This window comes from Ochrobactrum sp. MYb379 (genome assembly GCF_037479515.1).
Taxonomy (GTDB): Bacteria; Pseudomonadota; Alphaproteobacteria; order Rhizobiales; family Rhizobiaceae; genus Brucella.
The window spans coordinates 229189-286859 of sequence record NZ_JBBGYW010000003.1 but is presented as its reverse complement, the minus strand read 5'-3'; the positions used below and the strand labels follow the sequence as shown (position 1 = coordinate 286859).

Below are 57671 nucleotides of genomic sequence, written 5' to 3'. Positions count from 1 at the left end.
AATATCCAAACCAAGGGTCGGTTGTGCAGCAAGAATGAGATGCGCATCCTCGTCCATTTCACGCGAGAGGATTACTTTTTGCGCGTTACCGCCCGACAGTGAACCGGCTCGCTGTCCGACTTCCGAATAACGCACATCCCACTGTTTAAGAGCGGCATCACATTGTTTGCGGATGGCAGCCGGATTTATAGTCGACAAAAGCGGCATCTGAAGCAGATTGCGTGCAGCCCAGTTTCCCCAAAGCGGACTCGTCAGGTTCAAACCTTCGACATTGCGTTCAAAAGGAATGATACGAAGTCCGGCTGCCCGTCGTGCTGCAAGCGGCGCGTCGGTCAGCTCTTTGTTGTCTAATGCAATTGTACCATCAACGACATCTGCTATTGCAGCGATTGCGCGAACAAGTGCGCGCTGTCCGTTGCCTTCCATCCCCGCAACGCCGATGATTTTACCGGGACGAATTTCGAGATCAACCTGATCAAGCGCTGGCCCTTCAGGATCGGAGCGGGTAGATACCTTTTTCATGCGCAGTATGGGTGCAGTTTTTCCCGCAATTGCATTCTCATTTTTCGTACGCATGGGTAACAATCGTGCTGCCGGTCAATGCTGCCTTGTCGTCGGCATTAAGATTTTTAGCCGCATTTGCACCAATGATCAGCTCTGCGAGCTTGTCGGCATCAATTGAGCCACACGGCAACGGTCCGTCAACCAGCCTGCCGCCACGAAGAACCGTGACCGTATCTGCGATTGCCAGCACTTCCCGGATTTTATGCAGGATTAGAATAACAGTGACGCCGCGTTCTTTGAGACGGCGAGCCCATCTCCTTAAGAAAATTGTTGCAGAGGATGAATGGATTGGGACGGGACAGAACATTGTCCGCAAATGCCGGATGATCGCGCAACACGCAGCGCAGGTTGCCCGCTTCGAAGGCGCGACCGGTTGCAAAGCCCGGTTCGGGATATGGATCCAGATCAAGAACAACGCAGCGAACATCATCAGGCGAAATGCCATCAAAAGCGCGTAGGCAATGCGTACCGACCGGCATTCCCGGAAAGTGTTTGCCGCGGCGAACCGGAAAAATCGGCTCCCATATTTCCATTTCAAGTTCAGGCGCAATCCCATCAAAATCAAGGGCAACATTGCCGAGAAGTGCGCGCCATGGCTCGCGCAGATCGCTATGCCAATCTGACAGAAACTCCTCCATTGCAGTTTTTAACCGCACGCTCCCCAAGGTTGCGTGGCCAGCCAATTTTAAGAACCTGACCGTTTTGTCAGCTTCTTTTTTATTGGTCACTCGATTCCATTGATCTCTTACTGTTGTATGACTAGACCAGTGGATGCGCGCGCGTGTCTGACTGGGATGATTAATCTTAGAAAAACACTTTGAAACAATGGGATAACTAATGGCATAGCATAGCAGATCGGCGGAAGTGGAACCTGAAGGTCAGGTGGTTTCTGATGAAACGATCAGAGCGCGCAACATCCTCAAGAGATCGACTGCCGCTGTTGAGATATTTTCTCGAAAGGGGCTTGATGGCGTGCGCATCGTTGAAATTGCTAGGCTTCGGGACTGCCAAAAGGAAATGTCTATTATTAATTCTCCTCGAAATAAGAGATTTACAACGCAGCAATCGACCGGCTGATTCATAGTTGGGATGATACATTTGCGCACATTTCAGCTGACCGTGAATCAGCAGAAGCCATCGAAGCCTATGTTTGCGCCAAGCTTACTCATGCATATGAAAATGCAGCCGAAACGCGTCTGTTTACCAATGAGATTTTACAGGGGGCTGAACACCTTTCAAGAGATACGCGTGAACATATGCGCAGGGTCACGGTTGAAAAGGAGAGCGTCATCGACGCATCGGCAGCATCGGGTAAAATCATGCCCGTCGATGCGAGGCACTTGTTCATTTTGCTCTGGTCTGCAACGCAATTTTATGTCGAGTTTGTAGCTCTCTCCCGTGATGCGCTTGATGTTGATAAGCTCGTCGAAGCCGATTATGTGAAGGCAGCAGAAACAATCACCACCACGATCTTATGCGGCTTGCTGGTAAACACAGCCTAGCTTTTGCTGCAAAGGGCGCTGCCCCGCTTTTGAATTAGAATAATGATCTTTGTTGGTGTTCCCGATAGGTAAAAATACCTCCCAACTTTGTGATTGTAATCAATATTTTTCTTTTATTTAAAAGTGATAAGAACCGTTCGAACCAAATTGCAACGGAGGCTATCATGAAGCTTTACTATAAGCCGGGAGCTTGTTCTCTCGCCCCTCATATCGTTTTGAGCGAAGCAGGTTTTACCTACGATCTTGAAACAGTTGATTTGAAGGAAAAGAAGACTGCAAGTGGTGCAGATTATTTGAAGATTAATCCGCGCGGTGCAGTCCCAGCTATCGAAGTTGAGCCGGGTAAAGTCATCACCCAAAATTCAGCGATCCTGCAATATATCGGAGATCATTCCGATGTAGCGGCATTCAAACCCGCTTATGGCACTATTGAGCGCGCTCGCTTACAGGAAGCACTCGGTTTCTGTGGCGATCTGCACGTTGCTTTTGGTGGTCTGTTTGCGCCAAACCTTTCTGATGAGGCCAAGGCTTCTGTAGTAGGGTCAATCAATCGCCGTATGAGCCAGTTTGAAGCTATGCTTGGTGAAGGCCATCCATATTGGCTTGGTTCGGAGTTCACGCAAGCGGATGCTTATGCAGCCGTTGTTATTGGCTGGGGCCTTTTGATGAAAGTCGATCTTTCAGCGTATCCTAAGGCGCTTGCTCTTCGTGAACGTGTTATGGCTCGCCCTGCTGTACAGAAAGCTCTTAAGGAAGAAGGGCTTATTTAAGTGATAAAAAAGGCCAAGGATTAAATGTCTTTGGCCTTTTTAGATAGTTACGGAAACCGTGTTTTGTCGGTGTCGTTTGTGTTGGTCATTCGTGGGCGTTTAGCTGGAACCATGTATCAAGAAAGCGGCTAAGCTCAAGTCCATCTAGATAGACTAAAAGCTCTGGCCCGAGTTCGACGGGTTGCAGTGATGTTATATCCAAACGACTGGCATCTGCTACTAAACCAGACTGTTGAAGTATTGTCTGTCCGTCAGGGGATAGGAGAAATGTGATCGCTTGTTCGGCGATATTTGCATGGTTGCTTCGTTCTGGAATGAGCGCAGTTCAAGGCAAAGCGACCACGTAATCCTGCGGTATTATCACCGCAAACTTCGCGGCATCGTGCTGCCATTTACTGACATCAGACAAGGGCACGTTATAGGCAAGGTCTATGCGTCCCTTTGACAAAGCCTTCAATAGTTCCTCGTTGGTATCGTGAAAGTCATGGACTAAGCTCTATGCTCCACATTCAGAGACCGCTGAAAGCGACTATTCAAAGCTTCAGGATTGGCAGGATTTCTGGACGATCAATTCTCGCTAAAATAAACTTATTTAAGAATAACAGAGGGGAGAAATCTTCCCTCTGTTTATTTTTCTCGTAATTTTGCGATTATGTATTTTCTAGATAGATAACCTAAATTGTCATCCGTAATTCTGTACGCCAGAATTGGATCTATAATGTATCGGGAATATCAAGCCGTAGGGTATAATCACGAAATTATCTTTATAAGTGTCGTCCACAGTATCTGTATTATCGGAGATTGGTGGGGTTTGTTCCGATAACACTCCAATCGGCGAATAAAGAGCAAACAGTATTGCAGTCCAAAAAATAAATGGAAGCACTGCTATTGCGATATTTATATAATATGATTGATCCATAACACCAATCATGATCGCCTACGATTATACTAACAAGAAAATAGTTTCTCAAAACATTTGGCTATACGCCATATTTTACCCTTTTGAGTGTACAGTTCATGCCAAATTTTCGATTGATTATTTTCTGACGTGATCGAAGTGGTTTAATCTTAGTCTCAAATCATCTATGCATGATGTAACAACGTTAAGCATAGCAAGGCTAAAAGATGTTTGAGTTTGATGACCCGCGCTTTCGCCCCTTATGGACACGGATTTTAATCGCCGGTAGCTGTCTCGCTTGGGCAGCATTTGAAGTTTTCATGGGCAGTGTTGGTTGGGCCATGTTATTTGGCGCACTTGGCCTATGGGCGTCATTTCGTTTCTTCGTGACCTACAATCCCGATAAGAAAAAGCCGGAATAGGGCACATCTTTGCTTCAAGCCGGTGTTTACAGCGCCGCAACAAATATACAAAACCAAAGCGGACTATTTTTCAGCGCAATGGTTTGAAATTCTCTCGGCTTCTAAACGTGCTTGGAATCTTCGCACACTGAGATGTTATAATTCTCCTGTTTTTCCATAAAATGTGGGTCATTCAATAATTTGGTGACTCGTTTTGCGTCTCAATGTGTCTTTGGCTTGGGAAAATGACGCCGCATATCCGTAATTAACATGATTTTAAAACACGATATCACATTTCAATCGTTATAATGTTATTGGGATTATTGTTATGATCTCAAAACGGTGTTACGTCCGGCATGTCTCAGCCCAATAAGGGCGTGTCTTAAAGACATCTGCATGGAGATTGCCAGTAAATGAGTTCAGCTTCCCCCGCCTTTAACAAAACCCAGCGTGCAGTCTGCATGCCACAAATGCAGCTTCTTCGGGAGCAGGGCGAATGACAATGGTAGGTAATTACGCGCCGCTCGTTTTGGCTGGCGATACAGATGTTATCAATCTGCAATCTGTTGGCGAATATCTTGATACATGGGCAGGCAAAGATCACTTGCGTCTAGCAACAAGCAATGTGATCAAGGCAATTCTGGCTGGATCAGGTCGTCTCGCCGGACGCATCGCGCGCGGTTCGCTGCCGGGTAATCCGGGTAAGTTGGTTGGCGTTAATAGCGATTCCGACCAGCAGAAGAGTATCGATGTCGGCTCGCACAATCTCTTTGTTGAGCTGCTGATTGCAGCCGGTGCCGCATCGGTTTTGTCTGAAGAAGCAGAGCTTCCTGTTCCGGGTAAAGCGGATGGTCTGGTTGCTGTTGCAATCGATCCGCTTGATGGCTCAGGCAATGTCGGCCTTGGCGCACCGCTCGGCACTATTTTCTCGATTTTCCCAGCCGATACGGCAGAGCCGTTCCTTCAGCCCGGCAATCGCCAGCTGGCAGCAGGGTATGTTTCGTTCGGCAATTCGATTGATCTTGCGCTTTCGGTTGGGGAAGGCGTGATTTTCGCAACGCTTGATCCTGTCAGCGGTATTTTCCAGATCACACGTGAGAATGTGACACTTCCTGAGCGCACGTCAGATCTCGCCTATAACGCATCCGTATATCGTCATCTGTCGGTTGGCATGAAGGCCTACGTCGATGATTGCTACAACGGTGAGGACGGTCCGCGCGGGCGCAATTTCAACATGCGCTGGCTGGGCGCTGCTGTGGGCGACATGCATCGCATCATGCAGCGCGGCGGCATCTTCTTCTACGTAGACGATGCGCGTTCGGGCTACGAAAAAGGCCGCTTACGCCTCGTTTATGAAGCCAATCCTATTGCTTTCCTCAGCCAGCAGGCTGGTGGCAAAGCGACCAACGGTTCCACGCCGATCCTCGACATTATTCCCCAAACCTATCACGAGCGCAGCGCGCTGGTGTTCGGTGTTGCCGAGGAAGTCGATGTGCTCGGCGAATATTACGCGCGTTCGCGCAATTAACTAGGAGGAAACTCAGATGGCACGTATTACGCTCCGTCAATTGCTCGACCACGCTGCTGAACACAGCTATGGCGTTCCGGCTTTCAACATCAACAACATGGAACAGGCGCTCGCCATTATGGAAGCGGCGGATGCAACCAATTCGCCGGTTATCCTGCAAGCTTCGCGCGGTGCGCGTTCCTATGCCAACGATATCATGCTACGCCACATGATGGATGCGGTCACGGAAATCTATCCGCATATTCCGGTTTGCGTGCATCTCGATCATGGCAACGAGGCTGCCACTTGCATGACCGCCATTCAGGCTGGCTTTACCTCCGTCATGATGGACGGCTCGCTTAAGGCTGATGGCAAGACGCCCGCTGACTGGGATTATAACGTCTCCGTCACCCGTCAGGTCAGCGAAATGTCACATCTTGGCGGCATTTCCGTCGAAGGTGAGCTTGGCGTTTTGGGTTCGCTCGAAACTGGCATGGGTGAAGCTGAAGACGGTCACGGCGCAGAAGGTCAGCTTTCTCATGACCAGCTTCTGACTGACCCCGATGAAGCCGTGAAATTTGTGCGTGAAACAAAGGTCGATGCACTGGCAATAGCTATGGGCACCTCGCATGGCGCTTACAAGTTCAGCCGCAAGCCTGATGGTTCCGTGCTTGCCATGAACGTGATCGAGGAAATCCATCGCAAGCTGCCAAATACGCATCTTGTTATGCATGGTTCGTCTTCGGTGCCGGAAGATTTGCAGGAAATCATCAACAAGTATGGCGGCAAGATGAAGCCAACCTGGGGTGTGCCTGTTGAAGAAATCCAGCGCGGTATCAAGCATGGCGTGCGCAAGATCAATATCGACACCGATAACCGCATGGCGCTGACAGGTCAGATCCGTCGCGTGTTGCAAGAAGATCCGAGCGAGTTCGATCCACGTAAGTATCTCAAGCCTGCAATGGCTGCGATGACCAAGCTCTGCAAGGATCGCTTCGAACAATTCGGCACTGCCGGCCACGCCCAGTCTATTCGTCCGATCCCGCTGTCAGACATGGCAAAGCGTTATCGTGATGGTTCGCTGGACCCAAAGTTCAGCTAAAAGCTGAGCAAGACCTCAATAAAAAAGCGGCGGGTTTCCCCGCCGCTTTTTTGTTTTCAAGAGATTAGGCGATCAGCACTTGTTGTACTTGGCATCAACTTCGTTGATGGCGTCAACATTGCCAGCCGAACGACCGTTTTCGTCAAAAGTCTGCGCAAGGAATGCATCGGCAATGGTCTTTGCAACTTCCGAACCGATAACGCGTGCGCCCATGGTGATGATCTGCGCGTTGTTGGAGAGCGCTGCACGTTCTGCCGAATAGGTGTCGTGCGTCAGCGCTGCGCGAATGCCCGGAACCTTGTTGGCTGCAATGCAAACACCGATGCCGGTGCCACAAACCAGAATTGCGCGGTCATAGGTGCCATCGAGAACGGCGGATGCAACGCGATCCGAGAGGTTTGCGTAAAATGCTTCGGCACCGGCTTCAGTGCGCGAGATTTCCGACACTTCAAAGCGGTCCTTGAGGTGATCGGCAAGAACCTTGGCCAGACCTTCGCCAGCGCTGTCGCCTGCTACTGCTACTTTCATGATATTGCTCCTTAATTAGCTTTGATGGTTTTGGCGCATTTCGCCAGAATGTCGAGATAGCCTTCCACGTTCCATGCCGAACGACCGATAAACAGGCCGTCGATATGCGGGCAGGCAATGAGTTCTTCGCAATTGCCGGGATTGACCGAGCCGCCATAAAGGCAAGGCACACGACGGCCAAGGATGCCTTCGGCAACAGTAATAATTTCAGCCTGACGGGCATCAGCGTACTCTGCCGAGGCTGGAATGCCGTTCTCACCAATCGCCCATACAGGCTCATAGGCAAACAGGATTTCGGCTTTCTTCTGTTCATCCGAAAGTTTGGAAAGCGCACCGCGTACTTCTTCAGCAAGCACCTCTGCAGCGCGTCCGCTTTCGCGATCTTCCAGCGTTTCACCAATGCAGATAAGCGGGATCAGGCCGTTGCGAACAGCGGCTTCAACCTTGAGACCAACAGTCTCGTTGGTTTCGCCAAAGTTTGCACGGCGTTCGGAATGGCCAAGCTCAACGATGTCGAGATTGCAATCTTTGAGCATCAGCGGTGAAATTTCGCCGGTCCAAGCGCCCTGATCAGCCCAGTGCATGTTCTGCGCGCCAACTTTGACCGATGTATCGGCCAGAATGTCTTTGACTTCACGAACATAGGTAAAGGGTGGAATGACAAAGCGCTGAATATCCGCTGAACGATCGCCATCGGCCTCTTTCAGCTTTTCTGCAAAAACGCGGGCTTCGGCCAGCGTCTTGTTCATTTTCCAGCTCGTACCTACCCAGAATTTGGACATGCTCGAATGTTCTTTCTGCTTGTGTAAATGCGGTTCCGCAGAAACTATTCTGCGATTGTTAGTTTAATACCAGCTGGCTCCAGATCGGCGACGAGTGCATCGCCCGGCGACTGATCGGTGATGATGGCATCAAAGTCGCCGAGATCAGCCATGACATGAAGTGCTGTGCGACGGAAACGCTGGTGATTGACCAGCAGGCACGTGCGTGTTGCCGATGCAGTCATGGCGCGCTTGGTGCGAACGACGTTTTCATCCATGTGATAGACGAGGCGTCCGTTAACGGCGGGCGCTGAAATGAAGGCAAAATCTGCACTGAGCTTGGAAAGTGCTTCTTCGGTAAGCAGACCAAAGAAAGCATTGAACTTTGCGGAGAAAACGCCGCCTAATGCGATCAGGTTGATACCAGCCTCACCCTTGAGAGTTTCAATGATCACTGCATTGTTGGTGATTACTGTCAGCGGGCGCTTTTCAATCAGCATGCTGCCAAGAACTGCCGCTGTTGAGCCGTCATTGATCATCACGGTCATGCCGGGCTCAATCAATTCAAGAGCAGCGCGGCCCATCTGAACTTTGGCTTCGTTGTCCTGCTGCACGCGAAAACGGAAATCACTTTCAAATTGCGAGCCGGGGTCCATCGTCGCGCCGCCGCGAACTTTGCGCAACACGCCAGATTCTTCGAGCGAGTCCAGATCGCGATGAATGGTCATTTTGGAAACAGCAAAACGATCAGCAAGATCATCCAGATCAACTGCGTGATTTTCAATCAGCAGATTGATGATCGCCTGTCTTCTTTCGTCGCGTTTCACGAAAATTCCGATCTCAAAGCGTGGTTGCTTATGACGCAAGTTTAAATCACAAAATCACATAATAATCCATATAAAATGTTATTTTGTGATGTTTTGTTGAGTGAGGCGCGATTTACTCCACAAGGGCTTTTGCGGTGCGCTCATCCGTGATGAGACCATACAGACGACCGCTTTTCAGAACGGCGCGAATAGCTTCTGTCTTCGACAGGCCGCCAGCCAGGCCGATGATCCGGCTCATATCAGCGTTTTCAACGGAAGCTGCTATGGTGCGGGCTGTCAGCTTGGTATCCAGTCGTGTGCCATTCTTATCAAAGAAGTGACCGAGCATTTCACCGACCGCACCATATTCAGCAATCTCTTCCATCTCTGCCAAATCAATTACGCCTGATGTGACGAGCTGTGCATGAGCGTCGACGGTGCCGATACCAACGATTTTCAGTTCCGCACGGCAACCCATGTCGAAGACGGTTGTGACACCCTTTTGCGCAAGCAGCACTTCGCGATCTTCTGCGGTATTAGCAAAGAACGGCACAGGCATCACGTAAGCGGGTCTGCCGGTCTTCTCGGCAATGCGATGCATCACGTCATGCGGGTTGGCTGCAAAGTTTCGCGTCAAACCACCGAGCAGTGAAACGAATTCCAAATCCTTAGCGGTTACACGCGGCATGTGGCTAACCGCCGCCGAAAGCGTGCGGCCATGGCCGAGGCCGATCACCTCATGGTCACCATGTTCAATCTCACGACGCAAAAATTCCGCACCAGCATTGCCTAAGGAGAGCAGGGGCAGGGCGTCTTCGCCAAGATCGGGTGCGACTTCACAATATTCTAGATTGTATTTTTCAGCGAGCTGGTTCTCGAGGTCGATACATTCGGAAATATCGCCGTCGATGGTCACTTTAACCGCGCCGTCTGCAACTGCTTTGGCGATGAGCCGATGGGCTTTTACGGAAGGTAGCCCCAGCCGTTTCGCAACGGCTGATTGGGTCATTCCGCCAATAAAGTGAAGCCAGGCGGCACGAAGGGCTAAGGAATCCTCTGCATCTGCCATTTTTATGCTGCCTGCTCCCGATTCTTTATTGTTTTCTTGTGGTTATATTTTCAAATCTCCGGCGCCGGTGTCAATGTGTGGCGCCCAGAAGGCCACACTTTCCGCAATCTGTGGAATGACTTCACGGTCGTTTGGATCACGTTCCTTAAACGACAGCTCAAGACAAATTTCATTGTCCACTGCTCCACCTTCGGCAAAGGCTTTCAGCAACGGTTCAGGCTGAATGCGACCCTTGGCGTTGAAGGCTGCCGTGAAAGGACGGTGACCGCCCTTATCCATCAGGCTCTGCTTGATATGAATGATTGGCGACACTTTTGGCACAGCACGCGCCCATGCATAGGGGTCAAAATCGTCTGGATTTGAAGAGGTGACATCGCCATGATCAATGTCGGCCATCATCCACATCGGTATTGCCATATTTGCTGCGGTCAAACGATCCTGGAGCTTGATGCTTTCCGCGATTGTATCGCCAAATTCACGACCGATGCTCATTGGCTCCCAGAACACATAATCAAGACCAGCACCGGCTGCATGTTCGGCAACTTCCGCCCAGCAATCAATTGCGATTTTGATCAGTTCTTCGCGGCGTTCAGGATTGTCAAAATCCTTATAGGTGAAAATCGCAAACTGCGTGCCGACGGACTTGCCACCGAGATCGCCGATAATATCAGCAAATGTTTTGAACCAGTCGACATAATAGCGGCGCACATCTGCGTCTGGATGGCCGAAATGGTTGAGACGACCATAAGGGCCGGTCATGCCGGAGGTAACGCGAACGCCAGTGCGCTCTAATGCCTTGTCCATGTCGCGGGTGAGACGGCGGATGGTCGAAGCATCCCAGCTTGGATTGATGAACTCATGCGTGAGCTGAAGATCGCGCAGGCGCAGATCACGTGCAACGGTTTCAATCAGATCATCCGGCTCTGCAAAGCGATTTACAAGCGGATTTGTGTTTAGTGAAAGCGTAAGGGCCATGGTGTCCTCAGGCAGCAATTTTAGCGCTGTCGAACCAAGCGATAAATGCGGCTCGTTCAGCTTCGGTCAGATGCAGATAATGCTTGGTGCGGCGGTAGAGAATATCGTTCGCCGTCTTTGCCCACTCTTTTGCAACGAGATAGCGAACTTCGGCTTCATAAAGATTGCCGCCGAAATGCTGACCAAGACCGGCGAGGTCGGAGGCACCCGCAACCACGTCTTTTGTGCGTGCGCCATAGAGACGACCGTAATGCAGGGCCAGTTTGCGCGGCATCCAAGGATAGCTGTCACGAAGGCTGTTCGCAAAAGTCTCAAAGTCGGCATTGGCGATTTCGCCGCCCGGAAGCGGTGCGTCATGTGTCCAGTCACCACTCATTTTCGGGAAGATGTGCTTCAAGCGATGCATACCGCGTTCAGCAAGTTCGCGGAATGTGGTGATCTTGCCGCCAAATACGTTTAGCAATGGCGCATCATTGGTTTCATCGAGATCGAACACATAATCGCGGGTGACAGCGGACGGGTTGCCCTTGCCGTCATCAAACAGCGGACGCACGCCAGAGAAGCTATGCAGAACATCTTCGCGACGCAGCTTTTCCTTGAAATAGCGGTTTACTGCGGTGAGCAGGTAATCGATTTCTTTCTCGTCCGCGCTTACATCTTCTGCACGACCTTCATAAGCAATATCGGTGGTGCCGATGAGCGCCTTGTCGCCTTCATACGGGTTGATGAAGATCACGCGCTTATCGTGGTTCTGTACCAGATAGGCATTCGCCCCGGACCAGAACTTTGGCACGATGATATGGCTGCCCTTGACGAGACGCACATTGCGCGACGAGTTTGAGCCAGCAACATTGGTGATTACGTCCGTTACCCACGGGCCAGCGCAATTGACGATGCAACGTGCGCGGAAGTTGCGCACTTCGCCTGTATCGCGGTTCTTGGTTTCAACGATCCAGCCGCCTTTTTCGCGACGCGCCGACGTTACCGGCGTGCGGGTCAGAACGGTTGCACCCTTTTCAGCGGCACCAACAGCATTGAGAACGACGAGACGGGCATCATCTACCCAGCAATCGGAATATTCAAAGCCCTTGGTGTATTGATCGAGAATCGGGGTGCCTTCCGGATCGCGCTTCAAATCAAGCGTGCGGGTGCCGGGGAGCTTCTTGCGACCGCCAAGATGGTCGTAAAGAAACAGGCCAAGGCGCACGAGCCAAGCCGGACGATCCTGCGGGCTGTGCGGGAGAACAAAACGCATTGGCCAGATAATGTGCGGTGCTGCATTCAACAGCACTTCGCGCTCAATCAATGCTTCGCGAACAAGGCGGAACTCATAATATTCAAGATAGCGCAGACCGCCATGAACCAGCTTGCCAGAGCGAGACGAGGTGCCTTCTGCAAGATCGTCTTTTTCTGCCAGCACAACCTTAAGGCCGCGCCCGGCTGCATCGCGAGCCACGCCCGCGCCATTGATACCGCCGCCAATCACAAACAGATCGCAGGTTTCCGGTTCAGCCATCTCATGCTCCTTCGGATGCCGGAATTCCGGCAAAATAATATGTCATCTCAGCCGATTGTCGAATTACCGATCGGCTGCAAGCTTGTCCCAGATCGGGGTCAGAGCCAGTCGGGCGTCCTTATAGGCGCCAAACAGTTCTGCGTAGCGTTGTGCCTGTGCGGCATCAGGTGCTTCGCCAGCACCCAGCAAAGGTGCAACCCATTCCGCAATGCAATCTTCCATGTTGGAATAAGCACCAATTGCGACCGCCGCCATCATGGCAGCGCCAGCAGCACCCGCCTCTTCACGCGATGAAACGCGCACCGGCGCATTCACTGCTGCGGAAAGCGTGCTGCGAAGAGCGCGAGAGCGAGCCGCGCCACCAGTTATGCGCAGTTCGGCAGGCATATCGCCCATTGCAGCATAGCAATCACGCGTCGCCATGCCGAGACCTTCAACCACCGAACGCACCAGTTCGGGGAAGCGGTCGCGGCTTGAAAGTCCGATAAAGCCAGCGCGAGCAAAGGCATTAACGAAAGGTCCGCGTTCGCCAGCTTCCGAAATATAAGGATGGTAAAGCAATGCGCCGGGGCGACTTGCATTAAACCATTCATCAAGGCGCGGTATCAGATCGCTTAGCGAGACTGGTTTGTCTGCTGTAGACATCAGATCAGCGGCGACCTGCAATATCCAGTCGATATTGATCGTCGCGCCCATATTGGTCTGAACCTGCGTGACGATGCCGGGAAGTGGCAGCGCGATAACGTAGCCTGTGCCTTCCGCATTCAGATTAATCTCGGAAACAGGTTTCGCACGCATATGCACGCCCGTCGATCCGATAGTCGAGCAACCTGCATCGGCAGTGCCGGAATAAACGCCAGCGCCGAGTGCGGTCATCACCATATCGACATAGCCGAGACTCACCGACGTGCCGGCCAAAAGACCCGTTGCAGCGGCCGCGTCGGGGGACAAAGGATGCTGCGTCAGAGTACCGTCTACGATTTCGGGCAGCAGATTGCGGCGCTTAATAAGACCGAGTGCTTCAATAACCACATCATCATATTGACGATTGCGGAAATTGCCGAACGTGAAACTGGCTTCCGATGGGTCTGTGGCGCGGACGCCGGTGAGATTGAGATAAAGCCAGTCCTTACAATGAAGGGCGACTTCCGCATTATCGAGCAGTTCCGGCACGAAACTGTTCATATGCGCCATTTGTGTACCTTGCTGGCAGGTGTTCAGCCCGGTTCCGGTCGCTTCAAAGCGCGCACGGTTCATAGGTCCTGCAGCAAGTTTTGTAACCGTATTAGCGGCGCGTGCGTCGAGCCATATCCACGCATCGCCGACGGGCTTGTTATCGCGTCCCACCAGCCATGTGCCATCACCCTGTCCGGTAACGGAAACAGCCGCAGTGCGTTGGCTTAAATTTGGGACTTTATCCGCAAGGCCGCGTATAGCTTTGGCGCAGTCGTCCCAAGTCTGGGAAAGTGACTGCGTCACAGCACCATGTTCGCCGGTTTCATATTTGTTACGGACAGCCGCCGAATCGAGTTGACGACCGTTCAGGTCGAATGCCACAGCCTTGACGACGGACGTGCCCGCGTCGATGCCGATGATTATATCACCTTGACCACGCATGACTGAATTACGCTTTCCCAATGTGGTCCTTGACGGACATTTGGATTTCCTCCCGCGACGAAATTTGTCGCTCGCTGCCCATTGTTTTAGACAAAATAGGCTTTTGCGTCTAGTTGAGATAACATAACGATACATGACTGTCTGTAAAATTTTTGTGCACAAGCATTTTTTTTCACCAAAAGGTGATGGCAGTGAATTTCACCGCATTTAATCGGGGTTTATTTGGATATAAAGAAGTATTATTCAGATGTTTTTGGGTGGCTTAATTCTATTAAGATATTGTTTTAATTAACAAAAATTTTAGACTGCTCTCAGGGAAGTGCACGTTCTGTTTTTCGGAGCGCTGGGGCAGGCATTTCAGCTTTTGTGGCGAAATTCGCCGGAGTTGCGTGCATTTTTGGCGTTCAAATGTGCAAAATGGAACGCGTTTCAAAAAGTCCTGATTGACAGTTATATGTCTTTATAACATGATTATTGGAGTTGATAACATGCTGCTATCATAGATCATGACGGCGGCATCTTTGTTTCCAGGCTACGCGGAGGGGCGGTGCCGGCAACATGCGGAGGATTTATGTTTCAGATTTCTGCTCCTGTTTGTTTTGCCCCTTTGGCTGCCCGATATTTCGCGGTCGCTAAGGTTACGCATAATCCGCGCAATCATGAGGCTGTATAGGCCTAACCGCATCATCCGTTTCTATAACGACAATCCGGCAGAATTTGCTGAAGGCGTTTGATAATGAGTACACAAGCTAATCAAGTTACACCAAAGCCCGCCAAATCAAGTCGCGCCGTCCTCTGGAGCGTGATCGCTGCGGTGGTGGTTATCGGTGCAATTGGATTTGACACGAAGGTCGTGAAAATCGGTTCTGATGCCGATGTGCGTCAGCAGGTTTTCTCACCTGACGCCTATGGCGCGGCAGAGTTCCCAACAGTTAAGGCCAGCGTTGAAGAACGTGCAGCTGATGCTGTTGAAGTTGGTACAGCGCTTGCTGCTGACAAAGACGCCGCCGGTAAGAAATACGGCGTTGGCAGTGTGAACCCGGTTATCCCGGTCAAGTTTACTGGCACTGTCGAAGAACGTAAGTCCAACTACAATGTCATCAAGGTTGATGGTTTCCCTGAAGGCATGGCTATCCGCGTTCAGACGGGCCCTGCTGTAAACGGCACCGATTTGCGTGACGCGACTGGCACAATCGAATTTGGTCAGTTCAAGAACCAGATCGAATTCCAGAACGCTGGTTCCGCTCTCAATAATGAGATGAAGAAACAGGTTCTTGAAGGCGTTGATGTCGATAATCTGGTTGGCAAGACGGTTACGGTGACGGGCGTTTTCAAGCTTGTTAATCCGAAGAACTGGCTGGTTACGCCAGTGGGGCTCGAAGTAAAATGAGCCCTGACCGGAAGACAATCGAAGGCAAGCACGGCGACGTTGTTCTCAGCGCGCATGATGTTGCCAAGGCCTATGGCCGCATTCATGCCCTTAAAGGCGTGAATTTTGAAATTCGTCGCGGTCAGGTCACCACGCTTTTTGGCGAAAACGGTGCTGGCAAGTCGACCCTGATGAAAGTTCTGTCGGGTGTTATTCAGCCGACATCAGGCACAATCATTCTTGATGGTGAACCTGTCACGTTCAATTCCTCCTCGGAAGCACGTGATCGCGGCATTTCGATTATCCATCAGGAGTTAAGCCTCGCGACCAATATGAATGTGCGCGACAACATTTTCATGGGACGCGAAATCCGTGGTGCAACCGGCGTTAACTTCGCCGAAGAAGAACGCCTCACGCGCGAATTGCTTGCAGAGCTTGAAGAAGACATTGATCCGCTGACACCTGTTGAAGAGCTTCGTCTTGGTCAGCAGCAGGTTGTCGAAATCGCGCGTGCGCTTTCGGTCAATTCGCGAATTCTGATCATGGATGAGCCAACGTCTGCGTTGAGTGCTTCAGAAGTTGAAGTGTTGTTCAAGGTCATTCGCGATCTGACGGCGCGTGGTGTTGCCATCGTTTACATCTCGCACCATCTCGAAGAAGCTTTGCAGATCACCGATCATGCGGTTGTGCTGCGTGACGGCGCAATGACGGCTTACGCCCCACGCGCTGACATTGATCTTGAATGGATCGTTCGCAACATGGTTGGCGAAAACTTCGACCTTGGCTCACCTCCGACTGGCTATGAATGGGGCGATGTCGCACTTTCCGTGGAAGGTCTGACCGTTCAGGATAAGTCGGGTGATTTCGCGCTTGTCGATAATATGTCGCTCAATGTGCGCGCCGGTGAGATCGTTTGTATCTACGGTTTGATGGGCGCGGGTCGTACCGAGCTTCTTGAAACCGTTGCCGGTCGTCTGAAAGCAAGTTCGGGCAGCATTCTGCTTAAAGGTCAGGACGTCGCGGGTCTGACGATTGCGCAGCGCATCGATCAAGGTCTGGTTCTCGTGCCAGAAGATCGCCAGCGCGATGGTCTCGTGCAGACGATGACGGTTGGCCGTAACCTGTCGCTCGCCAGCATTGGCGAAATGACGAAAGGCCTTTTCACATCGAAAAAGCGCGAAAAGAGCATCGTCGATCAGTCGATTAAAAACGTTCACATCAAGACGGATGGTGGCGAAGCCGCAATCGGTTCGCTTTCCGGCGGCAATCAGCAGAAGGTCGTTATCGGCAAGATGCTGGCAACGGAGCCGAAGGTTATCCTGCTGGATGAGCCAAGCCGCGGTATCGATATTGGCGCGAAGGCCGAAGTGTTCAAGCTTCTGGCCGAGAAGGCCAAAGACGGTTTGGCGGTTGTCTACACCACATCAGAAGTCGGCGAGTGCCTCAGCATCGCTCATCGTATCATTGTTATGCACCGTGGACGCATCTCAGCCGAATTTGGCTCTGATGTCTCCAAGGAAAAGATCATGGCCGCCTCGGGCGAGTCCATGGTCGGCCATTAAAATAGTTATGGAGCACTGATAGAATGTCAGTCACGACTACAAAAGAAAAAGCGGCCCCGAATGGGGCGAAGCGGAAAACCAGCATCGTGCATTTGCTGCTCGAAGGTCGTGCGTTTTTTGCGCTGATCGCGATTATCGCGGCCTTTTCATTCCTTTCGCCTTATTATTTTACCGTCAATAACTTCCTGATCATGTCGTCGCATGTGGCCATATTTGGCTTGCTTGCGATTGGCATGCTGCTGGTTATTTTGAATGGCGGTATCGATCTTTCGGTCGGTTCCACTCTTGGTCTTGCGGGCGTTGTCGCTGGCTTTTTGATGCAGGGCGTCAATATTCCGGAGCTGGGCGTCATTTTGTACTTCCCGGTTTGGGCAGTCGTCCTCATCACTTGTGCGCTTGGTGCGTTTGTTGGTGGCATCAATGGCGTTCTGATTGCCTATCTGCGCGTTCCAGCATTCGTAGCAACGCTTGGCGTGCTTTATTGTGCACGCGGTGTAGCACTTCTGATGACCAATGGTCTGACCTACAACAATCTTGGCGGTCGTCCTGAGCTCGGCAATACGGGCTTTGATTGGCTTGGCTTCAACACGCTTTTTGGTGTGCCGATTGGCGTTCTTGTGCTGGCCGTTCTCGCGATCATCGTCGCAGTCGTGCTCAACCGCACAGCCTTTGGCCGCTGGCTCTATGCTTCGGGTGGTAATGAACGTGCTGCTGAACTTTCCGGCGTTCCGGTCAAGCGCGTGCAGATTTCGGTCTATGTGATTTCGGGCATCTGCGCCGCTATCGCTGGTCTGGTTCTGTCGTCGCAGCTGACCTCCGCTGGTCCAACCGCAGGTACGACCTACGAATTGACGGCAATCGCTGCAGTGGTCATTGGTGGCGCAGCGCTGACGGGTGGTCGCGGGACAATTCTCGGAACGCTTTTGGGCGCTTTCGTGATTGGCTTCCTCTCCGATGGCCTCGTGATCATCGGCGTATCGTCCTACTGGCAGACCGTATTTACCGGCGCGGTCATCGTGCTCGCGGTCCTGCTCAACAGCATTCAATATTCCCGACGTTAAACAAAGTTACGGCTCCGCTCACCGTTCAGGGCGGAGCCAGTTCTTCGGGGGTAGCGAAAACATTCCACAATGGCGATCAAGCAAAAGCCTCGCCTTTTGGAAATGGTAACGCCGGGAAACCGGCATTGTGCAACGATAATCTTTTACGGGAGTGAGACATGTTTAAGAAGGGTATGCGCGTTCTTTTTGCTGCTGCAGCAGCATTGCCGCTTATCGCCAGCACCGCATGGGCTGAAGGTCTGATCTCAATCGTGGTCAACGATCCTTCGAACCCATATTGGTACACTGAAGGCGAAATCGCCAAGAAAACCGCTGAAGGCCTTGGCTATTCGGCTGTTGTTGGCGGCCACAAGGGCGACACCAACACAGAAAGCAACCTGATCGACACCGCGATCACCAACAAGTCGGTTGCGATCATTCTTGATCCTGCAAATGCTGACGGTTCTGTTGGTGCAGTTAAGCGCGCTGTCGCAGCTGGCATTCCAGTGTTCCTCGTGAATGCTGAAATCAACCAGGAAGGCCTTGCTAAGGCACAGCTCGTTTCCAACAACGCACAGGGCGCAGCACTCGGTGCAACGCAGTGGGTTGAGAGCGTTGGTGAAGAAGGCAAGTATGTTGAGCTGTTCGGTTCGCCATCAGACAACAATGCAGCCACTCGTTCGAACGGCTACGAAACTGTTCTTTCGCAGTACCCAGACCTCGTAAAGGCTGGTCAGGACGTTGCGAACTGGAACCGTACACAGGGTCACGACAAGATGCAGGCTTTGCTTCAGGCAAACCCAGACATCATTGGCGTTATCTCGGGTAACGACGAAATGGCTCTCGGTGCAATTGCTGCTCTGAAGAAGGCTGGAAAGCTTGATCAGGTTAAGGTTGGCGGTTTTGACGGTTCGCCAGATGCAGTTGCTGCAATCAAGGCCGGTGAACTTCAGTACACCGTTCTTCAGCCAGTTGCGATTTTCTCGGAAGCTGCTGTTAAGCAGGCCGACAACTTCATCAAGACAGGCAAGACCGGCGTTGACCAGGAAAAGCAGCTTTTCGATTGCTTCCTGATCACCAAGGACAATGTTGACAAGTACACTGCTCCATTCGTTCTGGAACAGTAAGAACCGACAAGATGGGGCGCGGTGTAGTCCGCGCCCCGTTTTTATTTTAGTACCGAGGCTATGAATCGGGACCGGCCAATAGGACATTGGCGGGCTGGGGACGAGTGATAGGCATGGTTACAAGCACGAAAGCAAGCATAGACAACCTTCTGACAGAGCAGGTGCCCAACGATAGTAGGCACGCGCGTCAGCTGGTTCGCCGCCAGCAAATTGCTGAAATGATTATGTCCGAAGGGTCAGTGCGGATTGAAGATCTGACCGAGCGTTTCGCGATCAGTCTTATGACAGCGCATCGCGATGTGGATGAACTGGTTAGTCGCGGCCTGTTTCGTAAATCGCGCGGCATTGTTTCCGCAGCACCCACAAGCCTTATTGAGGCCAGCGACCTCTATCGCGTCGCGCGCCAATCCGAAGAAAAGAAGCTGATCGCTGAAGCCGCGATGCAATTCGTAGAGCCGGGTCAGGCTATTTTTCTCGACGACTCCACAACCGTTCTCCAGATGGTGCCATATCTAGCGGATAAGGGTCCGCTGACGGTTATCACCAATTCGCTGATCCTGATGAATGAAGTGCGCGACATAAAAGATGTTACGTTGCTGGGTCTTGGTGGTCAGCTTTACAACTGGTGCAACGCCTTTGTTGGCGGCATGACAATCCATGAAATTCGTCGTTTGCGTGCTGATGTGGTTTTCATTTCGATTGCGGCAATCACCGATGATCTGTTGTTTCACCAATCGCCAGAAATGGTCGAAACCAAACGCGCAATGCTGGAGAGTTCTGCAAAACGCGTGCTGTTGACCGATCACACCAAGTTCGAGCGCCGCGCATTGCATAATTTTGGAGCGCTTAAGGATTTCGATGTGGTGATTGTCGATGACAAAACATCACTCGAACATGTTGAGCGGATGCAGGCCCAGGGCATTAATGTCGTCATCGCCGGCTCGAGCGGAACGAAAGAATAGCCGCAAGGCTCACGAATTTAGCGCATACATATCAGGAAATACAATCCATGCCGTCTTTGTTGGGAATCGATAGCGGACTGACCGTCACCAAGGCCGTTATCTTCGATGTTGATGGCACAACGCTTGCCGTTGCGCGCCGCCGCGTCCCTCAATATTTCCCAAAGCCTCGCCATGTTGAGCGTGACATGGATGAGTTCTGGAACGCAACAGCTGATGCAATTGCGGAAGCGATTGAAAAAAGTGGACGCCCGGCATCGGATATTCTCGCAATTGCCACCACTGCGCATGGCGACGGCATTTACATGCTCGACCAAGATGCGCGTCCGCTTGGAAAAGGCATCCTGTCGCTTGATAGCCGTGCTGTTGATGTCGCTGAACGCTGGTTAAGCAGCGCAGTGGCTGACCAGTCGATTGCGATTACGGGCCAGCTACCGCACGCCTCGGCTCCTTCCGCAATTCTGGCCTGGGTCAAGGAAAATGAGCCTGACCGCTATAATCGCATTGGTCATGTGATTGCCTGTAAAGACTGGCTGCGTTTTTGTTTGACGGGCGAAGTTGGCACTGACCGCACCGAGGCATCGACATCGTTCACTGATTATAAAACACAGGACTATTCCAAAGACGCGCTCAAGCTTTTTGGCCTTGAAGCGCTCTGGGATGCACTGCCGTCTATGTCGCGCTCCGACGAAATCATCGGTGGCGTTTCGCAGGAATGCGCCAGCCGTACAGGGCTTCTTGCGGGAACGCCGGTTGTTGGTGGCCTGCATGATGTGACCGCTTCGGCGCTCGGTGTCGGCGGTCTTAAGATCGGTACGGTTGCGGTTGTCGCGGGCACTTATTCAATCAATGAAACGCTGTCGTCCGAACCCCGTGTCGATAAGAGCTGGTTCTGCCGCAATGGCATCGCACCGGGTGAATGGAACAATATGTCCATCTCGCCTGCTTCCACCGCGAATTACGACTGGTTCCTTGATAAGCTTTGCCCGGCAGAACGTCGTGAGGCTGAAGAAACTGGCCGCTCGATCCACGATATGCTGCGCCCGGAAATCGACGCCGCGCTGGCAAAGCCTTCGACGGCACTTTTCCATCCTTATCTGTTTGGCTCGCCCTATGGTGCGATGGCAAGCGGCGCGTTCTTTGGTCTACGCGGTTGGCAGGAACGTGGCGATATGCTGCGCGCTGTGTGGGAGGGCATCGCCTTCAATCACCGTATTCATGTCGACCATCTCAAAGACGGCTTCGAAATTTCCGCAGCACGTTTGACTGGTGGCGTTTCGCGCAGCCCATCCTTTGCGCAAATGTTTGCCAATGTGCTGGGTATGCCGGTGACAGTGACCGATACCGATGAAGCAGCCGCATGGGGCGCAGCACTTTGCGCAGGCAAGGGCGCTGGCGTTTTTTCTGATGTCTATAGTGATCCGCGTGATCTCGATGCGATTGGCCGGACCTACGTGCCGGATGCGCAGCGCAGTGCAGATTATGAAAAGCGTTATGCGCTCTTCAAGGAAATAGCATCTGCAATGGGGCCAATCTGGTCCAAGATCGATGCCTTAACTGATTGAAATATAGCGAAGACAGTGAAATGAACGATTTCGTAAGCAGTGCCCAAATGAAGAACCGCATCAGCCAACTTGAAGCTGACGGTGTTGATGTTCTCATTCTGGGGGCTGGCATCAATGGTGCGGGTCTTTATCGTGATCTGAGTGAACAGGGCGTGAGCTGCTTCATTGTCGATAAGGGCGATTTTGGTTCTGGCACCAGTGCTGCGCCTTCGCGTCTTATTCATGGTGGCCTCAAGTATCTCGAAACCGGCGAATTTGGTCTGGTGGCGCAATCAACGGTCGAGCGCAATATCCTGCTGAAAAACGCGCCGCATAATGTTCGCCCGCTGCCGACATTTATTCCGGTGTTCTCGTGGACCAAGGGTATTCCCGCAGCGCTTCGGACTTTGTTTGGCTCGACTACCGCTCCACGCAGTCGTGGCGCGGTTCTTATCAAGATTGGTCTTGGTTTGTATGATTATTTTGGTGCGCGTGAGCGCGTCATGCCGAAGCATAACTTTCTCTTCAAGAAGAAAGCCTTGAAGGAAATGCCATATATGACACCGTCTATTGTGGGTGGTGGCATTTATTATGACGCATGGGTCAGCAAACCAGAACGCCTGGTTTATGAGCTTGTCAGCGATGGCCTGAAAGCCAATCCGAAAAGTGCTGCAGCGAATTTCACGTCGATTGTCGCCGCGAGGGACGGCGCAGTGAGCTTTGAAGGGCCAGAAGGCTCGGCTTTCACGGTTAAACCAAAGATCGTTATCAATGCCGCTGGTCCTTGGATCGATCATGTCAACGCGGCGCTTGGTAAAGAAACCAAGATGATTGGTGGCACCAAGGGTTCGCATATTTTGATCGATCATCCTGAACTGGTGAAGAGCCTTAAGGGCCGGATGATCTATTTCGAGGCAGATGATGGTCGTATCTGCCTTGTCTATGATTATCATGGCCTTGCGCTGGTCGGCTCAACCGATATTCCGGCCAATAATCCGGATGAGGTTTTTGCTGAAGACAAGGAAATCGATTATTTCATCGAGAGCCTGCGTTCGCTGCTGCCGAAGCTGAAATTTGATCGTAGCCAGATTGTTTACACTTATAGCGGTATTCGTCCACTGCCAGCGTCCAATGCGTCTGAACCGGGGCTCATCAGCCGCGATCATTCCGCACCAGTTATCGAACCGGATGCAGGCCGTCCGTTTGAGATCATTTCGCTGGTTGGCGGCAAGTGGACAACGTTCCGCGGTTTCGCTGAAGAAGTCGCCGACACGGTGCTCAAGCGCTTTGGCCGCGAGCGTCTCAAATCAACCCGCACTTTGACTATCGGCGGGGGTAAAGATTACCCAGCGGATGATCGTGCACGCGCCGCATGGGTGGCGAAATACGCCAAGGAAAATGGACTTGCAGCTGAACGCGTAGAGACGCTATTGCAGCGTTATGGCACGACCGCTCTGCCGATCATTCAGGACGAAGCCAAAGTTGGTGTTACACTTTTGCCTGATACAGACAGCATCAGTCGTGCAGAAATCGCGTGGATTGCGCGCAATGAGCTGGTTGTGCATCTCTCTGACGTTGTTTTGCGCCGCACGACACTGGCAATTGATGGCGCGCTGTCGGATGCCAATCTGGCTGCAATTGCCGATATTCTTAGCGTCGAGTTTAGCTGGGATGCTGCACGCAAGGCGCGGGAGCTGGAGCTTGTTCTTGCTGAGCTTTTAAAACGCCATGGCATGGTACTTGGAGATGAGCCCGCGAAACGTCGCTGATTTAGAATTAAAAAACCGGGCCATAGCCCGGTTTTTTTTAGATGCTTATTGAGCTAACCTCGTAGGGTGACAGGGAAATTATCTTGCCGTTTGGAACAGACATAGTCTGTTCATGCGGAGTGATGTTAACGAGCCAAATCTTGTCTTCCACTGCCATTGCCAGAACGTCAGATGGGCGCGAGGTCCGGCATTGTTTCCAGCTTTTGCCCGCAAGATCAGCCAGCACTTTTACGGTGTTAAACAGAGGGCGCTTGTGACCCGCAGCTGTCGGTTCGTTGTCACCAGCAATAAGTCCGAATGGGCCGGTGAGCGCCGAAAGTGTGAGGCTGTCGAGACCTGCATTCAGCACTGAAATGACATAGGCAAAAGCAAAGCTTTCCGCGAATTTTCCGTTATGGCGCGGATCGCGGTTGGCCATGGCAATACGTTTGCCATTCGGATTTTCCATCGTGCGGCTGCCATAGGGATTCTGGCGCATAGGAATGGTCGATGGTCCGATGCGATAGGGCTTATCGCCATAAATCGCACGCACCGAACGCGTGATGAAAGGCAGCGCTTCAAGCGTCTGCATGACGCTCAAATCATCCGCAGCATGCACAATGGGATTGGTGCAGTGGCTGACAAAATCGATCAGGTCACCGGGAACGCGCTTGCGATTAAGCTCGGTGAAATAGCTCAGCATGCCGCCGCCAAGCTGCACATCCGGGAAGGCTGCTCGTGCTGCCGCATAAACATCTTCAAGCGGCGGGCAGGGTGGCCATTCGCTCCCCGGCGGTGTCGATTGCCGATCGATTGCCGGTGAGATCATGATCGCGTCTGGCGTAAAGCCTGCCGCTTTCATGTCTGAGGCGATGGCCTTGGTTTCATCAATGAGTGATTTCTCGCAAGGCAATGCAATTTCAAGCGAAACGCGACCTTTGTGATGTTTTGTCAGTGCTGCAAAATCGACAAATGCTGATCCGTCATGACCCGCCAGCGGATCGTAGTGAAATAGCAAATCCTGCGGCGCAATCTCTTGCAAAACATCAATTGCAGCAAGGCTTGCTTTGGCCTCTTCCGGCGTGATGATGATGCCGATATTCGGCATGGCGCCGCTTGTCTTACCGAGCGTAATGCGCACGGGTTCAGCACTTTTCGTCGTCTTTGAATCAGCTTCGCGCGTGTCGCGAATATTGAGGACAATGCGCTGATGCAAAGGTTGCGCTGCTTCAAGCTGGTAAGGCCAAGGCAAAGCGAGCGGGCGCACATAGGTTTTGTAAGATGCATCAGACCAGTTGCGCTGGTCTTCCATCTCAAATGTATCGCCTTCCATACGGCACTCGGCGAAAACGCCCGGCATTGCCTCGTGGGTGATAGCGCGCATGTCCTTAAACGGTTGCCACGGTTCAATGAGATCAGGCAGATGGGTTTCGTTAAGCGTGCCATCGACATGTTCAACAGTGACAGGCGAACCGGCAACGCCGACAATCGGATGCAGAATGCAGAAACCGCAGCGGTTTGCTTCAAAGCCGGTTGCGGTGTTGGCCACGGCGTCAAAAGTCAGTTCGCCATTGCTATCAGCCTTAATACGCACATCGATAGCGAGTTGCGTTGCATCCGGGCCTTCGCAGCGTGCCTGATAGGAGACGCTAAAACCGCTGGCACTTTGCTCGACATTTAGATCGTGGATTGCCGGGCTGTAAGTCCCCCAGTCTCGATCACGCACCAAATAGGAGACTGCGCGCAGAATCTCCACACCATCATATTTGATGGTACGAAGATTGCCGTTGCTCAGATCGACTGACAATAAGTCAGCTTTGAGGTGCTGAGGCGGGGTTTCAGCCTCACGAGTGCCATACAGCAGGAAGGGATCGACGCTGCTCATTTGAGCAACGCCGTAATATCGACGCGATTGCCGCTTGCAGCGCTGTCATAGGCCGCTTCTACAAGCGCGAAAGTCTTGAGATTGTCAGCGCCCGAGGTTGAGGTTTCTTCACCCGATGCAAGCTTGTTCACCCAATGTTGCTGAATGGCAAAAACGCTTTCCTGAATATTGTGCCATGGGCGCGATGCCCATGAGAGCAATGCAGGCGAAACGTCAGAAACTGTAGTGCCAGCAGGCGTAATCACTTCAAGGCGATAACCCTGATAAAGACGGATTGAGCCTTCCGTGCCATCAAGTTCAATCAGCGTTTCCGGGAATGGATCGGTTTCGAGCTTGGTTGCATAGCTTACATCGACAATCGAAGTGGCGCCATTTTCATGGTCCATGAGAATGGTTGCAACGTCCTCGCCCTTGATCTTCGGGTTGACGCGCTTGGTGCGTGCGACAAGGCTTGTCACATCACCAAGGATAAAGCGCGCAATATCAAGCGTGTGGATGCCGAGATCTTCAATGATGAAGCGTTCACCTTCCGCAAGATATGGCTGGCCGGAAAACACGTCGAATCCCGAGCGGAACGAGAAACGGCCCCAGAATGGTGTACCGATAACACCGCTGTCGAGCGCTTTGCTAACGGCCTGAATAGGCGTTTGCCAGCGGAAGTTTTCATGCACCATCAACGGAATGCCTGCATCATCACAGACCTTAACCATGGCCTTGGCATCATCAAGCGTTTTGGCAAATGGCTTCTGGCAGATTGCAGGCACCTTATGAGCAGCTGCAAGTTCCACCAGAGCGCGATGGCTTGAAACGGTGGTGGCAATATCGACAAAGTCGATGCCGCCATCGGCGAATAGCGCGTTTGCATCCGTGTAGCGGCGTTCGATGCCGAACTGATCGCCAACAATCTTCAGCCGCTCTGGATCGCGGTCGCAGATCGCCACAATTTTGGCACCTGAAACATCATTCCATCCATGCATCTGATTGATTGCGAAGAAACCACAACCGATGAGAGCGCCATTCAAGTCTGCCATTTTTATCCTGCTTTTGCCATTTGCATGAGTGTTACGCGCTGCTGGAGGCGGCGCTGTGCCTGATCGACCACCACGGCAATGATGATGACAAGCCCTTTGATAACCATCTGCCAGAAGGACGAAACGCCCATCATAACCAGACCGTCGGAGAGAATACCGATAACGAAAGCACCGATGATCGTGCCGCCGATTGTGCCGCGTCCGCCCGACATGGAAGTGCCGCCCAGAACCGCCGCCGCAATGGCGTTCAGCTCAAACGAGTTACCCGTTGCCGGATGCGAAGCCATCAGTTCGGATGAAATGATAAGGCCAGCAATCGCCGCGCAGAAGCCCGAAAACATGTAAACGAACATCTTTACGCGATCAACGCGGATACCCGACATGCGTGCCGCACGTTCATTGCCACCAACAGCAAAAATCTGCCGGCCAAGTGGAGTGTAACGCGCGATGTAGGCGGCTGCGAGTGCGACAACGACGAGAATCCAGATGGATACTGGCAGGCCAATAATGCTACCCGCGCCCAGGAAGCCAAAGCCCTGTGTGCCAAGGTCTTCGCGTCCTACGAGGTTCGGGAAGGTTTGACCGTCTGATGATAGCAGTGCCAGACCGCGTGCCACATAAAGAGTGCCGAGTGTCGCGATGAATGGTGCAACATTGAGCCGCGTTATGAGTAATCCGTTGACGAAGCCAACGGCCACACCCACCGCAAGCGTGATCAGCGAGATTTCGATCACGTTGAAATACATCGTATAGCCAATGCCAAGGTCAATGCCGTAGATCAGCAAGCCGCCTGCGACCATACCGCAAAGGCCGACGATGGAGCCGACCGACAAATCGATGCCGCCGGTGATGATGACGAAGGTCATGCCCATGGCAAGGAATGCATTCAGCGCAACGTGTTTCGACATCAAAATGAGATTGGCTGTCGAAAGAAAGTTGGGTGCTGCGAATGCGAAGAAGATAAACACTGCAAAAAGCGCGATGAAGGTTCGCAGTTTCATCAGCGTCAGCAAAGCTGAGCCGCTCGAAAAGGTTGGGTCAGAGGCTGCCGTGGTTTTGGCTGTCATGACGCGAGTTCCCTTGTTTGTTGGTCATGGTCGGTGACATGTCCGTGGCCCTTAGCCGAAGCGGCAACAATGTCGGCTTCCGTCGCGTTTTCGCGGTCAAATATGGCAATCAGCTTCCCATTGCTGAGCACCGCGATGCGATCGGAGAGCGCCATGACTTCTTCCAGATCAGATGTTGAAAACAGAATGGCGAGCCCTTCACCGGCGAGCCTGCGCATGGTGCGGAAAACGTCAGCTTTTGCGCCGACATCAATCCCGCGCGATGGCTCATCCATCAGCAGAACTTTTGGGTTGGTCATCAGTGCTTTGCCGATGACAACCTTTTGCTGGTTACCGCCTGACATAGAGGTGACTTCAAAATCAGGGTTGGGCGCTTTGATCGCCAGATCCTTGATAGCTTCCTGAATAGCTTGCTTTTCACGCTTGGGCGCGATGTGGAAAAAACGCGCAAGACGATCAAGGCTCGCCAGTGTCAGATTGCTGGCAATCGACAAGATTTGCACCAGTCCTTCGCGCTGCCGATCCTCGGGGATCAGCGCCAGTCCGCGGCGAATACGGCGGGTGGTGTCGCGCTCGGCGATCTTTTTGCCGTCGATGTAAATCTCGCCGGTTGAATGAGCGTGCTGCCCCATGATGCATTCAAAGAACTCGGAGCGTCCGGCACCCATCAGGCCGTAAATCCCAAGCACTTCGCCTGCACGAACGCTGAGTGAAACATTGTCTACAGCCAGACCGCCGATGGCGCGGGGCAGGGTAATGTTTTCGGCGCGGAACATTTCCCCGCCCATTTTATGCGTGACAGCCTTGGCGAAATCCTTGGCATCAGAGCCAATCATCGAACGCACAATCCATTGCGTGTTGATGTTTTTGATTTCTTCCTGACCGGTGATCTGCCCATCACGAAGCACGGTGATGTAATCGCCAATGCGCATCAATTCTTCCAGGCGATGCGAGATATAGACGATGGCTACACCGCGACTTTTGAGATCAGCAATGACCTTAAAAAGAATATCAACTTCAGCAGCTGAAAGTGCGGAAGTTGGTTCATCCATAATGACAATGCGCGCATCAATCGAAACGGCTTTGGCAATTTCGACAAGCTGTTGCTGACCAATCGGCAGGTCTGCAACCATGGTTCGCGCATCAATGCCAGCATCCAGGCGGTCAAGATATTCATTGGCCTTTTTGATCTGCGCCTTGTGATCAATCCCGCGTATGCCGCGGGTGATTTCGCGCTTGGCAAAGATGTTTTCTGCAACCGACATGTTTGAAAACAGGTTCAGTTCCTGAAAAATCATTGCAATGCCGCGCTTTTGTGCGTCAGCAGGGCTATCGAAGGATACTTCCTCGCCGTCGAGAATGATTTTGCCCATGGTTGGGCGTTCTACACCGGCGATTATCTTCATCAATGTCGATTTGCCAGCGCCATTTTCGCCAACAAGCACATTGACCGAGCCGCGCCGCAATTCGAGATTGGCGCGCTTGACCGCGACAATGCCCGAATAGACTTTTGATACGTCCTCAAGTCTGAGGACGATGTCGTCCTTGTTTTTTGCTTCTGCTTCCATGGATTATTTCTCCAGAGAAATAGAAACAGGGGTGAACAGCGGCAATTGACCCTTTGATGGCATCGGGAAAGCGCCGGTTGTCGTCACTTTCATACCGATCAGGTCTTCACGTGGTAGTTTTGTGAGAATGGAGTCATTGACGAGAATATTGAATGACTTGCCGAATTGCGCCCATTCGATCTGGTTGCGGAACTCGTTGAAGTTGACAATTTTGAGAGCGTCTCGGATTGCAGTGCCACGAACGGTCGGCCCGATCTGCACACGAGCATCGGCCTTGCCGTCGCCATTGCTGTCGACATCGACATAGGCGGCACGCGATTTGGTTTCTGCGCCAACCACAGTGCCTTCAAGCTTGGTTGCGAAGGTCCACGGTGCATTGCCTTGCTTCTCGCGATGGCCGAACTTTTCGCCAGCCTCATCGAGATTGGTATTTGCAGCATCCATTACTTCGCCAAGCGATATGGATTTTTCTGCGAAATAAGGAACGACTTTGCCTTCCCAGATTTGCGCAACAGCGCGATCCGGGTTGAAATTATCGCCGCGTGCTTCTGCGGCTTCTTCTGCTGTTGGCGTCTTGATGATTTTGCAGCCCGAAAGCGCGACGCCGCAGGCCAGCAGGACAATGGAAGCTGACTTCAGCACTGACATGAGAATATCCTCGATAGAAGAAATACTGTCGGGAGCGCTAACTTTGAAATTTGCGCTCCCGACCTCGCAAGCCTTGGGAGTTAGTCCTTCAATGCGAAGGTTTCGAGCTTGTCTGCATTGTCAGTATTGATAAGAACGCAATCCATCAGCTGCTTTTCCTCAGCAGGACCTTTGCCGGTCTTGATGTACTGGTCAGCCTGTTCAACAGCCATCTGTGCCTGTGCGAAGGCTGGCTGAAGAACGGTTGCCTTGATGCCGCCCGCCTTGATCGAGTCGCGAACATCGTTCGAGCCGTCAAAACCAACGACGATCACGTCTTTGCGGCCAGCAGCTTCAAGCGCTGCCCATGCACCCATTGCCATGGTGTCGTTACCAGCGATAACGCCCTTGATGTCAGGGTTTGCCTGCAAAATACTCTGCATCTTGGTGAAGGCTTCTGGCTGGCTCCAATTGGCCGACTGCTGTGCAACCATCTTTAGATCAGGATAATCATCGATAACATCGTGATAGCCCTTGGATCGAATACCAGCATTCAGATCAGCTTCACGACCGAGAAGTTCGACGTAATTGCCAGCTTCGCCCATCAGCTTGACGAACTCTTCTGCACCGAGCTGTGCACCCTGATAATTGTTGGAAACAATCTGCGATACTGCTACGCCTGTGGCATTGATTTCACGGTCGATCAGGAAGGATGGAATGCCAGCGTCTTTTGCCTTCTGAACGGCAGCAATAGAGGCTTCCGAACCGGCATTGTCGAGAATGATGGCTTTTGCACCACGACCAATGGCCGTATCGACGAGCTGCGACTGCTTGTTAGCGTCATCATCATGCACGAGGATAAGTGTTTCGTAGCCAAGTTCTTTGGCTTTTGCTTCAGCGCCGACGGCTTCAGCTTTAAAGAATGGATTGTCATGCGATGGCGTGATGATCGCGATAAGGTCTGCCGCCCATGCTGGCATGACCGCTCCGCCTGCCAAGCTGGCCGAAAGAGCTGCGATCGCAAATCCGCGCGCAATTGTCCTACGTGTAAACTTCATGTTTTCCTCCCAATTAAAGCCCCATTTCCCAAGAGGCAGTGAAGGGAGAGCTTGCGCTCTCCCCGATAGATATTACGTGATGCGACGAATGCTTTCTGCAATCTCTTCTGGCTCGAACACGTTCTTCCAATCGTCGCGCATCAGCGCTGGAATGCCGAATTCGATTGCCTTGTTGCATGCATCCGAGAACACGCCCTGAACTTCGCCAAAGATGACAGCGCCCAGAACATTCATGTGGCCGAGCAGGAAGTCGCGTGCGGCTTCTTCAGGAACGCCGCGACGAACGGTTTCGTCCATGGCCTGCTTCATAACAACGAGAAGCGAAGCGGCAACGGTTTCCGAAAGACCTGGCTCGAGAATTGCGAGCTGCTCAACAGTAACGCGGTGCGAGCGCATGACAGGAGCCCAGATGACCTTGGCAACTTCTTCGCCCAAAGCATAAGCTTCTTCCGGACCCTGCATCAGAGCCGAAACGATGTGCTGCTTTGCAGCAATTCCGCCGAAGAAATCGCGCTTTGCAGCAGGATCGGTTTCATCGTTGAAGATTGGCGGATGGCAAGGATGCGTGACGAAATATGTCAGGTCTGCGCGTTCTGGCAGATGACCGGCAAATGGAGCAGCTGCATCGAGTGCAACAACCATGGTGCCTGGCTTTAGCTTGTCAACGATGCCCGCTGCAACCTTACCAATGATGGTATCTGGAACAGCCAGAATAACGACTTCTGCGCCTTCGAGGCCTGCATCAACATCGATTGTATCGATGCCGAGATCGTCTTTCAGACGTGCTTTACCGACTTCGCTGACTTCAATGTGGCGAACGTCAAAGCGCGAACCCTTGAGGTTCTTGGCCAGACGGTAGCCCATCTTGCCACCGGCGCCGAACAGAGCAATAGCTGTCATGATTGTATTTCCTTCCCGTAGTTTTGGTAGCTTAACTGGTATAACCAGTCAATGAGTATTCCAGATTTAAGCGGTGAGACCGTCACGAATCTGGCTGAAGTATCCGTCAGAACCGACCTGTCCGCCTTTAAGCGCAACTTGAAGACCGTTGGTGGCGGCATAGGTGCCATGTGCCGTGCAGAGCGGGGAACCCGGGGTCTGAGGCAATGGAAGTAGTGTTGTAAGCGCATCGACATGCAACTCGCGCAAGGCGTGGCTGGAAGTGTCGCCGCCTGCGATCACAGCGCGGGTCAACTGCTCGCGCTCAACTAGGCTGCGGAGGATGAAGCCGAGGCTGCGCGCCAGCTTGTGGCGGCTGCCTGCGATCTTATCGATTTCTGTACCGCGATCCGCCGATGGGCCAAGCGCGGTGTTCAAGATGACGCTGTTGCCCTGCTGGAGTGCCTGCTGCCCCTGAGCAAGAGCAGTTTCGATTGCCTGATTGCCGTTTTCGCCAAGCAGATCGAGTGGATTGAGATCAATGCCAGTAAAACCGGATGCCGTCGCATGACGGATCTGGCGTTCGGTTGTTGGCGAAACACTACCTGAAACAACCGCAATGCGGTCAGCTTTGCCCGGAAGCGGAAATTCTTTCTTCGCGCCAATAAGTCCGGCTTTCGCCCACGCAGCGAGAAGCGCATATTCAATGCCCGACGAACCAGCAACGAACCAGCTTGCATCGGGACGCAGCCGCCAGAGCTGTTCACCTGCCTGCAACTGGCTTTCGCTGCTATCGACATCAAGCAGCAACATGCCGTCGGCATCTTTGACTATTGCATTTACGCGCTCGTCGGCATCGGCGGCGGAAAGTGCTACGAGATCAGCAAGCACGGTTTTAAGCGCTGTTTGCTGTTCGAGATGCATGCGCAGATCGGCTTCATGCATCGGCGTAACAGGATGACGGCTCATGACCGGATGACGGTCAATGCGGTAGACTTCGCCCTGATAAGCAGCAAACAGATTGCCGAAAGACGTGTATCGCTTCAACTGCGGTGCGCCAACGATCACAGGCACATAGGTTTGATCAAAGATCGCTTTGCCAATTTCGACGGCCTTGCCGATATTGCCGACTTTGGGTGATGAATCGAATGTTGAACAGACCTTGTAATGCGCGATTGCCGCGTTCAGGCTCTTCAGCCAGTTGAATGCAGGCGTGAGGTTTTCCTGCATCCATTCCGGTGTTTCGCTACGGCTGGTGCCCGCAAGGCCGATAGCCTTGCAATGCGAAAAGCGCGCAAGCAGTTCTTCATCCGGTACGTTCATGAACAGAACGGTGTCAACGCCGTTGGAAGCCATGGCCTCCATAACGTCGGTGGAGCCGGTGAGATCGTCGCCATAGTAAGACAGAAGAAGGTCGTGAGGTGCTTTTGACATTATTCGCCTCCCTTCCCGAATTTGGCCAATGAAGCTGCAAGTTCAGGATGGTCCGTTGCGTAAGTTTCGAGCGGGATGCCAGCGACGGCTGCTTCCCATGCCTGCTGCACGGCGCGAACGCCCGCAGCAGGGCCACCCGGGTGGCTGACGATGCCGCCGCCGCAGAGATAAAGCAGGTCCGTTGTGCGGCCCGTGCGTTCATAGGTTTCCGGTGCCTGTCCGCCCCACTGGCCGGAACCGGCTACGGGAAGCGGGCAATCGGATGGATCAAATAGCGGTGTGCTGACAGCCTTGAACGAGTTGACGAAGCTTTCGTCCGGCTCCCAATATTTCACGCGGATGCCGTTGATCTGGAACTGATCGACGCCGAGCAGGCGCCAAAATTGCTGATAGACGCGAAAGTCCATGCCTGCACCCGGATTGCGGGTCAGAATATCCCAGCCGTTGCGATGTGCGTGCAAAACAAGGCCAGAGCGCTTGCGCAGGAAGCTCATGCCGCCAAAGCCGACCGAGTTGATGTTGACCACGGCGCAATTGCCGCCAGCCTCAAGCACCATGTCATGATTGCGCATCATCTCATCAGGATCGGCATGCGAAATGCCAAAAGCGTACATGACCTTTTTGCCGGTCTTCTGCTCATGATTGAGAATAAGTGGCATGATTGCGGCGATGCGGTCTTTGAGCGGCGAATAAGCCGGGCTCATCAGCTTTTCATCGTCTTTGATGAAATCAACGCCCGATTCAATGAGTTCGCCAACGAGTTCCGCTGTTTCATGCGGACGAAGGCCCAGTGCTGGCTTAACGATCGTGCCAATGATCGGGCGCTTTTCAACACCTGTCAGGCGACGGCTTCCGGCAATACCGAACTGCGGGCCGGGGTGCGCGCTTTTGAAGGCTTCCGGCAGCTTCATATCGACAACGCGAATGCCGGTCATGCCCTTGATTGAGTAAACACCGCCAACGGCAATGGTCATCAGCGCTGCAAGGTCGGTGCCGACCGCATCAAGCGGAAAGGAAATATCAACATCGGCGCGCTTGATTGGGCCGTGTCCGGATTCAAGTTCTGGCCAAGCGGGAACTGTTGCATCTTCAAGCGGACGAATTTCGAGCACACGCGCTGCAACGCGGGCTTTGAGTTCTTCTGTCTCGCCGGGAAGGGCGACAAAAGTGCCGGTTGACTGATCGCTGGCGATCTTGGCTGCCATCTGTTCGATGCTGCCGGTTGTCTCAATGCGATAGGTCAGACAGATATTCATCGGATTTTTTGTCGCTCGCTGCTTGTTTTAAAGCGCATTTTTCCGAAAACCGTTTCAAATCATTCGGGATGCGCTTTAGTGTTCCACCCATGTCAGAAATGCTCCGACATTTATTCTCCACACCTACTCGAAAGTTTCTCCTCGCTTTCAAGCATGCGACTGAAGCGCTTGGCTCCGAGTGCGAACTGGTATAATGAGTATTCCAATATCTGCAAGTGGAAAATTGTTAGCCCATTCACGAGATCGTGGGTAACAGCTTCCTTTGCGGAGCCTGAGGAGGCATAAGGGGGGAATGACAATGCGCAGTGAGATAGCATGAATAAGCCAGCGGAACCGATTATTCGCCGGAAATTGTCGGACGAGGTATTCGACCGGCTAGAAAACATGATCACGTCGGGCGAGCTAACGCCCGGCGATGAGATGCCATCGGAACGCGTCTTGATGGAGCGATTTGGCGTCGGACGCCCCGCAATCCGCGAGGCGATGCAGTCGCTTGCCAAAATGGGGCTTGTCAGCATTTCGCATGGCGAGCGGGCGAAAGTTCTCAAACTGACGGCGCGGTCAATCTTTCAGCAGGTTGATCCAACAGCTAAGATCATGCTGGCGCAGTCGATTGATTCCCTTGAGCATCTTAAGAACGCGCGTATTTTCTTTGAGCGTGGCATTGCGCGAGAAGCGGCTTTGAAAGCGACCGCGCAGGATGTTGCTGATCTGAAAGCAATCGTCGATCGGCAGCGCGCGTCGCTGGGTGAGGCCGATGCATTTATCTCTGCCGATATGGAATTTCACATTCGTATTGCAAAGATTTCGGGCAATCCGATTTTTGTGGGTTTAAGCGAGGCGATGCTCGCATGGCTGCGTGAATACCATACCCATATGCTGATCTGGACGGGTAAAGAAAACTTCACGTTGGTCGAGCATGAAGAAATTCTTGATCGAATCGCCGCGAAAGATGCGGATGGTGCAGAAGGCGCGATGCGTCATCATTTGGAGCGCTCGCGCGACCTTTACACGAAGTGATACGCCGATCAGGTTTCAGGGATGTTTTCCCTGAAAATGACCTGAATGCGTGGCGGGTGCTCGTCGATCTGTTCATTTTTGATGGTGCTGACGAGTGCCGCTAATGCTTCGCGGGCTTCCACACGCGGATTCTGATCAATCACGGCATCCATCGTTCCGTTTAAGAGCAGCCGTTTCGTGCTTTCGGTCAGTTCGTGGCCGATAAATATGATGGAATCGGATTTGCCGGAGTCCATCAGAGCTTGTCCGATGCCCTGATTGCCTGCACCAATATTGTAAATTCCGGCGAGGTCAGGGTGTCGTTTCAGAAGTGCAGTGGTCTCATTATAGGCGCGTTCGCGGTCATCTTTGATTTCTGTGAGTTCAACAATGTTAAAGCGCGGGAACTCTTCTGCGAGAACCCGCCGAAAACCCATTTCGCGCTCTTCATGGCCGCGATATGCGAGTGAACCCGCGAAGAGTGCGATCTTTGTTCCGCCCGCTTTTCCAAGGAAACGCCCGAGAATATAACCGCCCAAACGACCCGCAGCGCGGTTGTCGATGCCAATATAGCGAACGCGGGGAACGTGCAGAATATCGGATGCAATTGTGACAATGGGGACGTCTGCTTGGGCGAGTGTCCGCATTGCTTCACGCACGCTCGGATGATCCAGCGCAACAACGCCGACACCGTTGGTTTGACCTTTCAGGCTTTCCAGTGCGCGTGCTAGCGTATCGGGATTGAAGCCTTCGACACTATGAATTGTCAGGTCTATTTCAGGATTTAAAGCCGCTTGTTTGATAATTTGATCACGCAGATTGGCGATGAATGTGTTGGTTCCGGCAGGTAGAATAAAGTCGAGTTTAACGACCTCTAGGGGCAGGGTACCTTTACTGGTACTGCCGGGCAGATAGCCAAGATTACGTGCTGCTTCGAACACGATCTCACGGGTGCGCTGTTTCACGCCTTCGCGATTGTTCAATACACGATCAACGGTCGCGCTCGAAACGCCTGCGGCTTTGGCGATGTCGGTCAGAGTTGAGCGCAAATCCAGTCCCTCATAAAATGATGTAAAATGATGTATTTAGATTTGAAAATCTTGCAAGCCTAAAGCGAGGGCGAGAGGCCGTTTTCCTCATGAATGAATATTTTAGCGTTAGTTTCGCATCAAAAAACATCATTCATATGAATTGTCGCGATATTAGGTCACGCATTTGTAGTGTTTGCGTGTAAAAAGATGAAAATTGATGGAAAATGATTTTTAATGATGTTGACACTGCTGTCATCAATCTTCATTAATCCTCGCCATATCAATGGAGGTTGATATTTCTCATCTGTGCAGCTTGCGGCGATTATCGGTCGCTTCAAGCATGCCGCTGCTCTAAGCGGGAGGATGAGAGATTTATAGCGGGAGGGTTATATGAGCGTATCGCAGGGCTTCGCCCCTGATCCGCAGGTTCGGGTTCGGGATTTTAAAATCGGTTGCATCGGCGCGGGCATGATCATGGCTGAGTGCCATCTTGCCGCCTATAAGGAAGCGGGTTTTGCCGTTGCTGCAATTGCTTCGCGCACAAAGGCTAAGGCGGCGGAAGTTGCTGAGCGCTGGAGCATTCCGACCGTACACGATACGCCTGAAGCATTGATCGCGGACGAGAATATCGAAATTCTTGATATTGCCTATCCACCGGATCAGCAGCCAGCACTCATTCGCAAGGCGCTGGCACAGCCACATATCAAAGGTATTCTCGCGCAGAAGCCACTGGCTTTAACGCTTGAGGAAGCCATTGCGCTTCGCGATGAAGCCGCCGCAGCGGGCAAAATTCTCTCGGTCAATCAGAACATGCGCTACGACCAGTCGATGCGGGTTCTCAAGCAGATCCTTGATAAGGGTGAGATCGGAACGCCAGTTATGGCGACAATTGAAATGCGCGCCATTCCGCATTGGCAGGGCTTTCTGGAAGATTATGACCGTCTGACGCTCTCCAATATGAGCGTGCATCATCTCGATGTACTTCGGTTTCTGTTTGGCGAGCCAGACACCATCACTACACTGACACGCACGGACCCGCGCACGGCATTCGCGCATAAGGACGGCATTACAGTTTCAACGCTGATGTTCCCAAGTGGTGTCATGGCTGTTTCGATGGAAGACGTTTGGTCAGGGCCGCGCGAAGAGGGTTTTGACAGCGATATTTACATCAAATGGCGCGTTGAAGGCACAGATGGCGTTGCGCAAGGCACGATTGGCTGGCCCGATGGTTCGCCATCGACACTGACCTATGCTTCCAAGAAAACAACTGACGGTAAATGGGTCAGCCCGAAATGGGAAACCATGTGGTTCCCACATGCTTTCATCGGCGTGATGGAGCAGTTGCAATATGCGATCCATTCGGGCGAGCCGCCAGCACTATCAGTGGCAGACAATGTGAAAACGGTTGCGCTCATCGAGGCAGGCTACAAGTCCATCGATGAAGGCCGCACGGTCAGATTGTCCGAAATATCAATTCAGTAATCATACAAAACGGGAGGAGTTTTATCATGATGCAGGTGGGTATTTTCAGTGGCTATTTTCCTTACTCGCTGGAGGAAACAGCCAAAAAAATCCGGGCTCTCGACTTCAATACTGTGCAGCTCGACATGCATTTCAAGGATATTGATCTGAGCGCTGGTCAGATCACCAAGGATAAGTGCGTTAAAATCCGCGAGACGTTCCGCGATAATAATCTGCCGATCTCGTGCATTTCCGGCTACACCAATATTATTCACCCAGACAAGGCAGAGCGCGAGCGTCGCGTCGGCTACCTCAAAGAGATTATCCGCCATGCTCAGTATCTCGGCACGCCTTATGTGATTTCGGAAACCGGTACCTACAACACCGAGTCTGATTGGGTTCATCATCCGAAAAACAAGACCGAAGAAGGTTTTGAGGAATGCCGCAAGGTCATCGCTGACCTGTCGCAGTTTGCCTATGATCACGGTGCGGTATTCCTGCTCGAAACCTATGTGAACAACGTCGTTGGCTCGGTGGAAGAAACAGTGAAAATGTTTGCGCAGGTCGATCATCCGGGCCTTGGCCTGTTGATGGACCCGACCAATTATTTTGAAACGCACAACATTGACCGTATGGATGAAATCCTCAATCAGGTCTTCGATACGCTGAGCGACAAGATCAAAATCGGCCATGCCAAAGATGTTAAGCGTTCCGGTGATGACAAGACCGAAAAGCACGCGGATATTGGCGATGCAGATGCGCTTGAAAGCCATACATTCCGCGGCGTGGGTGAGATCGAACTGCCTGCTCCGGGTCTTGGTTCGCTGAATTACGATCTTTATCTCAAGCGTCTTGCACAGAAGCACCCGAACATTCCGATGATAATCGAGCATCTCGACGAGGCCGATGTGCCGCGTGCCAAGAAGTTCCTTGATGGGAAGCTGCGCGCGCAGGGACTCTAACACCGTGGGGGGTGGGCGGTCGGTGCTTGAAACAAGCGTTCCGACACTGGCCGCTTTCTGACTGGATTGGCCTTAGGCCAGACGATTTAAGGTTCGAGAATGGTGAAGCTTTTTGGTGAGGCGCGGTCGCGTCGCGATATTGCAGCGAGCAGTGGTTCATTTGCGCAATTCGCTGGTGTACGCCTGATGGTGCTTGAAGATGGAGTCGAACGCGGCATAAGAATGCTGGAGTTTCGTTCAGGCACGGGCCTACGCTTCACCGTGCTTGTTGATCGCGCGCTCGATATTGCTGATTGCGAATATCGCGGTATGGCGATTGGCTGGAATTCTCCCTCTGGTTTCCGCCATCCGGGCTTGCATGAATATGAGGGCGAGGGCGGTCTTGGCTGGATGCGCTCGTTCTCTGGCCTGTTGGTCACATGCGGCCTCGATCATATTCTCTTTATGTATGACGAACCGGCAGACCATTATAATTATAAGCCGCGTGAAACGATAAAGCACTCCATTCATGGCCGCATAGGCACCATTCCTGCAAAACTCACTGGCTATGGCGAACGCTGGGAAGGTGACGAATGCTTTCTCTGGTGCGAAGGTGTGGTCACGCAGGGAACAGTGTTCGGCGAACATCTTGAACTCACCCGCCGCATAGAAATCAAGGCTGGCACCAACGATATTCAACTGACAGATCGCGTGACCAATCGCGGTTTTTATCGCACGCCGCATATGTATTGCTATCACATCAATGTCGGGCATCCGGTTCTTGCTGAAGGCTCGCGTTATCTTGCACCCGTTAAGGATGTTGTCTGGGCTGCACATGCGGGCGACGATTATAAGAAACAAGGCGTTGGCTATCGCACATTACCAGCTCCTCAAATGCAGTTTCATGAGCAGGTCTGGCAGCATGAAATGGGCGCTGACGCCAATGGGGAGGTGCCGGTTGCGCTCGTCAATGACCGGCTTGGCATCGGCTTTGAAGTCACGACGCGCAAAGATCAGTTCCCTTGCATGTATGAATGGCAGAACCTGCAAGCCGGACAATATGCGCTTGGCATTGAGCCAGCGACAAACCATGTTTTGGGGCATGGTGGGGCGCGTGATCGTGGTGAGTTGATTTGGCTCGAACATGGCGAAGAGCGCCGCTACGATAGCACCTTCCGCATTCTGGGCGATGCTGCCGATATTGCCGCAAGCGAAGCGCGGATTACGGCAATCACAAAGCAGCCCGAAGACGATTATCCGGCGCCATCAGGAAATCATATTGCTATTGGAGGCCGCTGATGAGCGCTGAAGCTAGATTTTCCGTAGCAGGCAAAACCATTCTTTATACGGGCGCTGCCGGTGGTCTTGGGCTTGAGACAACGCTTAACTTTCTGCGCGCTGGCGCGAAAGTTGTGGCGATAGATCATGATCCGAAGAAGATTGAAGAGTTGAAAGAGAAAGCCGCCGCTGAAGCTCTGAGTGGTCTTTCGATCCAAGCGCTTGATTTGTCAGATTTGCAGGCGCTGCGACCGGCGCTTGAAGCGATCTCTGCTGAAGTTGGTGGCTTTGATATCGTTATCAACAATGCCGCGATTTATCCTTCAAAGAAGTTTGAAGACTATACGCTTGAAGAAATGCAGGCTGTGCAGCGCATCAATGTCGACGCGGGCATTGTCTGCGTTCAGGTGGCTCTGCCGCATATGCGTGAAAACGGCTGGGGTCGGATTATCAATATCGCCAGCGTTACCGCCTATGGTGGCTGGGCGCAGCTTTCGCCTTATGTGCAATCGAAAGGCGCTTTGATTGGACTTGCCCGAGCATGGGCACGTGAATTTGGCGCTTATGGCATCACGGTGAATGCGATTTCTCCGGGGGCTTTTCCAACGGATGCGGAGAAAATCCATCCTGATCCTGAGGGCTATACAAAGTTTGTATTGGACCATCAGGCCGTCAAACGTCGCGGATCGTCAAAGGATATTGCATCCGCTTTGATGTTCCTTGCGTCCGATGAAGCGGGGTTTATTACTGGCCAAACTTTGAATGTCGATGGCGGCTGGGTGATGCATTAAATCGCATTTTGCGTTTACGTGGTCCGCATCATGGCTTAGGAAAAGGCAAGACGATATCGCCACCACTCTTTTGTAAGGGCTGTTTGATCTTTGACAGGCGGAAAAGCGCTTCCCAGAAAAAGCCGACGCAAAGGCTCCGGTGTTACGATGGCAGATGTGGCCGCGGCTGCGGGTGTGTCCATGCAGACCGTCTCACGCGCATTACGCTATCCGGATACGGTGACGCCTGAAAAACGCGAGATCATTCAGGCCGCAATTGAGAAGACGCATTACGTTCATAATCTGGCGGCAAGTCATCTTGCATCGCACAAAAGCAATACCGTTGCTGCGATCATTCCAACGCTTTCAGCCTCGGTTTTTGCCGACACAATTCAGCATTTCTCTGAGGTGTTAAATCGTGCCGGTTATCAGATATTTCTCGGTAATACTGATTACAGCCAGGAGCGTGAGGAAGAGATTATCCGCAGCCTGCTCGGACGCCGCCCGGATGGGATTTTTCTGATTGGTACGCGTCATACAAAGGGCAGCATTGCACTGCTGAAACGTGCAGAGATTCCTATTGTTGAGGGCTGGGATTTACCCGATCATCCGCTTGATCGGGTGGTGGGTTTCTCCAATGCTGATGCAATCGCTGAGATGGTCGATCATTTGCTGGCATCCGGCAAACGTAACATCGTTTTTGCCGGTGTGGTGCGCAAAGGCGACAACCGTGCAGCCGAGCGTCGGGATGCATTTGAAGCGAAAATGGCGGCTTGTTTTCCCGGCAAGAAGCCACGCATGACAATTGAAACTGAGATGCAGCTTGTGATGGCTTCGGGCATTGATCTGTTGAAGCTCGTACTCGCGCAATATCCAGACACTGACGCGATCATGTTCTCAAGCGATATTCTCGCTTCGGGTGCGCTGCTCGAAACACAGCGCACTGGTATGAATGTGCCGCAAAAACTCGCAATTACTGGCTTTGGCGATTTCGAACTCTCAAAGCATCTGGTGCCGCCATTGACGACGGTCGCGGTGCCTTCAGATGAAATTGGACGCAAAGCGGGAGAGCTGCTTCTTGATGCCATGCGCGGCGAAACGCCTTCCCAAACAAGAATTGATGTCGGTTTTGAACTGAAAATCAGAGCCAGCGGTTAGAAGTCCCCGATTGCATCCACATTTTTACAAAAAGCTTCATCTTCAATCGCAATTTTTGCTTAATAATGTTAGCGCTCACTCTAGACAAGCTGAAACTAAGTGATAGTTTCATGAACAACGAATTTCAGCCATGAGGATAGTGCTATGGGCGTTTTAACGGGGTATCGGGTGCTGGATTGTTCAATTGCCATGGCGGGACCGTTTGCGGCGCAGCGCCTGGGCGATCTGGGCGCGGATGTGGTTAAGGTTGAGCCAACAACGGGTGAATGGCAGCGCCATGTGGCTGCTGGTGGTGCCGAGGGCAATCAGGTCAACGTTTCGTTCCTGTCACTCAACCGCAATAAGCGTTCGCTGGCGGTTGATCTCAAATCGCATGACGGAAAACAAGTTCTGCTCGATCTGGTAAAGACCGCCGACGTGTTCCTGCAGAACTATCGTCCCGGTGTCGCCAAGCGTTTGGGCGTCGATTACGAGTCGCTTTCCAAGATCAATCCGAAGCTGATTTATGTTTCAATTTCCGGCTATGGCGAAGATGGTCCTTACGTTAATCGTCCGGGACAGGATCTCGTTTTGCAGGGCATGTCGGGAGCGATGCTGTCGGCGGGTCGTGAGGGTGAAGCGCCAACGGCGGCAGGCCAATATCTCGTCGATGCGATTACGGCCTATACGGCTTTTGAAGGTGCATTGGCGGCACTTCTGCATCGCGAACGCACGGGCGAGGGACAGCTTGTGCAGGTCAATATGCTGGATGCAATCACCACGATCCAAATGCAGGAGCTTTCGGTTTTCACCGTTGGCGGTAAACCACAGACGCGTTCGGCAGAGCCGCATGCGCATGTTTATATCCGCGCACCCTATGGGGCATTCGCAACATCGGATGGGTTTATCATTGTGGCATTTCCCAAGCTTAAAACGCTTGGTGAAGTGATTGGTGAAGACAGTTTCCTCACCATGAGCGATGAAGTCGATACCTGGGCGCGTCGCGATGAAATTTTCGCTAAAACGCGCGATAAGCTGAAGACGAAAACATCTGCGCAATGGCTGGAGTTGCTCCGTGCAGCTGATATTTGGTGTGGGCCTGTCTATGGTTATGGTGATCTCGTTGAAGACGAGCAGATCAAACACAATGGCACCTTTGTGGAATATGAGCATCCGACCGAAGGCAAGGTGAAAACCCCGGGCTTCCCGATCCGGTTCTCCAAGACACCATCCACTGTTGATCGCGGTGCGCCGATCACCGGGCAGGATACGCGTGATATTCTGGCAGAGGCTGGCTACGCGACGGACAAGATTGACGCGCTTGAGCAATCGGGTGCTGTTGTTTCCGGGAAGCTCTGACATGCAGCTGATTAAAGCACTGACATGGGATCACCCGCGTGGTTTTAATGCGTTGGCGGCAGCGGCGAAGCGTCCGGAAATGGCAAGCGAAGGACTGCTGATTAATTGGGATAAGCAACCGCTTGAAGGTTTTGAATCACATCCGATTGCCGATCTTTGTGCGCGTTATGATCTTGTTGTCTTGGATCACCCACATGTAGGCGAAGCACTGGCGGGCGATTGCCTGCTTTCGCTTGAAGAAGTTTTCGGCCCTGAAACCGTTGCGGAGCTTGGCAGAGCTAGCATTGGTCCGTCGCTAACCAGTTATCGTTTTGCGGGGCAACATTGGGCACTGCCGCTGGATGCTGCAACACAGGTTATGGCTTTGCGGTCTGATCTCGTAGCCGATGTTCCGACCACATGGGATGATGTACTGCGCCTGTCGCGCGAAACCGGAAAGGTTGCGCTTTCGATTGCCGGCCCACATGCCTGTCTGTCATTTCTGTCTATTGCGGCAGCTTTTGGTGAGCCGCCAGCAGAAACAGACCCTGATATTCTCGTTTCAGATAATGTTAGACGACAGGTCTATGATCTGATGGCGGAGCTTGCTGCTCGCAGCCCTGCATCGGTTCGGCAGAAGAACCCTATCGGCATTCTTGGCCACATGGCCGAACATGACGATGTAGTGCTTTGCCCGCTGGTCTATGGCTATGTGAATTATGCGGCTCCGCAAAATGGTCACGCAATCGCATTTCACAATGCGCCACGCTCAGTCGTTGGCGGGCGTCCCGGTTCAACACTGGGTGGCACAGGCATTGGCATTTCTCGTCGTTGTGAGGTGACGCCCGAACTTAAAGCGCATCTTTTGTGGTTGATGAGCAGTGAAGCACAATCCGGCTTTATTCCAGAACATGATGGACAGCCATCGCGCCGCGATGCTTGGCATAACGACCAAGTAAATGCGCGCTGGGGCGATTTTTATCGCAACACAGCGGATACATTGGAGCACGCCTATGTGCGCCCTCGTCATGACGGTTACATTGCGTTTCAGAGCAAGGCTTCGGTATTGTTAGGCGCTGCTTTCGATGAAAAGCGCGCGGCCTCCAATGTTCTGAATGAACTTCAGTCGCTTTATGCAGCTTCACGCGTACACGGCAGTGAAAGGTAGTTTTACATGACCGAAGACGTTCAATTTGAAGTCGATGGCGCGGTTGCTATCATCACGCTTAACCGTCCGCAAAAGCTCAATGCTGTGACGCCAGAAATGGCGGATGCGATTGTTGCGGCCGTTACTGAATGCAATGATAGCGACACCATCCGCTGCGTTATTTTGACGGGTGCGGGTGAGCGGGCCTTCTGTGCGGGTTCTGATATTCGCGAGCTCGACACTTATGAAACGCCATGGCAGTTCCGCAACCGTCCGGATTACTGCGATGCGTTTCGTGCGCTGCTTAAGCCTTCGATTGCGGCGGTCAATGGCTATGCTTTTGGTGGTGGACTTGAGACGGCTATGTCTTGTGATATTCGCATTGCCTCGGATAACGCCCAATTTGCAGCGCCAGAGATCAAGTTGGGCTGGATCGGCGGTGGCGGAATGGCGGTCCATCTCGCTCATTCAGTCGGCGCATCCAATGCGGCACTCATGATTATGACCGGTGATCCTATTTCCGCTGAAAAGGCTGAGCGCTGGGGGCTTGTTAGCGAAGTTGTTCCGCAAGCAGATTTGCTCAAACGTGCACGTGAGATTGCGAATGTGATTGCTTCACGCGCACCGATTGCGGCTGAAACCGCCAAACTCAATCTCAAAGCTGCGGTTTCAATGCCGCTTGAAAAAGCCATTGAATATGAACGGGATTTACAAACGATCTGTTTTGCAACCGCTGATGCACAAGAAGGCCGCGCAGCATTCAAGGAAAAAAGAGCGCCGTTTTTTAAGCGCCGATAAGGCAGATTTTACAAAAGCCCCGCGTATTAAAATGCGCGGGGCCTTTATCATTCAAACTCTGCCGGTGATGGAGGCGTTGAGAAGATCAATTGCGCCCTGTTTCGTCAGCTCAACAGGATTGCCTCCCGCAGTTGGATCGACAATTGCCATATCTGCAATCAGCGTCTTGCGGTCGCTATCCATATCAAGATCTTTGATGAAGTCCTGCAATTTATCTGGCACACCAAGATCGCTGCGGAGCTTCATGATTGCATCGATAAAGCCGTCAAATCCACCTTCAATACCAAGATAACGGGCAAGCCGTTCAATGCGCTTTTCGATTGCCGCGCGGTTATGATGCAGCACATAAGGCATGAAAACGGCATTGGTCATGCCATGATGCGTATCGTAAAGCGCACCAATAGGGTGCGAAAGCGAGTGGATCGCACCCAGTCCTTTCTGGAAAGCTGTCGCGCCCATAGAGGCCGCAGCCATCAGATTGGCACGCGCTTCAATATCTGAACCATCGGCATAGGCTTTTGGCAGATTTTCGAACACCAAACGGATGCCTTCAACCGCCATGCCGTCGGCCATCGGGTGAAAGCCGGGCGCGCAATAGGCTTCCAGACAATGCGCCAGCGCGTCCATTCCAGTGCCAACCGTAATGAATGGTGGCATGCCTACCGAAAGTTCAGGATCGGCAATGACGGTTACTGGAAGCATTTTCGGGTGAAAAATGACTTTCTTGGTGTGCGTTGCCTCATTGGTCAGAACGCCTGCACGGCCAACCTCTGAACCTGTACCTGCAGTGGTGGGTATGGCGATGATGGGTGCAATCGCACTGCTGTCAGCTCGGGTCCACCAGTCCCCAATGTCTTCAAAGTCCCAAACCGGGCGTGTTTGACCAGCCTGAAAGGCGATGAGCTTGCCAAGGTCGAGCGCTGAACCGCCACCAAAGGCGATAACGCCGTCATGTTTGCCGTCGTTGAAAACCTGCACGCCAGCGGTAAGATTGCTCTCAACCGGATTGGGCTTCACATCGGAAAAGACTGCATATTTGACGCCCGCTTCATCCAGGATTGCGAGCGTCGAGGCTACAACAGGAAGCTTTGCGAGGCCCGGATCGGTGACGAATAAAGGGCGTTCAATGCCGGCTGCTTTGAGTACGACGGGCAGTTCTTTGATGCGGCCCGGTCCGAAAAGCACCGTAGTCGGAAAATTCCATTTTGCAGTCAAATTGGTCATGTCGATTGCTTTCCAGATATTCAAACAGATCAGATTTTTTCACGTAAGTGAAAGGACTTTGGTCGCGTGAGATTGCCGTAGCCAATAGGGGAAAGGGCGGCCCCCTTGCCAGTATCTTTTACGCCGGTCCATACCAATGCGGGGTCAAGATAATCGCAGCGGTTCATGAAAAGAGTGCCGGTTTCGATGCGGTCGCCAAGGCTTGCTGCATGGTCCGAATCAGTCGTCCAGAGGGAGGCGGTAAGGCCGTAAATGCTATCATTTATCAGTGCCAGCGCTTCGTCATCATTGCGCACCTTCATGATGCCAACAATAGGACCGAAGCTTTCCTCGTGCATGACGCTCATCTGATGATCGACATGGGTGAAAATTTCCGGCGCAATGTAAGGCGAACCGGCGATGTCATGTTCGACGTTCATGTTGACATGCGCTTTGGCACCCTTGCGCAAGGCTTCGGCCTTCTGCTCGCGGATCAGATCGGCAAAACGTGCCTGTGCCATCGGTCCAAGCGTGGTCGCGTCGTCAAGCGGATTGCCGACGACATATTGTTTGGTGAGGTTGATGAAGCCATCGACAAAGCGGTCATAGACAGCCTCGTGCACATAGATGCGCTCGATACCGCAGCAGCACTGACCGGAATTGAAGAAAGCTCCATCGACAAGATTGGCTACGGCGTGATCGAGATTAACGTCCGGTAGCACATAGGCTGGGTCTTTGCCGCCAAGCTCTAACCCAAGCGACATGAAGGTGCCCGCAGCGGCTTTTTCAATCGCTCGCCCACCACCGACAGAGCCTGTGAAATTGACATGGTCGATCATGCCCGATGCCAGCAGTTTTTCCGTTGATGCATGATCAAGAACGATATTCTGGAACACACCTTTGGGAATCCCCGCTTTCTCAAAGGCTTGCGCAAAACGCTCGCCTGTCAGCAGTGTTTGTGTTGCATGTTTCAAAAGAACTGTATTGCCTGCCATTAGTGCCGGGATGATAGTATTGACGGCGGTAAGATAGGGATAATTCCACGGCGCGATCACCATCACCACGCCAAGCGGAACGTGCTTTACATAGCGTCGAAAGCCATCTTTTTGCGCCGGAACATAAGATTTCAGTGCTTCTTCGGCTATTTCAATCATATATTGGCCGCGTTCCTGCACTCCACCATTTTCGCCGCCATAGCGTGTTGGCCGACCCATCTGCCACGCGATTTCAGGAATGATTTCGTCCTGCATTGCTGCGAGCGCATCAAGGGCTGCACTGCAATATCGTGCGCGCTCGGCAATGCTCGTTGCCGCCCATTGCGGTTGTGCGTGACGTGCTGTCGTTACCGCTGCATTGATTGCAGCGTCGTTTGCATAAGCGCGCTCTGCATAAATCGAGCCATCAATTGGGGAGATAATTTTGGCCGTGCCGCTCATCGGACAATTCCTCTAAATAAGTTTAATAGCGTTCAAAACCGCGATGCAGTTCCCAATCGGTGACGCGGCGATCATATTCAATCTGCTCCCAATGGGCGGTGTGGAGATAGTGATTGACCACATTTTCACCGAGCGCTTCCTTGAGAAAGTCTGAGCTTTTGAGCGCTTCTGCTGCCTCGCGCAAAGTGTATGGAATTTCTTTGAGTTTAACGGCGCTATAGGCGTCGCCCACAAATGGCTCTTCCAGCTCCAGCTTTTCATCTATGCCTTTAAGCCCCGCTGCGATCAGTGCCGCAAAAGCCAGATAGGGGTTGAGATCAGCGCCACCGATGCGACATTCAATGCGAATACCTTTTGTACCTTCGCCGCAAAGGCGGAAGCCCGCCGTGCGATTATCTTGACTCCACATGATCTTGGTCGGCGCGAATGTACCCGCCTGAAAGCGCTTATAGGAGTTTATATAGGGTGCCAGAAAATAGGTGTAATCGGTCGCGTATTTTAGCTGTCCTGCCACCCACGAGCGCATGAGTGGCGTCATGGTGTTAGGTGCTTTGGGGTCAAAGAAAAGCGGTTCTTTTCCATCCGCACTCCAGATGGAGTTATGGATATGGCTGGAGCTTCCAGCACGATTATAGTCATATTTGGCCATGAAGGTAATGCACTTGCCATGCGCCTCGGCAATTTCCTTCATGGCGTTTTTCATGATGACATGGCGGTCGGCCATTTCCAACGCTTCCGCATAGCGAACATTAAGCTCTTGTTGGCCTGGACCCCATTCGCCCTTGGAGTTTTCTACAGGAATGCCTGCAGCACCCAGATGATTGCGCATGGCGCGCAGAACCTGTTCTTCCTTGGTTGTCAGATGGATAACATAATCCTGCACATAGGGAGAGGCGGTTTCCATCTCCTGCCAGCGCTTAGCGCGTGCGGTTTTATATGTCTCATCAAAGAGATAAAATTCGAGCTCTGACGCGAAATAGGCACGATAGCCGCGCTCATGCAGGCGAGCGAGCTGCTTCTTGAGGATGGCACGGGGTGAATGTGCAAGGTCTTGATGATCTTTATGTTCGAGCACATCGCAGAGAACAATTGCTGTCTTTTCCAACCATGGTGCCAGACGAAGCGTTGAGAGATCGGGCTTGATGACAAAATCACCATAGCCCTTGTCCCAGCTTGCGGCTTCATAGCCGGGAACCGGCTCCATATCGATGTCATCAGCCAGCAGATAATTGCAGCCATGGGTTTCATCATGGGCAGATTCCACGAAAAATTCGGCATAGAAACGCTTACCAATCAGACGCCCCTGCATATCAACAAAACATGCAAGCACGGTATCAATCTCGTCATTTGCAACGGCGCTTTTCAGGGTGTCGAAAGTCAGCTGTTTGGCCATGTGTTGGTTTGCTCCTTCTGGCTTTCGATCTGGCTCAGGATAGTGGCGAGCCGTGCCGCCCATTGTTTCTGCGTTTCTGTGGTGGCAATTTCATCGTTGCGGAGTTCAATCATCACGCAGGGAGCGTTGCGCGGGCGCGCATGACGTTCCAGCGTATAATAGACCCGGTCAGCCGGTGAATAAGGCTCGTTGATGCCGATATTCAGGCTCTTGTTTTCGGCTAATACCGCAATCAATAGCTTTGCAATCCGGTCGTCTTCATCGTGAATGATGCCGATCTGCCATGGCCGTGAAACGCTGCGATAGATAGGTGTGAACGAATGGATCGTGACAATCCACGATGGCAATCCGCGCTTGGCGCGTTCCGCAACAACATCTTCGATCTGTGTATGAAACGGCCGATGTGAAAGGTCTATCCGTGCAGTGCGTTCTATAGCGCCAAGATCGTGATTGCCTTCGATAACCGTTGTTTCGCTGATTTCTGGAATGAGATCGCGTGCATCCAGCGGGCGGTTGCAATCAATCAATAGACGCGAATACGTCGCTTCGATTAACGGAGCATCAAGTTTGCTACTTAGGTGACGCGCAACTTCAACTGCGCCGGGGTCCCATGCAATATGTGCTTTCAATGCTTCAGGGTTTAAACCCAGGCTGTTGAAGCGCTCGGGGATGAAGTTTGAAGCATGTTCGCAGATAAACAGCCAAGGGCTGTTGCCGTTTGCATTTACGACAATAACAGGCACGCACGAAACCGTGCGATGTTCTCGCTCGTCCGTCATTCTTAATGCTCCCCGCGCTGTAACTTATGTTACGTTTTTCATATTTTGCGCTATTGTGGAATATTTGATACGGCATATGATAATTTGTCAAATACAATTTCGCCCAAATCTAAAAAGGGCATTTTTGAATGGAGACAGCGTGCAGACGAGTGCGACAGTCGCTGAACTGATTAATGAACGCATTGATGCGATGCCCGCTGGCGAGCGCAGTGCTGCACAAACATTAATCGCCAATTATCCTATGCTGGGTCTCAAAACGGTTGCCGAATTTTCCGTGCTCGCGGGGGTTAGTTCGCCGACAATTCTTCGCTTCGTCAATCGTCTCGGTTTCCAGAATTACTCTGATTTTCAGGCCCGTTTGCAGGATGAACTGGCCGCGCAGCTGCAATCTCCGCACAATCGCAATGAGCGGTCTGATAAGGTGCAGGATAACGCCTATCCGGCTGTTGAACATACACTTGAGAATATCCGGGAGAGCTTTCGGCATTTAGGTGAAAAGCAGCTTAAACAGGCGGTTGCAGCGCTTTGTAATTCTAAGGGCAATGTTTATTTGATCGGCGGACGCTTCACCGACCCAATCGCGCAATATATGGCGGCACACATGACCATTATTCGGCCCAATGTGTTTCATCTCGGCGGGCAGGAAAGTGTGTGGCGGGATCGTTTGCTCGATATGGGCAAACGCGATGTGCTTGTGGTCTTTGATATTCGTCGTTATCAGGAAAGTCTGCTGAAACTAGCAGAAAAGGCACGAGGCCGGGGTGTCGAAATAATCCTCGTGACCGATCAATGGCTTTCGCCGATTTCGCGCGTATCGCGCCATGTACTTGCTGGGCGCATTGCCGTGCCTTCGGCATGGGATTCGTCGGCTGCGCTTTTCGTGTTGGCGGAAACAATCATTCGGGAAATGACACGCATTCTTGAAAAAGACAGTGCAGCGCGCATCGCGGAACTTGAGGCGCTCAGATGAGCGCCCGTTTTTAATCACCTGATTATTTACCCGCTTTGGGGGCTTTGAAGACTGGAAGTGGGTAGGTCTTGCCCAGAACGATGCCTGCTTTTTGCAGCACGTCTGCCGGGGCCGCATATGGCTTGTGAATCCATTTGTCCGGCAGAGCTGCGATTTCAGGCACCCATTCGCGCACATATCTGCCGCCAGTATCGAACTTGTCGCCTTGCAAGACGGGATTGAAAACACGGAAATACGGGGCAGCATCCATGCCGCAACCTGCCACCCATTGCCAGCTCCCCGGGTTGCTGGCGATATCGGCATCGACGAGCGTGTCCCAGAACCATTTCTCGCCTTCTCGCCAGTCGATTTGCATGTTTTTGCTCAGAACGGACGCAACAAGCATTCGCACACGGTTGTGCATCCACCCTGTTGCCCAAAGCTGCCGCATCCCGGCATCAATCATGGGAACGCCGGTATTGCCCATTTTCCAGGCGTCAAAGGCGTCAGGCTTGCTCTGCCACTGGACATCTGCAAGCGTGTTGCGCATATCGTTTTCGGCAATATCAGGCCGATAATACAGCTGATGATAGTGAAAATCGCGCCATATCAGTTCGGATAGAAATTTCTCGCCGCCAGTTTGGGTTTCAGGATGCTCATCCATCAAGGAGAGCGTCGCATACCATGCCTGCCGAGGACTGATTTCACCAAAGCGAAGATGAGGTGAAATCTTTGACGTACCTTCGACATCCGGGCGATCGCGATCACCCGCATAGTTGCGAATAGTTTCATCGAAGAAATGATATAACTGATCAATGGCCGCCGCCTCGCCGATCTCCCAGATACCGTTCATCTTTTTTGACCAGAAAGGCTGCTTATAATGCTCCCGATCTGGCTTCTGTTTGATGTTGGATGGTTCAGCTTTCCAGTCGGATGCGGATAGGGGGCGGTTAACGCCCTGCTGGCGCAGCGTTTTGGCATAGGGTGTGAAGACCTGATAAGGGCCGCCGCCACCTGTTTTAATCTCCCATGGTTCAGCGAGAAGATTACCTGCAAAAGATTCCACATTGAGCCCTTTGTCTTTCAGTGTGGATTTGACAATTGCATCGACATCGCGCTCCTGCGGAGCATAACGCCGGTTCCAGAAAACTGTATCGAAATCATTTTCCTCAATCAGTTTCTCGATTATTTCTAACGCGTCACCGTGAGCTACAAGCAATTCGACATTGCGCTCATTAAGGCTTTTCTCGAGCGAGTTGAGGCTCTGTTCCAGCCACCAAAGCACCGCCCCGCCGGGCGTTCGCAATTGCGGGTTGGTCTCGTGCACATAAAGCGCTGTGATCTTACCACCCAGCTTAACGGCAGCTTGAAGAGCAGGATTGTCGGCAAGACGCAGATCATTGCGTAACCAGACTAGCGCGTTCGCAGTCATTGAATAATCCTTATTTCACGGACTTTAGACGTTGGTTGTCCGGTGCGACAGACACCACCATATTTCTCGGTCGAAGGTTGGCATCTTGCACATAGATATGTTGCAGAACTGACTTGGTCTGATCAATCGAATTGTCAAAATTCTTTAGCCAATCCAACGCTGTGAGCTGATCCAATGTGTAATCCAGTTGGCTTATTATTCCCTCGCAATGGTTATTTGCACCTGCAAGAGTCAGCACATTGTTCAGAGGAGTGTGGTTTCTACTATCGATCATAGATGACGATATATTCATGTTGAGGCTTCTGATCTTTAAGGGCATTTTCGAGGTCCGGGGAAGAATGCATTTACCCTTGCTTGAAAAGATCGGAATTTTTCCCCGCGAGATTTTAGCATGTGTTCTTCAAGCGGTGGTATGCCGGAGACATGAACCAACAACCAGTACATTTGTATAGGCGCGAGCAGCGACAACCAACTCCATGGTGATGCGGTGATTGCCATCAGTGGCCATGCACACCAGAACAGCCATTCAAAGAAATAGTTTGGATGTCGGGAATAGGCCCAAAGGCCGGTTTCGCAAACTTCGGTTTTGGCGTCGGGTGTTTTCCGAAACCGCGCGAGTTGAGCATCAGACATAGCTTCTCCAAGCAGTGCAATAGCGATGACTGCAACAGCAACCATATCCCAGAAGTATGGAAAGCTGGGTCGGCTTACGGCTGCAAGATAGACCGCCAGCACCAGAATGAAGGCCGCGAGTGCCTGTATCTGCAAAAACCAAAATAGGCGTAGGGCAGCGTTTTCACCCCATTCTTTTATGAGCTTTGCATAGCGTGGGTCTTCGCCATGGCTTAGGCTTCGTTGGGCGATGTGCAAGCCAAGGCGTATTGACCATATGAGAACGATAAGCAGGATCGCCAAACGTCTTTGCAATGTCGCATCTGCAAGTAATACAGCTATGATTGAGCCGATGCCGACTGTGAAAGACCAAATTGCATCAATCCAGCCACTTTTGCCGGTCTTTCGTTCTATCCCCCAGGCAAGTGTCATGATGACAGACAGGCTGATAGCAACAATTATGAGCAGACCAGTTTGCATGGCTGACCTTTATTCGAAACAGTATTTATATGATGCAATACGTTCGGTCCTGCCGTTTGGTTTCGTAAGTGGCTCAAAAAAAATTTGGTAGCCGATTGAACCAATTCCCTTCTCAAAACGTAAAATGATGAAAATGCAGCACAGATGCGGCCGACACACGTGGCTAAGCATGTGGTGAAGAGAGGGACTATGGATATCACGAGCCATCCGGGCAGCTCAAAACGCCTCAAAATCGCGATTATCGGCAGCGGTATTTCAGGGCTTTCCGCTGCATGGCTGCTTTCGCAACGGCATGACGTGAAAGTGTTTGAAGCTTCAGATCGCATCGGTGGCCATAGCAATACTGTCGAGTATGAAAGCATCCATGGTCCCGTTGCGGTCGATACCGGCTTCATCGTCTATAATGAAGTGACTTATCCCAATCTAACTGCATTGTTTCACACACTTGACGTTCCAACTGCCGGGTCGAACATGTCGTTTGCAGTCTCAGTTGGAAATGGTGCTTATGAATATTCAGGCGGAACCGGTTTTGGCCTGTTTGCACAGCGGTCCAATCTGGTCAGCCCGCGTTTCTGGTCGATGATACGCGATCTATTGCGTTTTTATCGCAATGCTCCAAAAGATTTGAGCGCTATGGGTAGCATTTCGCTTGATGATTATCTGACACGCAATGGTTATGGACGGGCCTTTCGTGAAGATCATCTTTACCCAATGGCTGCGGCGATCTGGTCTACACCTGCAATGGAAGTTGGTCGATATCCGGCTGCAAGCTTCGTCCGCTTTTGCTGCAATCACGGTCTTCTGGCTCTTCGTGACAGGCCAATCTGGCGTACTGTATCCGGCGGTAGCCGGGAATATGTGAAGCGTATCACCAAGGCTTATGCAGACCAGATCAGGCTTTCGACACCGATCCAATCCGTTCGACGCTCTGAAAACTCCGTCGAGCTGATCGATGGAAGCGGCAGGTCCCATGTTTTCGACGATGTTGTGATTGCCACTCATGCCGATCAGGCTTTGCAGATGTTGGCTGATCCGAGCGCTGAAGAAAGTCGTATTCTCGGCGCGTTTCAATATTCACGCAATGAAGCGGTGTTGCATAGCGATGTATCGTTGATGCCCAGACGCCGTGCAGCATGGTCGAGTTGGAATTACCTAACAAATTCGGCCACTGGTCCGGCGCATCCATCTATCACTTACTGGATGAACCGTTTGCAACCGCTGGGAAACGCACCCGAAACTTTTGTTACTCTCAATCCGTGTCGGGCACCGCGTGAGGAACTTGTGATCCGTCGTGAGATTTATCAGCATCCGGTTTTTGACATGGCAACGGATCGTGCACAAAAAGAAATCTGGTCGTTGCAGGGGCGGCGCAGAACATGGTTTTGCGGTGCGCATTTCGGTTCGGGCTTTCACGAGGATGGGCTCCAGGCGGGGCTTGCCGTGGCAGAAGATCTCGGCGGTCTGCGTCGCCCATGGCAGGTGGAGCAGGAAAGCGCACGTATTTTTCGCCAGCCTTTGTCTGTCCGAGAAAGGGCACTGGCATGACCGGAAACTTCCATTCTGCGCTTTTTCCCGGACATGTGACCCATGCGCGTTTGCGGCCCAAGGTGCACAAGCTTGCTTATAAAATCTACTCGCTCCTGCTCGATCTCGACGAGCTGGAAGCGCTTGACCGCCAGTTAAAGATGTTTTCTCTGGATCGTTTCAATCTGTTTTCGTTCTACAGAAAAGACAGAGGAGACGCATCGGATATGCCGCTGCGCGAGCAGGTTGAGCGTGCGATGGAAGCCGCAGGCATCAAGGCTGATGGCGGTGCGATCCGACTGCTGACCATGCCGCGTATTTTGGGCTGGGCTTTCAATCCGCTGAGTGTTTTCTTTTGCTATAATCGCGGGGATGAACTCGTGGCAATACTCTGGGAGGTTGATAATACCTTCCGCCAGCGCCACGGCTATATGATCCCGGTAGAGGACAGCTTAAGTGGACGTATCGTGCAAAGCTGCGACAAGGCTTTTTACGTTTCGCCCTTCATGGATATGAAGCTGCGATACGAGTTTGAAGTTTCTCCACCCACAGACAAGCTCTCCATCCGTATCAACAGTTTTGACGATGAAGGATTGCTTATGACCGCCCGCCATCTGGCGCGCCGGGTTGAGCTAACTGATGCAGCTTTGCTGCGTGCTTTCTTTGCAATTCCATTTCTTACTCTACGCGTGGTTGGTGGCATTCACTGGGAGGCACTTAAAATCTGGTTGAAGGGTATCCGTTTGCGTAAACGACCACAGCCACCGCAAGACCCGATAACGCATATCCGCCAAGAGTCCTCTCGGCCAAGGAGTGAGGCTGCATGAGCCATATTAATGACACCTCGCCGCTCCCAACACCAATCTCAAGCAGCTATTCTGGTTGGAGTCCCTCTGGCCGTCTTTTACGCAGGTTGCTCAATCAGGTGCGTTATGGGCGACTGATACTCGTTTTACCGTCGGGCAAAATGGTATCTGCCCAAGGCAGCTTGGCTGGGCCGGATGCAAAAATAATCATCAAGAGCTGGCGTTGCCTGCGTCGTCTGGTGACGGGTGGCGATATTGGTTTTGCTCAAGCATACATCGAAGGCGAATGGACATCGCCGGACCTCACTTCCGTTATTAGATTTGCGGCACTTAATCGCGATACCTTGCTTACGACATTGCGCGGTTCCGGCTGGATGCGGATGCTTAACCGTATCGGCCATCTGTTTAATGCGAATACGCGTCGCGGTAGCCGGAGAAATATTGAGGCTCACTACGATCTTGGCAATGATTTCTATCGACGCTGGCTAGATCCTTCGATGCTCTATTCGTCCGCAATATGGAACGAGACAACGCGAAGCTTAGAGAGTGCGCAGGAGTATAAGTTGCAGTGCATAGCAGACAAACTCGCGCTTGACGGCGGTGAAAAAGTTCTCGAGATCGGTTGTGGTTGGGGCGCACTGGCAAGCTTTCTGGCAAAACACGATGGAACGCATGTGACTGGCATCACCTTGTCACCGTCGCAGCTTGCATGGGCCAATCAAACGATCGCAGAAGCTGGACAGGAGAGTGCTGTTGATCTGCGCCTGCAGGATTATCGTGATGTAGAAGGCCAGTTTGATCGCATTGTCTCGATTGAAATGTTTGAGGCGGTTGGTGAAGCCTATTGGCCGGAATATTTCGCAACGATGAAGCGTTGTCTCAAGCCGGGTGGACGCGCTGTTTTACAGATCATCTCAATCGAAGATACGCGCTATGAAAATTACCGTCGTAAAGCAGATTTCATTCAAAAATTTATCTTTCCGGGCGGCTTTCTGCCATCAGATAAAGTCCTTGAACGTGATCTGCTGAAGTCGGGACTTGTAGTGAAAGAGATCGAACATTTCGGCCATTCTTACGCCCTTACGCTCGCGGAGTGGCGCCAGAGGTTTATTGAGAATTGGTCCGAAATCGAAAATCTTGGTTTTGACGATAAGTTCAGACGGCTTTGGGAATATTACCTTTGCTATTGCGAAGGTGGGTTTGAAGAGGGTGCGATCAATGTCGGGCTTTACACGATTGAACACGCTTAGAAATTGGATCGACTGACCAGGGAGGCGTCGATGAAATGGCTGGTAGCAATTATTGGAATAATAGTTTTGGTTCCGTTTTCGGCGCACTCTGAAGAGATCGGCGGAAACTGGGCTCGTGGAGATGGAAAGGCCCGGGTTAAGATTGCGGGATGCGGCAACGACATCTGCGCGACCAATACCTGGATTAAGCCCGGAACACCGAAGGAAAAAACGGGTGATGTGCTTGTCATGAGCATTAAGCAAGCCGGAAGCGGGCAATATTCAGGAACTGCTTTCGACCCCCAACGCAAGCTCACATACAAGATCAGCGTAAAGGTCAATGGTGACACTATGACTTCCAACGGCTGTGTTTTGGCTGGTCTCCTGTGTCGGAGTGTTGGCTGGACTCGCATCAAATAAGAAAGTTGGCTTTCAATGAAAGACTATCTCATAGCTTACGCTGCTACCGCTGTTGCGTTTCTCGCGATTGATGCGGTTTGGTTGTCCAATATGGCCAACGTGATTTACCGGCCTGTTATGGGTGATATGATGTTGTCGGGTTTTCGCCTCGCACCCGCTATCGTCTTCTATTTGATCTTTGTCTTTGGGCTTGTTTTCTTTGCGGTGAGGCCGGGGCTGCTAGCAGGTAGTGGTATGGTCACACTGCTAAATGGCGCGCTTCTTGGATTTATCGCCTATGCGACTTATGATCTGACCAATCAGGCCACTTTGAAGAATTGGTCATGGACGCTGACAAT

At 52.1% G+C, this 57671-nt stretch carries 53 protein-coding genes (2 of these 53 only partly in view); 27 read left to right on the top strand and 26 right to left on the bottom strand.

Annotated elements, in window-relative coordinates; translation table 11 throughout:
* The 3 genes in view from WH356_RS08590 to WH356_RS08580 are tightly spaced (at most 10 nt apart) and all read right to left on the bottom strand, a layout consistent with a single transcriptional unit that may run on beyond the window.
* On the bottom strand, window positions 1-576 hold the 5' portion of the coding sequence (locus tag WH356_RS08590; RefSeq protein ID WP_339509841.1) for an ATP-binding cassette domain-containing protein. It extends 186 nt beyond the left edge of the window; only the first 576 of its 762 coding nucleotides appear in the window; the start codon lies at window positions 574-576; its stop codon lies off the left edge, out of view.
* Window positions 560-754 carry a hypothetical protein gene (locus WH356_RS08585; RefSeq protein WP_339509839.1) on the bottom strand — a complete coding sequence of 65 codons (195 nt, stop codon included), beginning with the start codon at window positions 752-754 and terminating at the stop codon, window positions 560-562. Before WH356_RS08585 ends, WH356_RS08590 begins: the two co-directional genes overlap by 17 nt.
* A gap of 10 nt (window positions 755-764) precedes the next feature.
* A complete protein-coding gene (locus WH356_RS08580; protein ID WP_339509837.1) occupies window positions 765-1202 on the bottom strand; it encodes a hypothetical protein in 438 nt (145 codons plus the stop codon).
* Window positions 1203-1613: 411 nt separating this feature from the next.
* On the opposite strand from WH356_RS08580, the gene WH356_RS08575 reads away from it, so the two are divergent.
* The 5 genes from WH356_RS08575 to fba all read left to right on the top strand — a co-directional run bounded on the left by WH356_RS08575 (window position 1614) and on the right by fba (window position 6744).
* Window positions 1614-2066: a TetR family transcriptional regulator C-terminal domain-containing protein gene (locus WH356_RS08575; protein WP_339510327.1), complete on the top strand. Its 453-nt coding sequence runs from the start codon at window positions 1614-1616 to the stop codon at window positions 2064-2066.
* A 164-nt stretch (window positions 2067-2230) separates the two neighbouring features.
* Window positions 2231-2836 carry a glutathione transferase gene (gene gst / locus WH356_RS08570; RefSeq protein WP_339509835.1) on the top strand — a complete coding sequence of 202 codons (606 nt, stop codon included), beginning with the start codon at window positions 2231-2233 and terminating at the stop codon, window positions 2834-2836.
* Between the two features lie 1125 nt (window positions 2837-3961).
* Window positions 3962-4156 (top strand): DUF3329 domain-containing protein, encoded by a 195-nt coding sequence (locus WH356_RS08565; protein ID WP_339509833.1) that lies wholly within the window; start codon window positions 3962-3964, stop codon window positions 4154-4156.
* Between the two features lie 475 nt (window positions 4157-4631).
* On the top strand, window positions 4632-5663 hold the full coding sequence (locus WH356_RS08560) for a class 1 fructose-bisphosphatase (RefSeq protein WP_339509831.1): 1032 nt from the start codon (window positions 4632-4634) through the stop codon (window positions 5661-5663).
* A 16-nt stretch (window positions 5664-5679) separates the two neighbouring features.
* Complete coding sequence (gene fba, locus WH356_RS08555; protein WP_310011208.1) at window positions 5680-6744, top strand: class II fructose-bisphosphate aldolase; 1065 nt, start codon at window positions 5680-5682, stop codon at window positions 6742-6744.
* Window positions 6745-6816: 72 nt separating this feature from the next.
* Here fba and derI read toward each other — a convergent pair whose 3' ends face one another.
* The 7 genes from derI to WH356_RS08520 form a co-directional block, all read right to left on the bottom strand.
* The gene (derI, locus tag WH356_RS08550) at window positions 6817-7272 is read right to left on the bottom strand and encodes a D-erythrulose-4-phosphate isomerase (protein WP_339509829.1); all 456 of its coding nucleotides are present in this window, start codon (window positions 7270-7272) and stop codon (window positions 6817-6819) included.
* Window positions 7273-7283: 11 nt separating this feature from the next.
* Window positions 7284-8054: a triose-phosphate isomerase gene (locus WH356_RS08545; RefSeq protein WP_339509827.1), complete on the bottom strand. Its 771-nt coding sequence runs from the start codon at window positions 8052-8054 to the stop codon at window positions 7284-7286.
* 44 nt (window positions 8055-8098) lie between these two features.
* Complete coding sequence (locus WH356_RS08540; RefSeq protein WP_339509825.1) at window positions 8099-8860, bottom strand: DeoR/GlpR family DNA-binding transcription regulator; 762 nt, start codon at window positions 8858-8860, stop codon at window positions 8099-8101.
* Window positions 8861-8972: 112 nt separating this feature from the next.
* Window positions 8973-9908, bottom strand: coding sequence for a sugar-binding transcriptional regulator (locus WH356_RS08535; protein WP_339509823.1), 936 nt, complete (start codon window positions 9906-9908; stop codon window positions 8973-8975).
* A 42-nt stretch (window positions 9909-9950) separates the two neighbouring features.
* On the bottom strand, window positions 9951-10883 hold the full coding sequence (locus WH356_RS08530; protein WP_339509821.1) for a TIM barrel protein: 933 nt from the start codon (window positions 10881-10883) through the stop codon (window positions 9951-9953).
* A 7-nt stretch (window positions 10884-10890) separates the two neighbouring features.
* Window positions 10891-12399 carry a glycerol-3-phosphate dehydrogenase gene (locus tag WH356_RS08525; RefSeq protein ID WP_339509819.1) on the bottom strand — a complete coding sequence of 503 codons (1509 nt, stop codon included), beginning with the start codon at window positions 12397-12399 and terminating at the stop codon, window positions 10891-10893.
* Between the two features lie 63 nt (window positions 12400-12462).
* The gene (locus WH356_RS08520; RefSeq protein ID WP_339509817.1) at window positions 12463-14016 is read right to left on the bottom strand and encodes an FGGY-family carbohydrate kinase; all 1554 of its coding nucleotides are present in this window, start codon (window positions 14014-14016) and stop codon (window positions 12463-12465) included.
* 736 nt (window positions 14017-14752) lie between these two features.
* On the opposite strand from WH356_RS08520, the gene WH356_RS08515 reads away from it, so the two are divergent.
* From WH356_RS08515 to WH356_RS08485, 7 genes are all read left to right on the top strand, one after another.
* Window positions 14753-15406: a DUF2291 family protein gene (locus WH356_RS08515; protein ID WP_339509815.1), complete on the top strand. Its 654-nt coding sequence runs from the start codon at window positions 14753-14755 to the stop codon at window positions 15404-15406.
* Window positions 15403-16947, top strand: coding sequence for a sugar ABC transporter ATP-binding protein (locus WH356_RS08510; RefSeq protein ID WP_339509813.1), 1545 nt, complete (start codon window positions 15403-15405; stop codon window positions 16945-16947). Before WH356_RS08515 ends, WH356_RS08510 begins: the two co-directional genes overlap by 4 nt.
* Window positions 16948-16970: 23 nt before the next feature.
* On the top strand, window positions 16971-18008 hold the full coding sequence (locus tag WH356_RS08505) for an ABC transporter permease (protein ID WP_339509811.1): 1038 nt from the start codon (window positions 16971-16973) through the stop codon (window positions 18006-18008).
* 158 nt (window positions 18009-18166) lie between these two features.
* Window positions 18167-19114, top strand: coding sequence for a D-ribose ABC transporter substrate-binding protein (locus tag WH356_RS08500; protein WP_094506733.1), 948 nt, complete (start codon window positions 18167-18169; stop codon window positions 19112-19114).
* 113 nt (window positions 19115-19227) lie between these two features.
* Complete coding sequence (locus WH356_RS08495; protein ID WP_339509806.1) at window positions 19228-20076, top strand: DeoR/GlpR family DNA-binding transcription regulator; 849 nt, start codon at window positions 19228-19230, stop codon at window positions 20074-20076.
* 47 nt (window positions 20077-20123) lie between these two features.
* Window positions 20124-21638 carry an FGGY-family carbohydrate kinase gene (locus tag WH356_RS08490; protein WP_339509804.1) on the top strand — a complete coding sequence of 505 codons (1515 nt, stop codon included), beginning with the start codon at window positions 20124-20126 and terminating at the stop codon, window positions 21636-21638.
* A gap of 20 nt (window positions 21639-21658) precedes the next feature.
* Window positions 21659-23386 (top strand): glycerol-3-phosphate dehydrogenase/oxidase, encoded by a 1728-nt coding sequence (locus tag WH356_RS08485; RefSeq protein ID WP_421565549.1) that lies wholly within the window; start codon window positions 21659-21661, stop codon window positions 23384-23386.
* A gap of 37 nt (window positions 23387-23423) precedes the next feature.
* Here WH356_RS08485 and apnL read toward each other — a convergent pair whose 3' ends face one another.
* From apnL to oiaX, 9 genes are all read right to left on the bottom strand, one after another.
* Window positions 23424-25250: a D-apionate lactonase gene (gene apnL, locus WH356_RS08480; protein ID WP_339509802.1), complete on the bottom strand. Its 1827-nt coding sequence runs from the start codon at window positions 25248-25250 to the stop codon at window positions 23424-23426.
* Window positions 25247-26281 carry a Gfo/Idh/MocA family protein gene (locus WH356_RS08475; RefSeq protein WP_339509800.1) on the bottom strand — a complete coding sequence of 345 codons (1035 nt, stop codon included), beginning with the start codon at window positions 26279-26281 and terminating at the stop codon, window positions 25247-25249. Before WH356_RS08475 ends, apnL begins: the two co-directional genes overlap by 4 nt.
* 2 nt (window positions 26282-26283) lie before the next feature.
* A complete protein-coding gene (locus WH356_RS08470; RefSeq protein ID WP_339509798.1) occupies window positions 26284-27348 on the bottom strand; it encodes an ABC transporter permease in 1065 nt (354 codons plus the stop codon).
* A complete protein-coding gene (locus WH356_RS08465) occupies window positions 27345-28916 on the bottom strand; it encodes a sugar ABC transporter ATP-binding protein (RefSeq protein WP_339509796.1) in 1572 nt (523 codons plus the stop codon). Before WH356_RS08465 ends, WH356_RS08470 begins: the two co-directional genes overlap by 4 nt.
* A gap of 3 nt (window positions 28917-28919) precedes the next feature.
* The gene (locus tag WH356_RS08460) at window positions 28920-29564 is read right to left on the bottom strand and encodes a DUF2291 family protein (RefSeq protein ID WP_339509794.1); all 645 of its coding nucleotides are present in this window, start codon (window positions 29562-29564) and stop codon (window positions 28920-28922) included.
* A gap of 80 nt (window positions 29565-29644) precedes the next feature.
* Window positions 29645-30601, bottom strand: coding sequence for a D-ribose ABC transporter substrate-binding protein (locus WH356_RS08455; protein WP_339509792.1), 957 nt, complete (start codon window positions 30599-30601; stop codon window positions 29645-29647).
* A 72-nt stretch (window positions 30602-30673) separates the two neighbouring features.
* Window positions 30674-31501 (bottom strand): phosphogluconate dehydrogenase C-terminal domain-containing protein, encoded by an 828-nt coding sequence (locus WH356_RS08450; RefSeq protein WP_339509790.1) that lies wholly within the window; start codon window positions 31499-31501, stop codon window positions 30674-30676.
* 66 nt (window positions 31502-31567) lie between these two features.
* A complete protein-coding gene (locus tag WH356_RS08445) occupies window positions 31568-32914 on the bottom strand; it encodes a four-carbon acid sugar kinase family protein (RefSeq protein WP_339509788.1) in 1347 nt (448 codons plus the stop codon).
* Window positions 32914-34170, bottom strand: coding sequence for a 3-oxo-isoapionate-4-phosphate decarboxylase OiaX (gene oiaX, locus WH356_RS08440; RefSeq protein ID WP_339509786.1), 1257 nt, complete (start codon window positions 34168-34170; stop codon window positions 32914-32916). Before oiaX ends, WH356_RS08445 begins: the two co-directional genes overlap by 1 nt.
* Window positions 34171-34485: 315 nt before the next feature.
* Here oiaX and WH356_RS08435 point away from each other — a divergent pair, with 315 nt between their 5' ends.
* Entirely contained in the window at window positions 34486-35190 is a 705-nt protein-coding gene (locus WH356_RS08435) for a transcriptional regulator NanR (RefSeq protein ID WP_339509784.1), read from the top strand.
* 8 nt (window positions 35191-35198) lie between these two features.
* Here WH356_RS08435 and WH356_RS08430 read toward each other — a convergent pair whose 3' ends face one another.
* Window positions 35199-36218, bottom strand: coding sequence for a LacI family DNA-binding transcriptional regulator (locus WH356_RS08430; RefSeq protein WP_339509782.1), 1020 nt, complete (start codon window positions 36216-36218; stop codon window positions 35199-35201).
* 372 nt (window positions 36219-36590) lie between these two features.
* Here WH356_RS08430 and WH356_RS08425 point away from each other — a divergent pair, with 372 nt between their 5' ends.
* The 8 genes from WH356_RS08425 (at window position 36591) to WH356_RS08390 (ending at window position 45070) form a co-directional block, all read left to right on the top strand.
* Window positions 36591-37682, top strand: a complete 1092-nt coding sequence (locus tag WH356_RS08425; protein ID WP_339509780.1) for a Gfo/Idh/MocA family protein — start codon at window positions 36591-36593, stop codon at window positions 37680-37682.
* A 26-nt stretch (window positions 37683-37708) separates the two neighbouring features.
* Window positions 37709-38623 carry a sugar phosphate isomerase/epimerase family protein gene (locus WH356_RS08420; RefSeq protein ID WP_339509778.1) on the top strand — a complete coding sequence of 305 codons (915 nt, stop codon included), beginning with the start codon at window positions 37709-37711 and terminating at the stop codon, window positions 38621-38623.
* Window positions 38624-38722: 99 nt separating this feature from the next.
* Window positions 38723-39901 carry an aldose 1-epimerase family protein gene (locus WH356_RS08415; protein ID WP_339509776.1) on the top strand — a complete coding sequence of 393 codons (1179 nt, stop codon included), beginning with the start codon at window positions 38723-38725 and terminating at the stop codon, window positions 39899-39901.
* The gene (locus WH356_RS08410) at window positions 39901-40671 is read left to right on the top strand and encodes an SDR family NAD(P)-dependent oxidoreductase (protein WP_339509774.1); all 771 of its coding nucleotides are present in this window, start codon (window positions 39901-39903) and stop codon (window positions 40669-40671) included. The genes WH356_RS08415 and WH356_RS08410 overlap by 1 nt, the downstream gene beginning before the upstream one ends.
* A gap of 147 nt (window positions 40672-40818) precedes the next feature.
* Window positions 40819-41808, top strand: coding sequence for a LacI family DNA-binding transcriptional regulator (locus tag WH356_RS08405; RefSeq protein ID WP_339509772.1), 990 nt, complete (start codon window positions 40819-40821; stop codon window positions 41806-41808).
* Window positions 41809-41952: 144 nt separating this feature from the next.
* Window positions 41953-43146, top strand: coding sequence for a CaiB/BaiF CoA transferase family protein (locus WH356_RS08400; RefSeq protein ID WP_339509770.1), 1194 nt, complete (start codon window positions 41953-41955; stop codon window positions 43144-43146).
* A gap of 1 nt (window position 43147) precedes the next feature.
* Entirely contained in the window at window positions 43148-44293 is a 1146-nt protein-coding gene (locus tag WH356_RS08395; protein ID WP_339509768.1) for a carbohydrate ABC transporter substrate-binding protein, read from the top strand.
* A gap of 6 nt (window positions 44294-44299) precedes the next feature.
* Window positions 44300-45070 carry an enoyl-CoA hydratase/isomerase family protein gene (locus WH356_RS08390; protein WP_339509766.1) on the top strand — a complete coding sequence of 257 codons (771 nt, stop codon included), beginning with the start codon at window positions 44300-44302 and terminating at the stop codon, window positions 45068-45070.
* A 51-nt stretch (window positions 45071-45121) separates the two neighbouring features.
* Here WH356_RS08390 and WH356_RS08385 read toward each other — a convergent pair whose 3' ends face one another.
* The 4 genes from WH356_RS08385 to WH356_RS08370 are packed head-to-tail and all read right to left on the bottom strand — an operon-like array spanning window position 45122 to window position 49881.
* Complete coding sequence (locus WH356_RS08385) at window positions 45122-46294, bottom strand: iron-containing alcohol dehydrogenase (RefSeq protein ID WP_339509764.1); 1173 nt, start codon at window positions 46292-46294, stop codon at window positions 45122-45124.
* A 29-nt stretch (window positions 46295-46323) separates the two neighbouring features.
* Window positions 46324-47709, bottom strand: a complete 1386-nt coding sequence (locus WH356_RS08380) for an aldehyde dehydrogenase family protein (protein WP_339509762.1) — start codon at window positions 47707-47709, stop codon at window positions 46324-46326.
* A 22-nt stretch (window positions 47710-47731) separates the two neighbouring features.
* Window positions 47732-49102 (bottom strand): glutamine synthetase family protein, encoded by a 1371-nt coding sequence (locus WH356_RS08375; protein WP_339509760.1) that lies wholly within the window; start codon window positions 49100-49102, stop codon window positions 47732-47734.
* Window positions 49087-49881, bottom strand: a complete 795-nt coding sequence (locus tag WH356_RS08370; protein ID WP_339509758.1) for an N-formylglutamate amidohydrolase — start codon at window positions 49879-49881, stop codon at window positions 49087-49089. Before WH356_RS08370 ends, WH356_RS08375 begins: the two co-directional genes overlap by 16 nt.
* Window positions 49882-49957: 76 nt before the next feature.
* Here WH356_RS08370 and WH356_RS08365 point away from each other — a divergent pair, with 76 nt between their 5' ends.
* The gene (locus WH356_RS08365) at window positions 49958-50851 is read left to right on the top strand and encodes a MurR/RpiR family transcriptional regulator (protein WP_339509756.1); all 894 of its coding nucleotides are present in this window, start codon (window positions 49958-49960) and stop codon (window positions 50849-50851) included.
* A 22-nt stretch (window positions 50852-50873) separates the two neighbouring features.
* Here the strand turns inward: WH356_RS08365 and WH356_RS08360 are convergent, their stop codons facing one another.
* Both WH356_RS08360 and WH356_RS08355 read right to left on the bottom strand, forming a co-directional pair.
* Entirely contained in the window at window positions 50874-52262 is a 1389-nt protein-coding gene (locus tag WH356_RS08360; RefSeq protein ID WP_339509754.1) for a cryptochrome/photolyase family protein, read from the bottom strand.
* A gap of 309 nt (window positions 52263-52571) precedes the next feature.
* A complete protein-coding gene (locus tag WH356_RS08355; protein ID WP_339509752.1) occupies window positions 52572-53354 on the bottom strand; it encodes a DUF1295 domain-containing protein in 783 nt (260 codons plus the stop codon).
* 189 nt (window positions 53355-53543) lie between these two features.
* Between WH356_RS08355 and WH356_RS08350 the strand changes: the two genes are divergently transcribed.
* The 5 genes in view from WH356_RS08350 to WH356_RS08330 are tightly spaced (at most 30 nt apart) and all read left to right on the top strand, a layout consistent with a single transcriptional unit that may run on beyond the window.
* Complete coding sequence (locus WH356_RS08350) at window positions 53544-54899, top strand: NAD(P)/FAD-dependent oxidoreductase (protein ID WP_339509750.1); 1356 nt, start codon at window positions 53544-53546, stop codon at window positions 54897-54899.
* Complete coding sequence (locus tag WH356_RS08345; protein WP_339509748.1) at window positions 54896-55705, top strand: DUF1365 domain-containing protein; 810 nt, start codon at window positions 54896-54898, stop codon at window positions 55703-55705. Before WH356_RS08350 ends, WH356_RS08345 begins: the two co-directional genes overlap by 4 nt.
* Window positions 55702-56934 (top strand): cyclopropane-fatty-acyl-phospholipid synthase family protein, encoded by a 1233-nt coding sequence (locus WH356_RS08340; RefSeq protein WP_339509746.1) that lies wholly within the window; start codon window positions 55702-55704, stop codon window positions 56932-56934. Before WH356_RS08345 ends, WH356_RS08340 begins: the two co-directional genes overlap by 4 nt.
* Window positions 56935-56964: 30 nt before the next feature.
* Complete coding sequence (locus tag WH356_RS08335; protein ID WP_339509744.1) at window positions 56965-57333, top strand: DUF2147 domain-containing protein; 369 nt, start codon at window positions 56965-56967, stop codon at window positions 57331-57333.
* A 15-nt stretch (window positions 57334-57348) separates the two neighbouring features.
* A protein-coding gene (locus WH356_RS08330) for a DUF2177 family protein (protein ID WP_339509742.1) crosses the window boundary here: on the top strand, window positions 57349-57671 show its 5' portion. The gene runs 82 nt beyond the window's last position; 323 of the gene's 405 nt are visible here — the first part of the coding sequence; its start codon is at window positions 57349-57351; its stop codon lies off the right edge, out of view.

What these genes read in the sequence shown, in the direction of transcription:
- WH356_RS08500 (WP_094506733.1), top strand. Translation starts at nt 18,167, where the DNA reads ATGTTTAAGAAGGGTATGCGCGTTCTTTTTGCTGCTGCAGCAGCATTG.
- WH356_RS08490 (WP_339509804.1), top strand. Translation starts at nt 20,124, where the DNA reads ATGCCGTCTTTGTTGGGAATCGATAGCGGACTGACCGTCACCAAGGCC.
- WH356_RS08365 (WP_339509756.1), top strand. Translation starts at nt 49,958, where the DNA reads ATGATAATTTGTCAAATACAATTTCGCCCAAATCTAAAAAGGGCATTT.
- WH356_RS08455 (WP_339509792.1), bottom strand. Translation starts at nt 30,601, where the DNA reads ATGAAGTTTACACGTAGGACAATTGCGCGCGGATTTGCGATCGCAGCT.
- apnL (WP_339509802.1), bottom strand. Translation starts at nt 25,250, where the DNA reads ATGAGCAGCGTCGATCCCTTCCTGCTGTATGGCACTCGTGAGGCTGAA.
- WH356_RS08515 (WP_339509815.1), top strand. Translation starts at nt 14,753, where the DNA reads ATGAGTACACAAGCTAATCAAGTTACACCAAAGCCCGCCAAATCAAGT.
- WH356_RS08335 (WP_339509744.1), top strand. Translation starts at nt 56,965, where the DNA reads ATGAAATGGCTGGTAGCAATTATTGGAATAATAGTTTTGGTTCCGTTT.
- WH356_RS08460 (WP_339509794.1), bottom strand. Translation starts at nt 29,564, where the DNA reads ATGTCAGTGCTGAAGTCAGCTTCCATTGTCCTGCTGGCCTGCGGCGTC.
- fba (WP_310011208.1), top strand. Translation starts at nt 5,680, where the DNA reads ATGGCACGTATTACGCTCCGTCAATTGCTCGACCACGCTGCTGAACAC.
- WH356_RS08355 (WP_339509752.1), bottom strand. Translation starts at nt 53,354, where the DNA reads ATGCAAACTGGTCTGCTCATAATTGTTGCTATCAGCCTGTCTGTCATC.
- WH356_RS08405 (WP_339509772.1), top strand. Translation starts at nt 40,819, where the DNA reads ATGGCAGATGTGGCCGCGGCTGCGGGTGTGTCCATGCAGACCGTCTCA.
- WH356_RS08350 (WP_339509750.1), top strand. Translation starts at nt 53,544, where the DNA reads ATGGATATCACGAGCCATCCGGGCAGCTCAAAACGCCTCAAAATCGCG.
- WH356_RS08485 (WP_421565549.1), top strand. Translation starts at nt 21,659, where the DNA reads ATGAACGATTTCGTAAGCAGTGCCCAAATGAAGAACCGCATCAGCCAA.
- WH356_RS08410 (WP_339509774.1), top strand. Translation starts at nt 39,901, where the DNA reads ATGAGCGCTGAAGCTAGATTTTCCGTAGCAGGCAAAACCATTCTTTAT.
- WH356_RS08530 (WP_339509821.1), bottom strand. Translation starts at nt 10,883, where the DNA reads ATGGCCCTTACGCTTTCACTAAACACAAATCCGCTTGTAAATCGCTTT.
- WH356_RS08535 (WP_339509823.1), bottom strand. Translation starts at nt 9,908, where the DNA reads ATGGCAGATGCAGAGGATTCCTTAGCCCTTCGTGCCGCCTGGCTTCAC.
- WH356_RS08445 (WP_339509788.1), bottom strand. Translation starts at nt 32,914, where the DNA reads ATGTCAAAAGCACCTCACGACCTTCTTCTGTCTTACTATGGCGACGAT.
- WH356_RS08400 (WP_339509770.1), top strand. Translation starts at nt 41,953, where the DNA reads ATGGGCGTTTTAACGGGGTATCGGGTGCTGGATTGTTCAATTGCCATG.
- WH356_RS08370 (WP_339509758.1), bottom strand. Translation starts at nt 49,881, where the DNA reads ATGACGGACGAGCGAGAACATCGCACGGTTTCGTGCGTGCCTGTTATT.
- WH356_RS08450 (WP_339509790.1), bottom strand. Translation starts at nt 31,501, where the DNA reads ATGACAGCTATTGCTCTGTTCGGCGCCGGTGGCAAGATGGGCTACCGT.
- WH356_RS08520 (WP_339509817.1), bottom strand. Translation starts at nt 14,016, where the DNA reads ATGCGTGGTCAAGGTGATATAATCATCGGCATCGACGCGGGCACGTCC.
- WH356_RS08420 (WP_339509778.1), top strand. Translation starts at nt 37,709, where the DNA reads ATGATGCAGGTGGGTATTTTCAGTGGCTATTTTCCTTACTCGCTGGAG.
- WH356_RS08390 (WP_339509766.1), top strand. Translation starts at nt 44,300, where the DNA reads ATGACCGAAGACGTTCAATTTGAAGTCGATGGCGCGGTTGCTATCATC.
- WH356_RS08580 (WP_339509837.1), bottom strand. Translation starts at nt 1,202, where the DNA reads ATGGAGGAGTTTCTGTCAGATTGGCATAGCGATCTGCGCGAGCCATGG.
- WH356_RS08545 (WP_339509827.1), bottom strand. Translation starts at nt 8,054, where the DNA reads ATGTCCAAATTCTGGGTAGGTACGAGCTGGAAAATGAACAAGACGCTG.
- WH356_RS08560 (WP_339509831.1), top strand. Translation starts at nt 4,632, where the DNA reads ATGACAATGGTAGGTAATTACGCGCCGCTCGTTTTGGCTGGCGATACA.
- WH356_RS08510 (WP_339509813.1), top strand. Translation starts at nt 15,403, where the DNA reads ATGAGCCCTGACCGGAAGACAATCGAAGGCAAGCACGGCGACGTTGTT.
- derI (WP_339509829.1), bottom strand. Translation starts at nt 7,272, where the DNA reads ATGAAAGTAGCAGTAGCAGGCGACAGCGCTGGCGAAGGTCTGGCCAAG.
- WH356_RS08495 (WP_339509806.1), top strand. Translation starts at nt 19,228, where the DNA reads ATGGTTACAAGCACGAAAGCAAGCATAGACAACCTTCTGACAGAGCAG.
- WH356_RS08475 (WP_339509800.1), bottom strand. Translation starts at nt 26,281, where the DNA reads ATGGCAGACTTGAATGGCGCTCTCATCGGTTGTGGTTTCTTCGCAATC.
- WH356_RS08425 (WP_339509780.1), top strand. Translation starts at nt 36,591, where the DNA reads ATGAGCGTATCGCAGGGCTTCGCCCCTGATCCGCAGGTTCGGGTTCGG.
- WH356_RS08395 (WP_339509768.1), top strand. Translation starts at nt 43,148, where the DNA reads ATGCAGCTGATTAAAGCACTGACATGGGATCACCCGCGTGGTTTTAAT.
- WH356_RS08340 (WP_339509746.1), top strand. Translation starts at nt 55,702, where the DNA reads ATGAGCCATATTAATGACACCTCGCCGCTCCCAACACCAATCTCAAGC.
- WH356_RS08505 (WP_339509811.1), top strand. Translation starts at nt 16,971, where the DNA reads ATGTCAGTCACGACTACAAAAGAAAAAGCGGCCCCGAATGGGGCGAAG.
- WH356_RS08435 (WP_339509784.1), top strand. Translation starts at nt 34,486, where the DNA reads ATGAATAAGCCAGCGGAACCGATTATTCGCCGGAAATTGTCGGACGAG.
- gst (WP_339509835.1), top strand. Translation starts at nt 2,231, where the DNA reads ATGAAGCTTTACTATAAGCCGGGAGCTTGTTCTCTCGCCCCTCATATC.
- WH356_RS08565 (WP_339509833.1), top strand. Translation starts at nt 3,962, where the DNA reads ATGTTTGAGTTTGATGACCCGCGCTTTCGCCCCTTATGGACACGGATT.
- WH356_RS08375 (WP_339509760.1), bottom strand. Translation starts at nt 49,102, where the DNA reads ATGGCCAAACAGCTGACTTTCGACACCCTGAAAAGCGCCGTTGCAAAT.
- WH356_RS08415 (WP_339509776.1), top strand. Translation starts at nt 38,723, where the DNA reads ATGGTGAAGCTTTTTGGTGAGGCGCGGTCGCGTCGCGATATTGCAGCG.
- oiaX (WP_339509786.1), bottom strand. Translation starts at nt 34,170, where the DNA reads ATGAATATCTGTCTGACCTATCGCATTGAGACAACCGGCAGCATCGAA.
- WH356_RS08360 (WP_339509754.1), bottom strand. Translation starts at nt 52,262, where the DNA reads ATGACTGCGAACGCGCTAGTCTGGTTACGCAATGATCTGCGTCTTGCC.
- WH356_RS08525 (WP_339509819.1), bottom strand. Translation starts at nt 12,399, where the DNA reads ATGGCTGAACCGGAAACCTGCGATCTGTTTGTGATTGGCGGCGGTATC.
- WH356_RS08470 (WP_339509798.1), bottom strand. Translation starts at nt 27,348, where the DNA reads ATGACAGCCAAAACCACGGCAGCCTCTGACCCAACCTTTTCGAGCGGC.
- WH356_RS08465 (WP_339509796.1), bottom strand. Translation starts at nt 28,916, where the DNA reads ATGGAAGCAGAAGCAAAAAACAAGGACGACATCGTCCTCAGACTTGAG.
- WH356_RS08345 (WP_339509748.1), top strand. Translation starts at nt 54,896, where the DNA reads ATGACCGGAAACTTCCATTCTGCGCTTTTTCCCGGACATGTGACCCAT.
- WH356_RS08380 (WP_339509762.1), bottom strand. Translation starts at nt 47,709, where the DNA reads ATGAGCGGCACGGCCAAAATTATCTCCCCAATTGATGGCTCGATTTAT.
- WH356_RS08385 (WP_339509764.1), bottom strand. Translation starts at nt 46,294, where the DNA reads ATGACCAATTTGACTGCAAAATGGAATTTTCCGACTACGGTGCTTTTC.